Here is a 55,763-nt window from a genome sequence, read left to right as displayed (position 1 = left end):
CGGCGCTGCGCGGTCGTCGTCCCCGCCGGAATCGCCGCCCGACAGGAGCTGCATGCCGAGCAGCACGGCGCCGACCGACGCCACCACGGCGGCGGCCGCCGCGGTCGGGCCCCCCGCGATCCGGCTCCGCTCCCGCCGCCGGTGTCCGCTCCGCCCGTTCCGTCCGTCGTCCCTGTCCCCGCCATCCCCGCCGTCCGGGTCCTGCGTCCACCGTGGTGGCGGTGCGTACGCGAACAGGCCCAGGTCCTCGGGCAGTGGGCTGGTCGTCGGCGGATCCATCGGCCGGGGCAGCTGCGTCGCGTTGTTCCGGCGCCGCTGGCGCGGCAGCGGCGCAGTCTCGTCCACCGGCTGGGACAGCGGCCTCACATCCGTCGGTCGCAGCAGCGCCGTCACATCGACCGTGTGCAGCAGCGGAGTTATGTCCTCGGGACGCGGCAGTGGCCCCCCGCACGCGCAGCCGGGTCTGCCGTCCACCCCCACATCACTCCCGCACCGCGGGCATGCCCGTTCCGTCACCGCAGGACCCCTCCCTCAGATGGCAGCAGCGATTATGCACCGCACCGGTGCCGGAGGACCTCGGCGGGCCACACGCCTCCGAACCCCACAGGATGGGAATCACGTACCGCTGCGTGCAGCCACCCGAGGAGGCGCCCATGGGCCGGGGCTCTCAGGACTCTCAGGACGCGGGCGCACCCGACGGCACCGCCCCGGAGGACGCGGCATCCGCCCCCGAGGAGGCGCTCCCCGCCCCCGGCGAAGGCCAGTCCAGGCGCACCATCCTCGTCGCGATCGGTGCGCTGCTCCTCGGACTGCTGCTCGCGGCCCTCGACCAGACCATCGTCTCGACCGCCCTCCCCACGATCGTCAGCGACCTCGGCGGCCTGAACCACATCTCATGGGTGGTCACGGCCTACTTGCTCGCCTCCACCGCGGGCACCCCCCTCTGGGGCAAGCTCGGCGACCAGTACGGCCGCAAAAGGCTCTACCAGGGGGCCATCGCCATCTTCCTCGTCGGTTCCGCCCTCTGCGGCATCGCCCGGAGCATGGCGGAACTCATCGCCTTCCGCGCCCTCCAGGGCCTCGGCGGCGGCGGGCTCATCGTGCTGTCCATGGCGATCGTCGGCGACATCGTGCCGCCCCGCGACCGCGGCCGCTACCAGGGCCTGTTCGGCGCGGTGTTCGGCGCGAGCAGCGTCCTCGGCCCGCTGATCGGCGGCCTGTTCACCGAGCACCTCAGCTGGCGCTGGGTCTTCTACGTCAACCTCCCCATCGGCGTCGTCGCCCTCCTCGTCATCGCCTCCGTCCTGCGCATTCCGGCCCGCCCGACCCGTCACACCATCGACTACCTCGGCACCTTCCTCATCGCCTCCCTCGCCACCTGCCTGGTCCTCATGGCCTCGCTCGGCGGCTCCACCTGGGCCTGGGGCTCCTGGCGGATCGTCGGACTCGGCGTCCTCGGCGCCGTGCTTCTCGCCGCCTTCGTCGCCGCCGAGCGACGGGCCGTCGAACCCGTCCTTCCGCTGGGGCTCTTCCGCATCCGCACGTTCGCGCTGTGCTCGGTCATCAGCTTCGTCATCGGCTTTGCGATGTTCGGCGCCATGACCTATCTGCCGACGTTCCTCCAGGTCGTCCAGAGGGTTTCGCCGACCCAGTCCGGCGTGTACATGCTGCCGCTCGTCGCGGGCATGCTGGTCGCGTCCACCAGCTCCGGCCAGCTCGTCAGCCGTACGGGGCGCTGGAAGGTCTTCCCGATCGCTGGCACCGGCGTCACCACCGTCGGCCTGCTCCTCCTCCACCAGCTGGATGAGAACAGCGGCACCGCCGAGATGAGCGGCTACTTCGCGGTCTTCGGCTTCGGCCTCGGCCTCGTCATGCAGGTCCTCGTGCTCGCCGTGCAGAACGCCGTCCGCTACGAGGACCTGGGCGTCGCGACCTCCGGAGCCACCTTCTTCCGCTCCATCGGGGCGTCCTTCGGCGTCGCCATCTTCGGCACGATCTTCACGGGGCGGCTCGGCGAAAAGCTCTCCGCCGAGCTGGCCGGACAGCAACTGCCGCCCGGCGTGAGCGTCGGCACTCTGGAGTCCGACGCCCGCGCGATCGCGGGGCTGCCCGCCGCCCTCAGGACCGGCGCGCTGCGCGCGTACGCGTCGGCCATCACCGACGTCTTCCTCTACGCGGCGCCCGTCGTGGCCGTCGCCTTCGTCCTCGCCTGGTTCCTCAGGGAGGACCGGCTGCGCGCCTCCGTCACCTCGCCCGACATCAGCGAGACTCTCGCCAGCAACCCCGTCGAGCGCTCCTCGCAGGACGAGGTGCGCCGCGCGCTCTCCGCCCTCGGCAGCCGCGAGGGCCGCCGCGACGCCTTCATCAAGATCACCGAACGGGCGGGGTACGACCTCAGGCCCGCCGCGGCCTGGCTGGTGCTGCGCATCAACCGCTACGGCTCCGCCGAGCCCGCCCTCCTCGCCGAGCGCAGCACCGTACCGCTTGGCGTCGTCTCCGCCGCCGCCCGCCAGCTCGAGGAGCGCGGCCTGGCCGTACGGGACGGGCTGCCACTGGTCCTCACGGACAAGGGCCGGGAAGTGGCGGCCAGGCTCGCCGAGGCGCGCGAGGAATCCCTCGCGGAGCTGCTCGGCGACTGGTGGGGGCCGGGCAGGCCGAGGGACCTCGTCGAGCTGGTCAAGGAGTTGAACGCGGAGCTGTGCGGCTCGGACCGGGAACGCCCGCACGAGCCGGACGTGCGCCGTACGCCGGGCCCGCACCGCCCGGACCACTACTGAGCGCCGGCTGCTCCGGCTTTCAAGCCATCTCATTTGGTGAGTCTGCGGTAGCAGATGAGGGTGCAGGCAATGCTGGTGAAGGCCAGGAAGTGGCTGGCTGTGCGTTCGTAGCGGCGGTGGAGGCGTCGGCATCCGGCGAGCCGGGCCACATGGTGTGCTCGATGGTCCAGCGGTGGCGGTCCAGGCGCTCGGAGGAGTCGATGCCTTTGCGGGCGATGCGGGGGTGATGCCCCGAGGCCGTAACCATCGCCGCAGGTGGTCGTAGTCGTAGCCCTTGTCACCGTGGGCTTGCCGGGCTTGCGCCGCCGTCGGCCGCGGCGGGAGCGGATCGGCGGCATGCCCTGCACCAGCGGGATGAGGGCCTGACCGTCGTGCAGGTTCGCCCCGGAGATGCCGACGGACAGGGGCAGACCGGTTCGCTCGGTGATCAAGTGGATCTTCGAGCCGTACTTGCCCCGGTCGACAGTCGTCGGTGCGGGCTGGTCAGTGGGCGGTCCATCCACCGTCGACCGGGAGGACGGCACCTGTGAGATAGGACGCAGCGGGACTGGCCAGGAGCAATGCGGCGCCCGCCAGCTCGGTGGGGTCCGCCCAGCGGCCGGCGGGCACCTGGTGGTCGAGGAAGTTCCGTACCCGCGGATCGTCGTCGACGCCGGCGTTCAGCGGCGTGCGGAACGGGCCAGGGGCGAGGGCGTTGACGCAAATGCCAGTGCCTGCAAGCTCCACGGCGAGGCTCCGGGTCATTTGGACCACGGCGCCCTTGCTGGCCGCGTAACCGCTGCGGCCTGCGGCTCCGACGATTCCCAGCGCGCTGGCGAGGGTGATGATGCGGCCGTATCCGGCAGCGCGCATCACGGGCACGGCGGCCTGGCAGGCCAGAAAGGTGCCGATGACATTGACCTCCAGGCAGCGCCGGAGGACGGTGACATCGAGGTCGGCGATCTCGCCACGTGCCTGGACGCCGGCGCTGGTCACCAGCACGTCTAGTCGGCCATAGCGGCTGACGACGTCCGTGATGAGCTGGCGGACGGCGTGCTCATCGCTGACGTCACAGGCCAGGCCCAGTGCTGGGCGGCCGGTCTCGGCGGTGATCCGTAGAGCGGCATCACGGCACGCCTCCTGACGCCTACTGGCGACCACGGTGGTGCCTCCCGCGCGGGCGAGGGTCAGCGCAGTGGCCAAACCGAGGCCGGCGGAGCCGCCAGTGATCAACGCTACCTGTCCCGTCAGATCCAAGCCGTGACCGTCAGTGGACGTCTCCTCGGTTATAGGCACTGTGCCTCCGGTGTCATCGAGCCCAGGTGGACATGGACCATGATCCATCATGGTTGGCCTCGAACAGGGAGAGCAGCTCCGGCCCTTCGGTCGGCGACGACTCCTCGTCTGCGCCTCCCCCAGAGAGGGCTCAATCCAGTATCAAGCTTCAGCTGACAATTCCTCAGTCAGACAACTGGGGGACGACGAGCGACACTGGTCGTTTCAATTTTCAAAGATCCTCAACAGGCCTCTGGAACTGCTGGATCTCCGCGCTCGTGGGACCGCCGCCCCCGCTGTTCTTCTCGTCCCCGTTCCCCTCACTCCGTCCGCCAGTGTCGTTGCGGCCAGCAGGCCGTAGGTGAAACGAGGAAAGCTGACAGGGCGGCACTTGGCCGAGTCCGCGCCCAGTTCGAAGACCAGCCGGTGCAGCGCCGCAATTGCCGGGGAGGCGAGAATCCTGCCGTCATCACGTGCCGAGGGCGCGTGCCATCCGTCGACGAGGGGCCCCACGACAGGCAGGTGTTTGCCACAGGCGCGGCGGAGCTTGTCGCACAGCGCGGCCTTGTCTGTGGGGCGTCCTCATGAACGGGCCGCGATGTCACGTGGTCATCGTTCACCGGGGTCACCCTCATACTCACCTTCGCTGCCGAACCTGCCGATTGGATCTCCTGCCAGTCGCCGTGAGGGCCAACACCGCTTCGGCAACACTGCGGACAATGGACGCTCGGACTTCGATGAAACACGACCGAGGTTCGAGGACATGGGCATCAGATGGCCCGTCACGGGAGCTACCTGGCGGACGGTGAACGTCAGCTCTTGCACCCGGAAGATAAGTGTAATTACACTCATCGCATGGAACCTGCCACGACAGAGTGCGTGTGCACCACGCTGCGCATGACGACGCGCTGGATCGACCGCCTCTACAGTCAGGCGTTGGGAGAGGTAGGTCTCCGGCCCATGAATTACGCGTTCCTCTCCCGGCTGGCCGCCGATGGCCCACTTATGGTCAGCCAGCTCGCCGACCGCCTGGCGATGGAGCGGACCACCTGTACCCGCGAGTTGCAGCCCTTGACGCGGGCCGGGCTGGTCACCGTCGAGGTCGGCGCTGACCGCCGCCAGCGCGTCGTACACCTCACGCCCGAGGGTGAGGCGAAGCTGGCCGAGGGGCGTCCGCACTGGGAGGCGGTCCAGCAGCGGGTGGCGGGCGCCTTCGGGAGCGAACCCACGGATGACCTGCTCGGCAGGCTCCGCGAGCTGCTCGCGGAGACCCAGCAATTGATGGCCCACTGACCACCAGGAGGACCCCATCCCTTTCGTTCGTATTTCACTCAACAGGAGAAGCGGAGACATCGCCCGCCGGGTGGGGGACTGTGTGCACCGCGCGATGATGGAGGCGCTCAATATCCGTGAAGGGGACCGTTTCCAGGTGGTCACCGAGCATGACCCCGGGGAGATCGTGTACGACCGCTCCTTCCTCGGGATCGAGCGGACCGACGACATCATCATGATCCAGATAACGCTGCCGCGGGCCGTAGCCGCGAGGCCAAGACCGCACTGTACGGGAGCATCGTCACGCTCCTCTCTGGCGAGCTCGATGTGCGTCCCGAAGATGTCTTCGTCAGCCTGCTGGAAGCCCCAACGGAGAACTTCTCGTTCGGCAACGGCGAAGCGCAGTTCGCCGACCAGCTTCCGCCGCACCTGCGCCAGGCGCAGGAGTCGCCGTGAGGCTCGCCACGTACCGGCACGGGGGCAGCGTGCAGGCCGGGGTCGTCGCTGACGACAGCGTCCGGCTTCTTGAACGGGTGGGCGCAGAGCGCCCTATCAGGACGATGCTCGACGTCATCCACGCGTTCGGCCAGGCGCGCGGCCACCCGGAGACGGCCGTCCGGGAGCAGCCGCTTCCGCTGTCCGAGGTGGAACTCCTCGCGCCGCTGCCAAGGCCGCCCCGCAACATCCTGTGCGTCGGCAAGAACTACCGGGCGCACGCCGAGGAGTTCGACCGCAGCGGGTTCAACGCGACGGCCACCGGCACCGTCCCCGAGGCGCCGGTGGTCTTCACCAAGCCGCCGGAGACCGCGACCGGCCACGGCACCGGGATCCCGCTGCCCCGCAAGGTGACCGAAGCGCTGGACTACGAGGCCGAACTCGCCGTCGTCATCGGCCGGGGAGGCCGCGGCATCAGCCGCGAGGAGGCCCACGGACACATCTTCGGCTACACGATCGTCAACGACATCACGGCAAGGGACCTCCAGGCCCGCCACAGCCAGTGGTTCCTCGGCAAGGCGCTCGACTCCTCCTGTCCGATGGGGCCGTGGATCGTCACCGCCGACGAGATCGACGCCGCCGCGCTGCGGATCCGGTGCTGGGTCAACGACGAACTGCGCCAGGACGCCGACACCAGCGATCTCGTCTTCGACATCCCCACCCTCATCGAGACCATCTCGGCGGGCACCACGCTGCTGCCCGGCGACGTGATCGCGACCGGGACCCCGGCCGGCGTCGGCGCGGGATTCGTCCCCCCGAGGTTCCTGACCGACGGCGACATCGTCCGTATCGAGATCTCCGGCATCGGAACGCTGACCAACAGCGTCGTCGAGACCGAGTAGCCCCGCAGCCGCGGGGCCCCCGCCGGGCTCGCGCCCACCCCGCGCCGCACCAACACTGCCGACAAGGAGCAGAGATGACTCGTGAAGAGATCACTACCGATGAGATCGCGAAGCCGGTGGGCCCGTTCTCGGCCGCCGTCCGCGCGGACCTGTTCACCTTCGTCAGCGGGCAGGTGGCCCAGGACCCGTCCACGGGTGCACTGATCGACGGCGATGTATCAGCGCAGACCGAGCAGGTCTTTCGCAATGTGGCCGCGGTCCTCAAGGCCGCCGGAAAGACGCTCGACGACGTGGTGCGCGTGGGCGTCTATCTGACCGACATGGCGGACTTCGCCGCGGTGAACGCCGTGTACGGGAAGATGTTCAGCGCGCCCTACCCCGCGCGTACGGCGATCGGCGTCGCGGCGCTCCCACTCGGCGCCGCCGTCGAGGTCGACGTCATCGTCAACTGACCATGGAGTACGGGTTCGTCATCGCCGACGTCTTCACTGAACAACCATTCGGCGGCAATCAGCTGGCTGTCTTCCCGGACGCACGTGGGATGTCCGCGGCCACGATGCAAACCCTGGCCAAGGAGTTCAACTTCTCCGAGACGACCTTTGTCTTCCCGCTCGCCTCCCGCCACAGCTACCGGCTGCGGATCTTCACCCCGCACATGGAGCTGCCGTTCGCCGGCCACCCGACCATAGGTACCGCCTCCGTGCTCGCCGCCAGCGGGCACGGACGCCCTGAGACAGACGAAGGGAGGATGACATTCGAGGAGGGCATCGGTCCTGTCACGGTGGACGTCCGCGGCACATTCAGCCGACTGGCCATGAACGTTCCCTTCGAGGCCCCCTCGCACCGCCCCCCGGTGCAGACGATCATCCAGGCGCTCTCCCTGACCGGGGAGGACATCCTGGAGTGCTGGTACGGCGGGGCCGGACTCCCGTTCTGCTACGTGCGTCTGGCGTCCGCCGACGCTGTTGACCGCGCCGTCCTGGACAAGGCCGTCTGGACGGCCGGTGTCGCCGACGGCTGGTCGCCGCACCTTTACGTGTTCGCCGGAGAGTTCCGCAGCGGTAGCACCCTGTACGCACGGGCATTCGTTCCCGCCGCCGGGGTCGACGAGGACCCCGCCACCGGCTCCGCGGGTGCCGGGCTGATCGGGAGTCTCGCCCAGCGGTCGGCCCTGTCCGACGGCGAGCACACGCTCCGCATTATGCAGGGGGTCCGGATGGGACGTCCCAGTCTGATCGAGGCAGGCGCTCACACCGAGGGAGGCCACCTCGTCGGCATCACGGTCGGAGGCTTCACCGCTGTCGTCGGCAAGGGCACGATCACAGTGCCGGACCACTGACCCAGCCCTGCCGTGCGGCGACGCGACTCCCAGCTCGCACCCAGCGGAAGTCCCAGCACGATCGCCGCCGTCAGACCACCGACCACCACGGCCGACGCGCGGGCGGCCACGGCCCGGGAGTTGACGGTGTACATGGCGGCGCCCGCTACCGGCGACCACCCGGCCGGCCATGGCCCCGGGGTTACAGTAGCTGCGTGTGGAACGGGCTCTGGCTGCTCCTCGTGATCGCCGGGGCAATCGTCGGGGCTAGATGTGCTGTCCCTGGACGTTGGGGACAGGCGACACGCCTTACAGGTCATCTCATTTGGCCGAGATCACCGAGCTGCTCGAACTGCCCCAGCTGGTAGGCCACGCTCGAGGACGAGGAGAGACCGACCTTCCGGCCGATCTGGCGTGAAGGAAGGGTGGGCGGCGGGAGAAGCATCCACGGCGGCGGATCGTGGATGCCATCTGCACCGTGGAGAACCCATTCGTCGGTGACCGTTCTTATCCGGTCCCCCTGCAATGGACCGCGGCGCGCCTCGACTGCTGCTTTCTCCCTTTGCGACGCGTTTCCGTAAACACCACCCAGTTCCTGTTGTATTTGCACCTGTACGCCAGATCGATCCTGACGTTGCTGCCCACCTGGCTCTTCTCCGTGAGCGTTTTATCCCACCACCAAGGGCGGTGTTGGCGAAGTCGGACACGGACAAGGGCGCTGTCTGGGCATTCGGCCCCGCCATAACTTTGTATCACCCCGCCCGAGTCGGTCGGTTGCCCCGCAACTAGCTCGCATGCCAAACCACTGTTTCCTCGAAGGCGATTCGCCGCGATGATACCCAGGGGCACTATCAATGCGGCCGCGTAAACTGCCTTGCGAATTCGTCGGTTTCGTCTCTCCACGAAACGGCGCTCCTTGTCATGTATTCAAGATGACTGCTTCTACTGGCTAGGTAGTAATCGCACCAACCGTCCTCAAAAAGACAGTGCGGACGCGCTTCATGCGGTTGTTATGCACCTACTCCAATAGAAGCTCAGATTGTGTTGACCGCAACTCGGACTCAGCCTTGATCCACCGCCCGATGCCTTGTGGATCACGTCTTGGGAAACGAACAAGTGCCTTGTGACTGCGATGATGGGAGTTCTTCAGGCTTCCAGCACGCACGATCGGCAAGGCACTTCCGAGATGCAAGTTTCCCATACGCCGTGGCGGTCTCCGCTGCGTTCGATGACGCGAATCTGGTCGCGTATGCCGGGCTGGTCCCGGTGATGCGGCTGGCTGAGCGGTGCGGGCTTTCGCGGCTGGTGGCCGGGAGGGTGAGGCTGACCGGGGCGAGGAACGGCGCGGGTGCGGCGGCGGACGCCAAGGTCACCAGCATCGTGGCCGGGATGGTCGCGGGTGCGGACAGCATCGACGACCTGGACGTGCTGCGCCACGGTGCGATGCCGACCGTGTTCGGCGGTATCCGGGCCCGTCCACCCTGGGCACCTTCCTGCGCGCGTTCACCCACGGCCATGACCTCCAACTCCATGCCGTGCACCGCAGGTTCCTGGCCGCACTGGCCACGCATACCCCGCTGCCCGGCTCCGGCCAGAAGGCGTTCATCGACGTCGACTCCACCCGCAAGCGCGTCTACGGCCGGGCCAAGCAGGGTGCCGAGTACGGCCGGTTCAAGGGCATCCGCACCCTGCACCCCCTGCTCGCCACGATCTTCACCCCCACCTCCCGGCCAGTGATCGCCACGGTACGGATGCGCCGCGGCAAAGCCGCCGACTCCCGCGGCGCCCGAAATTCGTCAGCGAAGCCCTGTCCACCGCTACCGAGGCAGGCGGCACCGGAATCCGCGTCCTGCGCGCGGACTCCCAGTTCTACAACGCTGGCGTGATCGCCGCCTGCCGCCGGGCCGGCGCCCGCTTCTCGGTCACCACCGGGATGAACCCCTTTATCGAGCGGGCCCTTCCCGGATGAGCGTGGTTGTGGGGTAGAGGGCTGCTCGGCGTGTCAGCGAGCTGAGAAGGCGTCAGGGCATTCACGATCGAAGGCGGCGGATGGCTCTTAGTGGTGCCGTTGGGGTGCACCCAACGCGACAGATGTGTCGCAGGTGTAGGGCCCACTTGGATGTACCGAGCGTAACGATCACTCCGCTGATCTGGGGTGTCTGCGCTGGTTGGCATTGAAGCGCGCTTTCTTCTGACGATTCCCGCACGTGTTCATGTCACACCATTTGCGGGTGCGACTTCGGCTGGTGTCGAAGAAGGCGGCTTGGCAGGTTGGTGATGCACACAAGGCCAATCTTCCGTCTCGTTCGCCTGCAATGATGCTGATCGCATCGGCGGCGATCACGCTGAGGGCATCTTCCACGCAGGAACCCGAGCTGAGCCGCCATTGCCGCTTACCCTCGGGCGTCAGGATCGCAGCGGCCCGACCCTCAGCGCTGCAGTCATTGATGACTTGGACAGCAGATGCAGGGAGAGCGTCCTGGATCGCGGCCGCTGTCGCGGCGACGTGAATCGACTCCCTCAGTTCCCGAGCGAGTTCGAGCTGGGCAGTGGTGCAGGAGTCCACAGCGAGGCCGTTCAGTGCCAGCCAGTCGACGAGTCGGTGCGGCGTGGGAATGCGCTCCACAGCGTCGCCATGACGCTCCGTCAGAGTCGCCGTGAAGCTGGTCGCTAGCACCTTACCGAGGCGAAAGTCAGGGAACCCAGCACGCATGGAACCACCTTAGCTGGTTGCGCGCAGACATGATGACATGCTAGAACCGTCTTAGCCGGTTCGTGATAGTTCGTAGCCGTTCCGCGATGGCCAGGAGGTCTCATGCCCTGTCCAACCAGCGATGTGCAAGCATTTGAAGCCCACGCAACTGACGCTGACCTCGACGATCTGCGCGCGCGACTGGCCGCGGCGCGACTACCGGAGGCCGAGACGGTCTATCGCGCCGCGCCCGACCCTCGCCGATGGGAACAGGGCGTTCCTCTCGCCGACCTCGTCGATGTCGTGAACTACTGGCGCACCGGATACAACTGGCGGTCGTTCGAAGAGCGCCTCAACCGTATCGGCCAGTTCCGCACGACCATTGATGATCTGGGAATCCACTTCCTGCACCGCCGATCCGCGCGCGCAGATGCCACTCCACTGATCCTGACGCACGGCTGGCCAGGCAGCATTGCTGAGTTCATCGATGTAGTAGACGAGCTGGCAGATCCGAAAGATGCAGACGCGCCGGCGTTCCACGTCGTGGTCCCGTCGCTACCAGGCTTTGGTTACAGCGACAAGCCGGCCACCACCGGGTGGGGAATCGAAAAGATCGCGGCCGCATGGGTGGAACTGATGGGAAGGCTCGGCTACAGCAAGTTCGCAGCCCACGGCGGCGACTGGGGAGGTAGTATCACCACGGTTCTCGGCGGCAGGTTCCCGGCGCACGTTCTCGGCATCCACACAACGTTCGCGGAGGCACCGCCCGGGTTGACAACGGACGGGCTGACGGCGGTCGAGCGCAAGTGGACCGAGGAAACCCGCGATTTCTGGCGCCACCACCGGGCGTACGCGAAGCAGCAGGCGACCCGACCGCAGACCATCGGCTACTCGCTCGTCGACTCACCGGTCGGGCTTCTTGCCTGGATCCTTGACAAGTTCGCTGAGTGGTCAGACACCGAAGACAGCCCCTTCGAGACGATTTCCATAGACAGAGTTCTTGACGACGTCACCCTGTATTGGCTGACGCGGACCGGCGCATCGTCGGCCCGCATTTACTACGAAACCCCCAACTCGCTCGATCCCGAACTTCGGGTCGACGTCCCGTCAGCAATCAGTATGTATCCCGGCGACATCGAGAATAGGCATCCGCGCCCCTGGGTACAGGAGCGGTACCGACAGATCGTCCGATGGAGGTTGCCCGAAAGCGGGGGACATTTCCCGTCGCTGGAGGTTCCCGAGTATTTCGTCAAAGATCTGCAAGAGGGCCTCGCGGCAGTGCTGGCCGCTAATCGGTGAACGCGGCTCGGCGACCCGGCACTCGATGACCGGCGACCCAGATCAAAGACCGTTTCGTCAAAGTAATCCGCGGGAGAGGTGGCAATCTCCCCCGCATCTCGACAGTGGTGCTGTAGTTCAGGGCCACCCAGAAAGGGCCCGCGACTGGGTCTGCTGCTCGGTGTGTCAGCGAGCTGAGAAGGCGTCAGGGCCTTCACGATCGGCGGCGACCAAGCTGCTCCTCCTGAAAGACGTCGAGTCCGACGACGTCCTCACCGGCTGTCCTGACTGCGGGGTGGTCGCGATCGGCCACGGCCGCCGAGTCCAGCTGCTGCACGACGCTCCGTGCTTCGGACGGCCGGTGCGGGTGCGATGGCGCAAGCGGATCTGGCGGTGTCCCGAACCGGCGTGTGCTCGTCGGACCTGGACCGAGGTCCAGCCCTACGCCACGCCCCGCGCCAGCTCACCGCCAGGGCGACGTCGTGGGCGGTCGACGCGTTGCGGCACGACGACACCACCGTGTCCGCGATCGCCCGGCATCTCGGCGTCGCGTGGGACACCTGCTGGTCGGCAATCAAGGCCGACGCGCAGACCAGGATCGCCGAGCCCGACCGGCTCAAGGGCATCAAGACCATCGGCGTCAACGAGTACATCTGGCGGCCCTCGAAGATCACCAGCACCGACAAGGCCGTGACCGTGATGGTCGACCGGACACGCGACGAGCACGGCTGCCTGCAGGCCCGGCTGCTGGATGCGGTCCAGGGCCGCCCGGGGAAGGTCTACGCCGACTGGCTCACCGAACACGGCGTGGACGTGAAGGTCACCGTCGAGCATGCCGCCCTGGACCCGTTCCGTGGCTATGCCAACGCGATCCGCGACGAGCTGCCCGACGCCGTCGCCGTGCTCGACGCCTTCCACGTCGTCAAGCTCGCCGGCCAGGCGCTCGATGAGGTCCGACGCCGCGTCCAACAGCAGACTCTGCACCGGCGTGGCCACAAGGACGACCCGCTGTACGAGGTCCGCCGCACCCTTCTCACCGGCGACGAGCACCTCACCGACCGGCAACGCGAACGGCTCGACACGTACCTGCCGATCGGTGACCCCAACGGCGAGGTTGAGGTCACCTGGAGCGTCTACCAGCAGGTCCGCTCGATCTACCACGCCGAGAGCCGGTCCACGGGCCGCAAGCTCGCCGAGAAGCTCCTCGACACGCTCCACACCTGCCCGATCCCCGAGTTCAAGCGACTCGGCAAGACTCTGCGCCGCTGGCGCGAGGAGATCCTGGCCTACTTCGCAACCGGCGGCGTCAGCAATGGCGGGACAGAAGCGATCAACGGCGTCATCGAGAAGACCAGGCGGCTGGCCCACGGCTTCCGCAACTTCACCAACTACCGCATCCGGATCCTGCTCGCCGCCGACGGCTCACGCCCCTACCGACGCCGACCACCGATCACGCCCGAACCATGCTGATTTGGGAAGGGCTGGCTTAGTCGCTCTTGGGCGCAGCCTGCTGCACGACCTCGAAGGACCACAGCGTTGAGCCGGACGCGGCGGGCCTCTGCTTTTGGTCCCCCTCACCACCCCCCTGGTGAGCCGCCTTCATTGGGCCCTCCATCCACGCCTGGAAGTCCTCTTCGCTCCGCCAACGCGTGTACACCAGATAGGTGTCAGTTCCCTCGATCGGACGCAACAGCTCGAACCACTCGAAGCCGTCCGAGCTCTCCACCGCCCCCGCGCGGGCCGCGAAGCGCTGCTCCAGCACCTCGCGCTGCTCCTCGGGGACCGTCAGCACATTGATCTTCACGATGCTCATGTGCCCATCCTGTCGTACGGGCCGCAGCGACGATGCGGCGCCGCTCACGCCGGGCCCGATGAAGCGCCTGTGAAGAGGGGATACGCGGTACTCCGGCGCGCCCGAAAGCCCGAGTTCCTTGAACGCGGGGGTGAGCCGCTCGGCCGGAACGCGTACCAGGCAGCTCAGGAGGGCCATCCGCGCCTGGGGCCGTGCGCCGGCTGCGACTGGCGGCCGAGCCGCGGCGTCGTCAGCCGCGGGAAGGCGCGCAGCCACTCCAGGTCCCGCCGGGTGTCGTTGAACGGCACCCGGCCGCGCAGCCACTCCGTATCACCCGCCCTGACACGGCCCCCAGAGGTGCGGATCTCCACCGCCCCCCTTAATGTTCGAGCCAATACACAGCGGCTGTCTGGTAACGGGAGGGTTTCCTGCGTCTGTGGCAGGGAGCCCTCGGAGGTCTGTTCGAAGCGGAGGGGGAGCGGCGGGGCGTGGCGAACGCACAGAGGCGCGGACTGGCGACGGCGGAGGTATCGGGGTCCCAGGAGCCGCGCATCCGCGTGGGGTTGGGCGCTCTCTGGCTCCTCGCGGGCCTGCTGGCGATGCGTCAAGCGGCGGCCGTGCTGCGGCAGCCACCCGGTGAGCGGCTCACCGATCTCGAGACGTGGATAGGACCGAACGGCGTCCTGCGCGTGCCCGGACCGCTCTACGAGAACGGTACGTTCACCGGCACGCCGTTCGCCGGGCTCGTCCTCAAGCCGCTGACCCGCGCCGCCGAGCAAAGCCTCGGCCTCTTCTGGACGTTCGGCACGCTGCTGCTCGTCGTGGTCCTCGGCTTCATCGCGGCCCGCGCACTGCCGCGTCCGGTTTCCCGGCGTACGGCGCTGTTCGCCGCGCCCGTGGCGATCAGCCTGATGGTGCTCTCGCTGCCGGTCCGCAACACCTTCACCCTCGGCCAGACCAGCATCCTGCCCGTCCTGCTGGTCCTGGTCGGGCTGCTGCCGCACGCCCCGGCCCGCAGATCCGGGGTCCTGATCGGGCTGGCCGCAGCGCTCCAGCCGACCGTGCTGCTCTTCGCGCCCCTGCTGTGGATGACGGGCAGGCGGCGGGCGGCCGCGACGGCGGCGGGCACGTTCGCCGGGTGCTCCGCGCTGGCCTGGGCGGTGCTGCCGCACGACTCCGCGACGTACTGGGTCCACCACGTCGCCGGAGCCGGTCTCGGGCAGCCCGCGGACAGCCTCCACAACCAGTCCCTGCACGGCCTGCTGCTACGGCTCGGGCTGAGCGGGCTGCCCGAACTCGCGCTCTTCGGAGTCCTCGCGGGCGCCGTCGCGGTCCTCGGCCTGCGGCGGGCCGCGCACTACGCGGGCGACGGCCAGTTGCTGCTCGCCGCCGCGCTCACCGGCTGCGTCGCCGTGGCCGTCTCGCCCACCGCCTGGCTGCACCAGCAGCTGTGGATCCTCCTCGCCGTCGTCGGGCGCGTGGGCCGCCGCCAGGCCGACCGGGTGGTGTGGCCGGTCCTCGTCGTGATGGTGATGACGCTCAGCAGCGCCGCCGTCGTGCCCACCACCAGGGGCATCCACCTCATCGGCGAGAACGCGCCGCTGCTGGTCGCCCTCGCCGCGGCCTGCGCCGTACCGTTCCTGGACCGCGGCTCGCCGCACTGGGACCGCCCGGTCCCGACGCGATACGCGGAGCGGGAGCCCGCCGCGCCCGGCCGGCTCCCCTGGATCCCTTCGATCCCGCTGCTGGGCTTTCTGCGACGGCCGCTGAGCCGCCCGAACCTGCTGCTCGAGCTGCTGCTGATCCGGGCCGGCTACTTCTGCTACGCGTATATCCGCGGCTCCGCGCCCGAGACCCGCGGCGTCGCGGAGGACCACGCCCGCCAGATCCTCGACATGGAAGTCGCGCTGCACATCGACATCGAGCGCTGGTTCAACCACCTGGTGGCGGGCTCGTGGATCGAGGGCGGCATGAACCGCTACTACACGACCTTCCACTTCCTGGTGCCGCTGAGCCTGCTCGGCTGGATGTACCTGCGCCGCCCCGTCGCCTACCGGTGGGCCCGTACCGCCCTGGCCATAGCGACGCTGCTCGCCCTGATCGGCTTCTGGCTCTATCCGCTGGCTCCGCCGCGCCTGATGCCGGGCCTCGGCTACATCGACACCGCCAACGGCCCCCAGGACCTCGCCAGACCCGACTTCGGCCCGCTCACCGAGCTGTCCAACCAGTACGCGGCCATGCCGTCCCTGCATGTGGGCTGGTCGCTGTGGTGCGCCGTGGTATGCGTGCTGCTGGCGCCGAAGGTGTGGCTGAAGCTGCTCGGCGTGCTGTATCCGATCCTGACCACGGCCGTCATCGTCGGCACCGCGAATCATTACTTGCTGGACGCGGTGGGCGGGGCGGTGGCGGTGGCGTGCGGCTTCGGGCTGCAGTCCGTGCTGCTGGGGCGCACCAGGGACCCGGACCCGGACCCGGCCGCAGGGCCGGACGCGGGGCCGGACGATCCGGCGGAGCCCGGCGATGCCTCGCGCGTTCACGGGACAGCGGAGGTCAGACGGGGCTGAACTCCGCCGCCCCGTCGGATCGCCGCGTCTTTCAGCATCCGCCGGATCGCGCCACGCCGCCACTCGTACGGCTTACGTGCAGGTCGGGGCGGTTGCTGTCGTACAGCGCCGGTCCGGTATGTGCCGGATCCCGCCGAGGACGGGCCCCAGGGCCGTCGGGATCACACGTCCTCCCGGCGGCCCGCGGTCCGCCGCACGACGACGTGGAGGTAGTCCTTGCGGTTGAGCGGATTGTGGTCCGTCCGCGGGCGGGCCGGGGGCGCGCCCTGGACCGGTTGGTAGTGGTCGAAGGCGGATTCCAGTACGCCCTCGCCGCGGGTCAGCGCCGGCAACTGCTGCTCCAGGGCGTGCACCCGGGCCGCCGGGATGTCTCCCTCCAGCAGACACGCCGAACCGCGCATTTCCTGGGTGTGCGGCACGGCGCCCAGCCGGGACAGTGCGGACAGCACGGGCCCGAACGTGTCGGCCGGAGCTTCGAGTCGGAAGCGGTGCATCGGCTCGTACACCCTGGTGCCGGCCTCCTGGAGCGCGCTCATCAGGACCAGCGGCGTCAGGTTGCGGAAGTCCCCGGCCGTGCTCGACATGCTCTTGTCGAAGACGGCATGGGAGTGGCTCTGCCGCGGCCAGTAGCCGGAATGCGTCATGGTGACCGTGCAGTCGGTGACCAGCCATCCGTAAATCCCCTGGTGCAGCGTCTCTTTCACCGTTTCCTCGACTGCCTTGAAGAAAGCGAATGTAGCCGGAACCGGTGCCGACGGGCCGCTCGATGCAGAGGGTCGTGGTCTCGCGGAAGGTGACGTCAACGCCGAAGTCGTCCGCCAGTGTTGCCTGGATGACCTCTTTCTGCACCTCGCCGTAGAGCGAGACGGATACTTCGTTGCGCATGTCGTCCTGGCGCAGGTTGATCAGCGGGTCCTGCTCGGCGAGTTGGGTGAGCGCGACATGCAGCGCACCTTTGTCGGTGGGGCGGCAGGGGACGACGACTGTTTGCGGCAGGACCGCGTTCGACCTTGAAGACGGTGCCCGACACCGGGCCGTCGGCATCGCCTTCCGCCGCGGGCAGCAGCTCGGTGATGCCGGCGATCAGCGCCTCCACGCCCGCGCCGGTGATGGCCGAGCCGGAGTACACCGGATGCACCAGTGCCCGCTGGGTCTGCGCGGCCAGCTCGCCGCGGAGTTGGCCGTACGAGACCGTCCTCTCGTCGTCCACGTACGCGGCCAGAAACGCATCGTTGCGGTCGGCGAGCAGCTCGGCCAGCCGGGAAGTGAAGCCGGCGTCGGCGGCGGTGTACGGCGTGCACCGTGCGCCGCGGGTGCCGAGACCGTCGGCCACTCCCATCGGGATGACCGTCGGGACGCCGCGCTGCCGTTCCAGCGCCAGGGAATCGGTCTGGGTGTTTCCGTCGTCGACGCTGCCGATCTCGTCGATGACACCGGCGGCGTGGAGCAGCCGCTCGGTCAGGCTCGTCTTACCGGCGTCGACGTGCGCCAGAATTCCCAGGTTCAACGTTCGCACGTAGCGTCATGTCCTCGAGATAGGTGGCGATGACCTTCTGGGTGAACATGAACGCAGCGCGCATTACCGTCTCCTCGGTCGGTTGCTTTCGCCGGGAGTACAGCGGATGGCCGCCCCGGAGGGCAACCGATTTTCGCGCGGCCTGAAGGGCGACGGCGCTCGGCGGGCGGCAGGGGCGGGGCGTGGGTTCGGAAGGGGTGCCCCTGCCGCCCGGGAGCGTGGGGGGTGCTGGGTCACCGGGTCAGACGTAGCTGACCCGGAGTTCCTTGATGCCGTTCAGCCAGGCCGAGCGCAGGCGGCGCGGGTCGCCCGCGAGGGTGATGCCGGGGACGGCGTCCGCGATGGCGTTGAAGATGAGGTCGATCTCCAGGGCGGCGAGGCTCTTGCCGAGGCAGAAGTGCGGGCCTCCGCCGCCGAAGCCGAGGTGGGGGTTCGGGTCGCGGGTGATGTCGAAGACCTCCGGCCGGTCGAAGACCTCGGGGTCGTTGTTGGCGGAAGAGTAGAAGAGGCCGACGCGGTCGCCCTGCTTGATGTGCGCTCCGCCCAGCTCGGTGTCCTGGGTGGCGGTGCGCTGGAAGGACTGCACGGGGGTCGCCCAGCGGACGATCTCCTCGGCCGCGGTGGAGGGGCGTTCGCGCTTGTAGAGATCCCACTGATCGGGGTGGGTGAGGAAGGCGTGCATGCCGTGGCTGATGGCGTTGCGCGTGGTCTCGTTGCCGGCGACCGCGAGCAGCAGCACGAAGAAGCCGAACTCGTCGGAGCCCAGGTTGCCTTCGTCCTCGGCGGCGACCAGCGCGGTGACGATGTCCTTGGCGGGGCACTCCTTGCGGGCTGCGGCGAGGTTCATCGCGTACGAGATCAGCTCCATGGCCGCCTCGGTGCCGATCTCCTCGGTGATGGCGAGCTCCGGGTCGTCGTAGGCGATCATCTTGTTGGACCAGTCGAAGATCTTGGCCCGGTCGTCCTGCGGGACGCCGATCAGCTCCGCGATGGCCTGGAGCGGGAGTTCGCAGGCGATGTCGGTGACGAAGTCCCCGGTCCCCTCGGCCTTGGCGCTCGCGACGATACGGGTCGCGCGGTCGCGCAGGGCCGCCTCCAGCGCCCGTATCGAGCGCGGGGTGAAGCCGCGCTGCACGATCTGGCGGACCCGGGTGTGTTCGGGTGGATCCATGTTGAGCATGATCAGCCTCTGGGAGTCGATCTGCTCGCGCTGGATGTGCTCGTTGAAGCGGATGATCGCGGTGTTGGTCCTGGAGGAGAAAGTCTCGGGGTTGGTGGACACGGCCTTGACGTCTGCGTGGCGGGTCACGACCCAGTAGCCGTCGTCCTGGAAGCCGGCGATGTTGTGCGGCTGGGCGTTCCACCACACGGGCGCGGTCTGCCGCAGCACGGCGAGTTCCGGGAGCGGGACCCGCTGCTGGTAGACGTCGGGATCGGTGAAGTCGAAACCTTCGGGCAGCGCTGGGCAGGAGGACATCGGCGGCTCCCAGGATCTAACGCACCAGAGTCTGACAAAGTCCGAGTCTGACGGTCCATCAGAATGTGCCCGCAAGGTAGTAACGGGTTCTACAACTGGCAAGAGGGGCGACGCCATCCGTTGCACGCGAGCGCCGACGTGACGCGTGCACGGCCCTTGCGTACCGGGGGTAGCACCCATGACACTTCTGGCGGAACTAGAACGCGTACTAGTTTCTGTCTGCCTGCCCGTGGGCGCCGGGACGCCCTGCGGACGCGAGGAGAGGACGAACGAGTCATGGCCGCGGAACCCGTCATCGTCGAAGCCGTACGCACCCCCATCGGCAAGCGCGGAGGCGCGCTTGCCAATCTCCACCCCGCCTACCTCCTGGGCGAGACCTACCGGGAACTCCTCGCCCGCACCGGCATCCAGCCGGACTGCGTCGAGCAGATCGTCGGCGGCACCGTCACCCACGCCGGCGAGCAGTCCATGAACCCGGCGCGCAATGCCTGGCTCGCCTGCGGTCTGCCGTACGAGACGGCCGCGACGACCGTCGACTGTCAGTGCGGCTCCTCGCAGCAGGCGAACCACATGGTGGCCAACATGATCGCGGCCGGGGTCATCGACATCGGCATCGGCTGCGGCGTCGAGGCGATGTCGCGCGTACCGCTCGGAAGCGGCTCCAAGCACGGTCCCGGCAAGCCGTTCCCCGACGAGTGGAACGTGGACCTGCCCAACCAGTTCGAGGCGGCGGAGCGGATCGCACGCCACCGCGGGCTGTCGCGCGAGCGCGTGGACTCGCTCGGGCTGCTCTCCCAGGAGCGGGCGGCGCAGGCGTGGGCGGAGGAGCGGTTCAAGCGCGAGACGTACGCGGTGCAGGTGCCGACGACCGAGGAGGAGCAGGCGGCGGGGCAGGGCATGTGGCGGCTCGTCGACCGCGACGAAGGGCTCCGCGACACCAGCATGGAGGCCCTCGGCGGACTGAAGCCGATCATGCCGACGGCGGTGCACACGGCCGGGAACTCGTCGCAGATCTCGGACGGGGCCGCGGCCGTGATGTGGGGCTCCAAGCGGATGGCGCGGGCGCTGAAACTGAAGCCCAGGGCCCGTATCGTCGCCCAGGCGCTGGTCGGCGCCGACCCGCACTACCACCTCGACGGGCCGGTCGACGCGACGCGGGCCGTGCTCGGCAAGGCGGGGATGTCGCTCAGGGACATCGATCTGGTCGAGATCAACGAGGCCTTCGCGTCGGTGGTCCTGTCCTGGGCGCAGGTCTTCGAGCAGGACCTGGAGAAGGTGAACGTGAACGGCGGGGCGATCGCGCTCGGTCACCCGGTGGGGGCGACGGGGGCCCGGCTCATCACGACGGCGCTGCACGAACTGGAGCGGGCCGACAAGGAGTTCGCGCTGATCACGATGTGCGCGGGCGGGGCGCTGTCGACGGCGACGATCATCCAGCGCCTGCGTTAGCCGCCTCCGGCGCGGGTCTCGGGCGTTTCGGGTGCTCCGGGTTTCCCGGGCGTTCGGGGCGCGGGTGGCTTGGGCGCGGGTGGTTCGGCGAACGCCGCCGGCGCGTCGAACGCCGCGCGGCGGGTCGCCCGGCGCAGCGCCCTGAGCACTGTGGAGCCGAGGGTCAGGGTGGCGACCGCCGTCAGCACGGCACGCCCGAGGTCCCAGCCGAGGGAGGTCGCCAGGCAGTAGGCGGCGAAGCGGGCGAGGTTCTCCTGGAGCGGGTCGCCGGGGACGAAGGAGACGCCGGTGGACAGCCCGCTGATGTACGGCCAGCCCTGGAGGTTCATGACCGTGCCGTAGAGGAGGGAGGCGGTCGCGCCGTACGCGGCGAGTACGAGGAGCTCGGCGCGGCCGCGCAGCCGTCCCGCGCCGGGCAGCAGCCCTGCCAGCCCTGCCCCCATGGCCACCCATCCCATCGCCAGCATCTGGAACGGCATCCACGGCCCGACCCCGCCGGTGAGCAGCGCCGACGCGAACATCGTCACCGCGCCGAGCACGAAGCCGAAGCCCGGGCCGAGAACCCGCCCGCTGAGCACCATGAGAAAGAACATCGGCTCGAGCCCCGCGGTCCCGGCCCCCAGCGGCCGCAGCGCCGCCCCTGCCGCGGCCAGCACGCCCAGCATCGCGATGGCCTTCGCGTCGAAGGTCCCGTGACCGTCGACGGTGTCGCCGATGGCCGCGACGACGACGGCGAGGAGGAGGGGCAGCAGAGCGGCGAACAGCCATGGCGCGTCCTGCGAGTGCGCTAGCCCGGAGGTGCTGTCGGCGAGCAGTGGCCACCCGAAGGCGGCGACGCCGATCGCCGAGATGAGGACGAGGGCGGTGACGGAGCGCGGGCCGAGGGGTATGGGGCGGCCGTCTCGCGCCGAAGGGGCGAGCTGCGGGGCAGGCCTCATTCGGTGGCCTCCAGGGCCCCTCGGACCTGGCTGACCGTCAGCCAGGGCTGCGGCGTCAGGATCTTCGCCACCTGCGGGGCGAACGCGGGCGATGAGACGACCACGTCCGCCGTCGGGCCGTCGGCGACCACCTCTCCATCCGCCAGGACGACCACCCGGTGGGCAAGTTCGGCCGCCAGTTCCACGTCATGGGTCGCCAGGACGATCGCGTGGCCGTCCGCCGCCAGGCCGCGCAGGATCTCCACCAGGCGGGCCTTCGCCGCGTAGTCCAGGCCGCGCGTCGGCTCGTCGAGGAGGACCAGCGGCGGCCGGGCCGTGAGGACGATGGCCAGGGCAAGGGCCAGGCGCTGGCCCTCCGACAGGTCGCGCGGATGCGTGGAGTCCGGTACGCCTGGGAGCAGTTCGGCGACCCGTGCGCGGCAGGTGCCCGGTGCGGCCTTCGCGTCTTCGTCCGCGGCCGCGCACTCGGTCGCGACCGTGTCCGCGTACAGCAGGTCGCGTGGCTCCTGCGGGACGAGGCCGACGTGGCGGACGAGTTCGCGGGGGCTGGTGCGGTGCGGGGTCAGGCCACTGACCCGTACGGTGCCGGCCGCGGGCTCGTGCAGCCCGGCGAGCGCGCCCAGCAGCGTCGACTTGCCCGCGCCGTTGCGGCCCATGAGCGCGACGGCTTCGCCGGGTCGTACGGTCAGGTTCACCTGGCGCGATGCCTCGATCCGGCCGCGGCGTACGGACAGGCCGACGGCCTGTGCGGTGGGGGCCGACGTGGACGGAACAGTGCGGCCCGGTGGCCGGTTTGTGCCCACCCTCCCCCAGAGCTCCGCCTGGGTGGGGGTCCCCCCGGCGAAGCCAGGGGGCGTACCCCCAGCCCCGCGGAACGAATGCCCACAAACCGCCTCCAGTTGCTCCCGCAGGGGGCCCGCCTTGCGGCGGGCGTCCCTCACCGAGAGCGGCAGGGGCGACCAGCCCGCCAGGCGGCCGAGGGCGACGACCGGCGGCTGGACGGGGGAGACGGCCATGACCTCGGCCGGTTCGCCGGACACCGGCGGCTCGCCGGGGGCGGGCAGCAGCACGACCTGGTCCGCGTACTGGACCACCCTCTCCAGCCGGTGCTCGGCCATCAGGACCGTCGTGCCGAGGTCGTGCACGAGCCGCTGCAGCACCGCGAGGACCTCCTCCGCCGCTCCCGGGTCGAGCGCGGACGTCGGCTCGTCGAGGACGAGGACGCGCGGGTGCGGGGTGAGCACCGAGCCGATCGCCACGCGCTGCTGCTGACCGCCGGACAGGCTCGCGATCGGCCGCTCGCGCAGGTCCGCGAGGCCCAGCAGGTCGAGGGTCTCCTCCACGCGGCGGCGCATGACGCCGGGGGCGAGGCCGAGCGACTCCATGCCGTACGCGAGCTCGTCCTCGACGGTGTCGGTGACGAAGTGCGCGAGCGGGTCCTGGCCCACGGTGCCGACGACATCGGCGAGTTCGCGCGGCTTGTGCGTACGGGTGTCGCGCCCGGCGACGGTGACCCGGCCGTGCAGCGTGCCGCCGGTGAAGTGCGGTACGAGGCCGCTGATGGCGCTCAGCAGGGTCGACTTGCCGACTCCGGACGGGCCGACCAGCAGGCACAACTCGCCCTCGGGGACGGTGAGGTCGACGTCGCGGATCGCGTGTCCTGCCGCGCCGTCGTAGGCGACGGACACCTGCTCGAAGCGGATCACGGTGCCTCCTCCGGGCGGTTGGGGCGGGTGGTGCGGGGCGCGCTCGCCGCGCGGGGTTCTGCTGGGCCGGTCCGCCCGCCCGTCGCCGAGCGCGTCGGACTCGGGGCAGCCCAGGCCGGGAGCAGGCCCAGCAGGACGCCCGCGGCGGGCAACAGCGGGAGCGCGGGGGCGGTGAGCGGGACGACCGACGGGTGCAGGGCCTGGGGGTCCTGTGCGGCGCACCAGATCATCACGGCCGCGGCCACCGCACCCGACCCGGACACCAGCCAGGCCCGTACGTCCCACCGGTCGGGCCGGTACCGGGTGCGCACCGAGCGGCGGCCGCCGAGCCGGAGCCCGGCCAGGGCCGCGGTGAGTCCGGCCAGCAGCACCGGCAGTCCGAAGCCGGCGCCCTGCGCGGCCAGCAGCCCGTACGTGCCCGCGCAGACGCCGAGCAGGCCGCCGAGCGTGAGCGCGGTCGTCGTGTGCCGGACGGCGGGCGCGACCTGGGCCGCACGGCCGTAGCCGCGCGCGTCCATCGCGGCGGCCAGCGCGACGGACCGCTCCAGCGCGCCCTCCAGCACCGGCAGTCCGATCTGCAGCAGGGCTTTGAGGCCCCTGTCGGGGCGGCCGCGCAGCCGCCGGGCGGCGCGCAGCCGCAGGACGTCGGCGACGAGGTTCGGCGCGAAGGTCATGGCGACGACGACGGCGACCCCGGCCTCGTACAGCGCGCCGGGGAGCGACTTGAGCAGCCGGGCGGGGTTGGCGAGGGCGTTCGCGGCGCCGAGGCAGGCGAGGAGGGTGGCGAGCTTCAGCCCGTCGTACAGCGCGAAGACCGGGCCCTCGGCGGTGACCCTGCCGCCGATCCGTACGCCCTGCGCCCAGTCGGGGAGCGGGAGTTCGGGGAGCGTGACGAGGAGGGTCGAGCCGGGGACCGGCGAGCCGAGGAACACGGAGAAGACGAGGCGGATCGCGATCACGAGCAGGCCGAGCCTGAGGAACGCGGCGTAACTGCGCGCCCAGGGCGCGTCGGTGCGCCGGGCGGCGACGACATAGCCGGCGACGGCAAGCAGCAGTCCGAGGAGAAGGGGGTTCGTGGTTCGCGAAGCGGCGGTCGCAAGCCCGAGCGCCCACAGCCACCAGGCCCCTGCGTGCAGTTGGTTGCTACGCGAGGCCGCGGGCGTACGCAGCGGCAGCCGCCTCCGGCGGGGGCGGCGCGCCGTCGCTCCGGCTGCGGCTGCGGCCGCGTCCGCGGCCGTCCGCGAGCGGGCGGCAGCCGAGCCCTGGCCGGGGTGGCGGGCGCTCCACGGGGGTTCATCGCCCGGCAGCGGCGGACCGGCTTCGGTGTCGGCTGTCGCCGCGGGCCCTTCCATGGGGGCAACGCCCGGTGACATGCCGGGCCGTTCGGGCGCTGCGGCGTCGCCGGAGGCGTCCCCGGCCGTCGGGCGCCCGTCGGCCTCGGGCGTTGCCAGTCGCGCCGTTGCCCGTGTTTCGCCCTCCGGCTGTCCGGCTTCGGCCGGGCGCGTGGAGGAGGGCGCGGTCTTCTGCCCGGGGGTCGGGCCGTCTTGGGGGTTCATCCGCGGCGGCGGGATCGCCAGAAGGCTGCGGCGCCGAGGGCGAGAACGGCTGCGAGGCCCGCGATCAGGCCCGCGGACGGGCCTGCGGACGAGTGCGCAGACGAGTCCGCGGACGAAGTGCCGTCGTCGGCGGAGGGCTCCGCCTTCGGGGCCGCGCCGCGATCGTCGACCTGCTCGGCGCAGCCCTTCTCCGGGTAGCCGGCTATGGCGCAGAGCAGCGCGTTGGAGTCGTAGCGCAGCGGCTTCGCCACCGCGGCCAGCGCCTCCGCGGAGGTGTCGCCCTCGGGGACGCGCACGCACTCCGTACGGAACTTGGGCGGGGTCTCGCCGCCGGGTGCGTGGGTTGCCGTGCCGAAGTCGAGGACGAGAGCGACGCGTTTGGTGCCCGGCCTGGCGGGCGTACCGGCGCAGATCGCGTCGAAATCGGCCGCGCCGCGCGGCTTCGCGGCATTCCGGGAGTTCTCGCTCACGGAGAACCGGAAGCCCTGGACGTCGCCGTCGCCGGGCCGCGAGGTGGCCGGGCCCTGCGTGGCGTACACCCACTGCCCGCCGTCCCGCTCCCAGAACGACCAGTACCGGTACCCGTCAGCATGCGCGGTGTCGGTGCCGACCGCGCAGAGCCCGCCGAGCGCGAACGCCGCCGTGGCGAGGAGCGCGGCCCGGCGGCGGGGCCGCCGAAGCTCCAGGCCGGGTGCGCCGGTTGCGCACGATGCGGGGGCCCCGGACCGAGACGCGGCAGTTCCGGTCCCGGCTCCAAGTGTGGTGATTCCGACCGCCGATCCGGGCATTCCGGCGTTTGCTCCCATTGCTCCATAGGTTCCGGCGCCCCGGTCGGACGTTCCGGCCGCGGGCACGGCAGCGGCGTCCGGGCGAGAGGGATCTCCTGCGGAAGGCTTCCCTGCGAGGTAACGCACCCGCTTCATCACGTCATGACTTCTTGCGCCCGCTCAGCAGGAACCCGATGCCGACGCCCGCGACCAGGCCGACGCCGACGATCCACCAGATGGCCGGGTCGCCGTCGTCCGAGTCGCCCGCCTGGTGGTCGGACGCCGCGGCGGCCTTGGCCGGGTCGTTGGCCGCCGGCTTGGGGCCGGTGGCGTTGAGTTGCTGGACGAGGTCGTTGCCGCCGAAGTCGCGCGGGTCGGCGCCCGCCGCGTGGGCGGTGAGGACGAGGGTGCCCAGCGCCGCCGGGTTATCCTTGGCCCAGGCGGCGGAGTTCCGCTCCAGCCACTTGAGCGGGCCCGCCGCCGCGTCCCGGTGCCCGCCCGCCGCCAGCGCGATGACGGCGTCAGCGGTGTTGGCGAGGTCCGGCGCGGGCTTGTCGGCGCCCGGTGCGAGCGCCGTCAGGTGGTGGTCCTTCTTCAGGGCGCCTGCCAGGTACGCGGCGGCTCCGGCCGCGGCCTCGTCCGGCTCGCGCGAATCCTTCGAGTCCGTCTCCGCGCAGTCCAGCGCCGTGACCGGCTCGTCGTCGTCGCCGAGCGGCTCGACGACCATGCCCTTGCCGAGGCCCGCCAGCGCCCCCGCCGCCGTCGCGTCCGTGTTCGCGGCGAGCCTGCCCTTTTTGTCCGGTTGGTAGGTGAACGCCCCGTGCTCGCCTGTCTTCTCGTCGCAGCCGAGCTGGAAGCCGAGCAGCGCGTCGTACGCCGATTTGCCCTTCTGTGACTTCACGCCCTCCGGCTTCTCGCCCGCTGCGGCGAGCGCGCCGATCACGACGGACGTGGAGTTGGTGTCGCTCGGGCTGCCCGGGTTGTAGCCCCAGCCGCCGTCCTGGTTCTGCACCGACTTCAGCCAGCCGACAGCCTTCCCGACCTGGGCGCCCCGCCCGCCGAGCGCGGCCAGGGCCTGTACGGCGGCCGCGGTGGCGTTGCTGTCGACCGGGGTCTTCGCGTCGCACTTCTCGGCCGGGTCGGCCCGGTACATGGCGAAGCCGCCCGAGGCGCACTGCTGCCCGGCCAGCCAGTCGACGGCCTTCCTCGCCGGGGTCACCCCGGCCGTGTCCTGCGCGAGGAGGGCGAGCGACTGCCGCCACACGCCGTCATACGTGGGGTCCTCGGTGCCGTGGAGACCGGAGGGCAGGTTCGCCGGGGCCGGGGCCTTCGGCGAGGGCGAGTCGTCGGCCGCGGCCGGGCTCGCGGCCACGCAGAGCACGGCGGACGCGGCCAGGGCAGCGGCGGCGCTGCGGCGTACGTTCACGGCGGGTGCCTTTCGGTGAGCGGGCGCAAGCCGGGGCCGTTGCGCACCGCACGGCGGGGCACCGGGCTCCGGCTCCGTATACCTCGACGGTGCCAGGTCGCCGGGCGCGGCCGCGAGGCGGCGGCCCGTACGGCGACTGGAGCCGCTCACATCCGGCAGGGCGGTCCGACTCGCCGCCGTAACAGGCGGCTCACGGTTGCGGGTCAGTGCCGGAATTGCACCGGCTTTCCCCGGTCGGATGTGATATTGACCCGGCCACTCTACCGGCCGCCCGGCGGCCGTCACCCTGCCGGTCCGGTCACACCGCCCGGTACGCCACCGGCTCGCTCCCCGGCTCCGGCTCGGCGCGGCCCTGTTTCACCAGGCGGCGCAGGTGTGCCTCGGCCTCCGAGACGGCGATGTTGCGGGAGCCGTACGGGATCTGCTGCCAGGGGCGGTTCCACTCCATCTGTTCCGCGAGCTGCCAGGGGGTCAGGGGGCGGTCGATGAGCAGGTCGCGGAGGCCGCTCAGCCGGGCCTCGTGGTGGGCCAGCAACTCGCGTACCCGGCCGGGGGCGTCCGTGAAGGCGTGCTGATGGGCGGGGAGGACCTCGGCCGGGGCGAGGCGGCCGACGCGCTCCAGGGAGTCGAGGTAGTCGCCGAGCGGGTCGGTGACCGTGTCGTCGGCGGGGTCCTCGTAGAGCCCGATGTGCGGGGTGATCTCGGGGAGGAGGTGATCGCCGGAGAAGAGGCGGCCGTTGCCCTCGCGCCCGGCGACCGGGTGGGCTTCCTCCAGGTGCAGGCAGACATGGCCCGGGGTGTGGCCCGGGGTCCAGATCGCGCGGAGTCGTCGGCCGGGGAGGTCGAGCAGCTCGCCCGGGACGATGTCCCGGTCGGGCAGGGCGGCCCGGCTGGTGGGCAGGGTGCGCATCCGGCCGGATGCGCGGGCGGCGTGCAGCGGCGCCAGGTGCTCCTCGGGGGCGCCGGCGGCGGTGAGCTTCGCGGTCAAGTAGTCGAGCCAGAGGGAGGGTTCCACGCTGCGGGTGCGGCGTACGACGTGGGCGTCGGCCGCGTGCATCGCGATCCAGGCGCCGGAGGCCTCGCGCACCTGCCCGGACAGGCCGTGGTGATCGGGGTGGTGGTGGGTGACGAGGACGCCGTGGAGGTCGGTGACCGCCGCCCCGGACGCGGCGAGGCCCGCGACGAGGGTGTCCCAGGAGTCCGGGTCGTCCCAGCCGGTGTCGATGAGGACCGGGCCGCGGTCGGTGTCGAGGAGGTGGACGAGCGTGTGGCCCAGGGGGTTGTCCGGGATGGGGACCGGGATGCTCCAGACTCCGCCGCCGTGGTCCGTGACTCGGGGTGTCGCCTGCGCCATGGGGTCCCCCTCGCTCTCTGCGCGGCTCGGGCAGGTGCTCCGGCACATGCTCCGGCACATAGCTTCCCCATCATAACTAGAACTGATATCAGTTCTGAAACAGCGTCAGGAACTCAGGAAGCCGGGAAATCAGCAGGCCCGATCCGCGGGAGGCATGGGCGATGACCGACCTCATCGAGCACGGACAGCTCTTCATCGGCGGAAAGCTGGTCGATCCGTTCGGCGCGGACACCATCGAGGTGGTCTCCCCGCACACCGAGCAGGTCATCGGCCGGGTGCCGCACGCGACCCCCGCGGACGTGGACCGGGCCGTGGCGGCCGCCCGCAAGGCCTTCGACGAGGGGCCGTGGGCACGCAGCAGCCTTGAGGAGCGGATCGAGGTGGTGACCCGGATCAAGGACGCCATCGCCGTGCGCCACGAGGAGATCGCCCGGGTCATCAGCGCGCAGAACGGCTCCCCGTACTCCTGGAGCGTCCTGGCGCAGGCGCTGGGCGCGATGATGGTGTGGGATGCGGCGATAGCGGTGGCGCGGGGTTTCGGGGGGTACGGGGGTCGCCCCCCGGGAGAACGCAGCGGGGGTTACGGGGGTCGCTCCCCGGGAGAACGCAGCGGGGGTCACGGGCGCCGCCCCCCGGGAGATTGCGGCGTCTTCGAGGAGTCGCGGCAGGGCGTACTCGGGCCGATTCTCGTACGGCGCGAGCCGGTCGGCGTGGTCGCGGCCGTCGTGCCGTGGAACGTGCCGCAGTTCGTGTCCGCCGCGAAGCTCGCCCCGGCCCTGCTCGCGGGCTGCACGGTGGTGCTCAAGCCGTCGCCGGAGACCCCGCTCGACGCGTATCTGCTGGCGGAGATCGCCACTGAGGCGGGGCTCCCCGAGGGCGTGCTGAGCATCCTTCCCGCGGACCGCGAGGTGAGTGAGTACCTGGTCGGCCACCCCGGCGTCGACAAGGTGTCCTTCACCGGCTCCGTCGCGGCGGGCAAGCGCGTCATGGAGGTCGCGTCCCGGAATCTGACGCGGGTCACCCTGGAGCTGGGCGGCAAGTCGGCTGCCGTGATCCTGCCGGACGCCGACCTGGACGCGGCGGTCGCCGGCATCGTCCCCAACGCCTGGATGAACAACGGCCAGGCGTGCGTCGCCCAGACCCGCATCCTCGCCCCGCGCAGCCACTACGACGAACTCGCGGAGCGCTTCGCGGCAGCGGCCGGGGCCCTGGTCGTCGGGGACCCGCTGGACGCCGCGACCCAGGTCGGGCCACTGGTGGCGCGCCGCCAGCAGCAGCGGTCGCTGGACTACATCGCGATCGGCCAGGACGAGGGGGCCAAGGTGCTGACGGGCGGCGGGCGCCCGGCCGGTCTCGAGCGCGGCTGGTACGTGGAGCCGACGCTCTTCGGCGACGTCTCCAACTCCATGCGGATCGCCCGCGAGGAGATCTTCGGCCCGGTGATCTGCCTGCTGCCGTACGAGGACGAGGCGGAGGCGGTACGGATCGCCAACGACTCGGACTACGGCCTGTCCGGCAGCGTCTGGACGGCGGACGTGGAGCACGGCATCGACATCGCACGGCAGGTGCGCACCGGCACGTACTCCGTGAACACCTTCAGCCTGGACATGCTCGGCCCGTTCGGCGGCTACAAGAACTCCGGGCTGGGGCGGGAGTTCGGGCCCGAGGGCTTCGGCGAGTACCTGGAGCACAAGATGATCCACCTGCCTGCGGGGTACGGGGAGGCGGGCTGATGGGAGACCGTTGGCATGTCGAGGTGGACCGGGCGGTCTGCATCGGTTCCGGGCTGTGCGTGAACAGCGCGCCGGGCGGCTTCCGGCTCGACTCCGCCCGCCAGTCGCACCCGGTGGAGGCGGACGCGGACGCGTCCGAGGGGGTGCTGGCGGCGGCGGAGGGCTGCCCTGTGGAGGCCATTACGCTCACGCTGGTGGAGAGCGGGGAGGCGGTGTTCCCGCCGGAGGAGTGAGGGCGGATTCCATCCGGTGGCCGCGACGGGCTGCGGGGAGTTCGGCACCGCCGAGCTCCGCCGTCGTGGCTGCTCGCCGTCGCGGCGGACACCTTTATTTCGGCGCGGTCACGTCGATCAACCGGCAGACCGTCTCGATGTCGATCTTCACCTGGGCGATGGACGCCCGCCCCGAGAGCCAGGTGATCAGGGCCGAGTGCCAGGTGTGCTCGATGACCCGGACCGCCGACAGCTGCTCCGGCGTGGGCGGTTCCTCCAGCCCCATGGCGTCCAGGATGATCGCGGTGGTGAGCCTCGAGACGGTGTCCACCTCGGGGCTCACCGAGCGGTCGGCGAAGTTCAGCGCGCGGATCATGGCGTCCGCGAGGTGCGGCTCCCGCTGCATGGCGCGGAAGGCGCGCATCAGGGTCTGGGCGACCCGCGCGGACGGCTCCTCCTCGGTCGGCGGGCGCTTGCGCAGTGTCTCGTGCATGTGCCCGAGCTGGTCCTGCATGGTGGCCACGAGCAGGTGCACCTTGGACGGGAAGTAGCGGTAGAGCGTGCCGAGCGCGACGCTCGAGAGCTCGGCGACCTCGCGCATCTGCACGGCGTCGAAACCGCCGCGGCTGGCCAGCTGCGCGCTGGCGTGCAGGATTCGACGGCGGCGCGCCTCCTGACGTTCTGTCAGAGGTGGGGAGGACGGCTTGGGTTCCGTGGCCATTTGTCCCATTTCGTGGCTTTCGTGATGTTCGTCGAAATCCGTGGCGGGTGGGGTCGGACCGCCCAGCATTGCAGGGGGTGCGCCGTGGCGCGAATCACCTGTTCCGGCTCTTCCGGCTTGGCTACCGGCCGGTATCTTCGAAGCTCCTCGAGCGATCAAGTCTGAAACTTGTTCTAGATTAGCGCGAGCGGTTACGCTCCGGCAGAACTGCAGTGAGAAGGGGGCCGTGAGTGACCGCTGAGGCCATACGGGCAACCGCGCCTCGCCCCCGTGCCGCGACGCCTGCGCGTGCGGGCGCAGTCGGCGCGGCCGACCCCGACCGTCCCCTCCGCATCGCGTTGCTCACCTACAAGGGGAACCCGTTCTGCGGCGGCCAGGGTGTGTACGTCCGCCATCTCTCCCGCGAACTCGCCCGGCTCGGTCACACGGTGGAGGTCATCGGCGCCCAGCCGTACCCCGTCGTGGACGGCGGAGTCACGCTCACCGAGCTGCCCAGCCTCGACCTCTACCGCCAGCCCGACCCGTTCCGCACCCCCAGGCACGGCGAGTACCGGGACTGGATCGATGCCCTCGAGGTGGCCACCATGTGGACCGGCGGCTTCCCGGAGCCGCTCACCTTCAGCCTTCGCGCCCGCCGCCATCTCGCGGCCCGGCGCGGCGAGTTCGACGTCGTCCACGACAACCAGACGCTCGGCTACGGGCTGCTGGGCCTGGACCGGCTCGGCTTTCCGCTCGTCACCACGATCCACCATCCGATCACGGTCGACCGGCAGCTGGATCTGGACGCGGCGACCGGCTGGAGGCGGCGTGCCTCCGTCCGCCGCTGGTACGGCTTCACGCGTATGCAGGGGCGCGTCGCGCGGCGGATGCCGTCCGTGCTCACCGTCTCCGGCTCGTCGCGGCAGGAGATCGCCGAGCACCTGGGCGTCCGGCAGGACCGCATCCACGTCGTGCACATCGGCGCCGACACCGACCTCTTCTCACCGGACCCGGCCGTGGCCCGGATACCCGGCCGGATCGTCACCACCTCCAGCGCGGACGTACCGCTCAAGGGCCTGATCCACCTGGTCGAGGCGCTGGCCAAGCTCCGTACGGAGAACCCGGGCGCCCACCTCGTCGTCGTCGGCAAGCGCGCCGACGACGGTCCCGTGGCCGCCGCGATCGAGCGGTACGGCCTCGAAGGGGCCGTGGAGTTCGTCAAGGGCATCAGCGACCCCGAGCTTGTCGACCTGGTGCGCAGCGCCCAAGTCGCGTGCGTGCCCTCGCTCTACGAAGGCTTCTCGCTGCCCGCCGCCGAGGCCATGGCCACCGGCACGCCGCTCGTCGCCACGACCGGCGGCGCCATCCCCGAGGTCGCGGGGACCGACGGCGAGACCTGTCTGGCCGTACCGCCCGGGGACGCGGGGGCGCTTTCCGCCGCACTCGGCAGACTCCTCGGCGACCCCGACCTCCGGCGCCGCCTGGGCGCGGCGGGGCGCGACCGCGTCCTGCGCCGCTTCACCTGGCGGCAGGCCGCGATCGGCACGGCGGAGCGCTACCGCGAGGCCATGGTGTCCACGGCCCGCGGCCGGGCCGCGGCAGCGCCGAGCCCTGGCGGTCGGGCATAGTGCGCGCGCACCCTGCGCGGGGCCGTACGGCGCGTTCCCTCCCGCCGCGGCGGCGAGCGACCACGGGGGTGGTGTCCGGCGGCGCCGAACCGTCCGTGACCCGTACGGGGCCGCCGGTCCGCGGCGATCGCCGGCTCGCCGTCGCGCCGGCGCATTCTTCCCCCGTGCGGCCGCTCCCCACCGGCGGAAGGCCGGGGCCGGGCGAGGGCCGCCACCGCTACCGATCTGTCCCGCCGGACGAAAGCAGAACTCCTTGCTGACCGTTGATTTTTCCCGCTTCCCGCTCGCCGCGGGCGACCGCGTGCTGGACCTGGGCTGCGGCGCAGGGCGCCACGCCTTCGAGTGCTACCGGCGCGGAGCGCAGGTCGTGGCGCTCGACCGCAACGGTGAGGAGATCCGCGAGGTCGCCAAGTGGTTCGCGGCCATGAAGGAGGCCGGTGAGGCCCCGGCCGGGGCCACCGCCACCGCCATGGAGGGCGACGCGCTCGCCCTGCCCTTCCCCGACGACAGCTTCGACGTCGTGATCATCTCCGAGGTCATGGAGCACATCCCGGACGACAAGGGCGTACTCGCCGAGATGGTGCGGGTGCTCAGGCCGGGCGGGCGGATCGCGGTGACCGTGCCGCGCTACGGCCCCGAGAAGGTCTGCTGGGCGCTCTCCGACGCGTACCACGAGGTCGAGGGCGGCCACATCCGCATCTACCGCGCCGACGAGCTGCTGCGGAAGATGCGCGAGGCGGGCCTGCGCCCGTACGGCACGCACCACGCCCACGCGCTGCACTCGCCGTACTGGTGGCTCAAGTGCGCCTTCGGCGTGGACAACGACCGGGCGCTGCCGGTGAAGGCGTACCACAAGCTGCTGGTCTGGGACATCATGAAGAAGCCGCTCGCCACCCGGGTCGCCGAGCGGGCCCTCAACCCGCTGATCGGCAAGAGCTTCGTGGCGTACGCGACCAAGCCGCACGCGCCGAAGGTGGACATGTGACGTCGCCGGGGCGCACCGAGCGGCTGGTCCTGCCCGGAGTTCTCACGGCCGAGCAGGCCGGCAGGACCGTGGCGGGGATTCTCGCGGAGCAGCGCGCGGACGGCGCCATACCGTGGTTCCGCGGGCACCACCTCGACCCGTGGGACCACGTCGAGGCGGCGATGGCGCTGGACGCGGCGGGCGAGCACGAGCGCGCCGAGGCCGCGTACCGGTGGCTGGCGCGGCATCAGAATCCGGATGGCTCCTGGTACGCCGGCTACGCGGACGGGGCCGCCGACGCCCCCACCGACCGCGGCCGCGAGACCAACTTCGTCGCCTACATCGCCGTCGGCGCCTGGCACCACTACCTCTCCACCGGCGATGACGCCTTCCTCGACAGCCTGTGGCCCACGGTGCGCTCCGCCGTGGAATTCGTGCTGGACCTGCAGCAGCCCGGAGGGCAGATCGGCTGGAAGCGCGAGGACGACGGATCGCCGGTGACAGAGGCGCTGCTCACCGGCTGCTCCTCCATCCACCAGGCCCTGCGCTGCGCCTTGGCCATCGCGGAACAGCGCGACGAGCCGCAGCCCGACTGGGAGCTGGCGGCCGGCTGGCTCGGGCACGCGATACGCCGCCACCCCGAGCGCTTCCTCGACAAGGACCGCTTCTCGATGGACTGGTACTACCCGGTCCTCGGCGGCGCCGTCACCGGCGCGCAGGCCAAGGAGCGCATCGAGGCTGACTGGGACCGCTTCGTCGTACCGGGGCTCGGCGTGCGCTGCGTGTCGGACCGCCCGTGGGTGACGGGCGGGGAGAGCGCGGAACTCGCCCTCGCGCTCTGGGCGATGGGCGAGTCGGACCGCGCGGTGGACATCCTCCGCTGGATCCAGCACCTGCGCGCCGACAACGGCATGTACTGGACGGGGTACGTCTTCGAGGACGACGCGGTATGGCCGGAGGAGCTCACCACGTGGACCGCGGGGTCGCTGCTGCTCGCCGTGGCCGCGCTCGGCGGCGACGAGGCGACGACGGCGGTCTTCGGCGGCGAGCGTCTGCCGTCGGGCCTGGACCCGGACTGCTGCTGACGCGGCGTCCCGGGCCCGGGGCCCTGGCAGGCAGGCGTCAGACCTGGCGCATCCGGGAGGCCAGGGCGTGGCCGGCGAGCAGGTATACGACGGCGGGCGTGCCGTAGTTGAGCAGCGTCCGCAGCCAGTCGGTTTCCATCGTGAACAGGTCGTACGACCACCCGGCCAGCCACCGGGCGGCGTCCTGGACGAAGCTGACCAGGTTGTTCGACCGGTTGGCGTCGAGCACGTACATCAGGATCCACAGTCCGAGGATCACGGCGGCGACATCCGCGGCGGTGGCGACGACCTTGGCCGCGGCGTTGGTCCCTGATCGATAACTTATGGACATATCAAGCGTCTTGCCGCTCTGAGGTGAGGGAAACCCCGCACGGTGTGTGCCCGGCGGGGTGGGGCGGCGCTGTCAGGCGTTCAGCTCGGCGAGCGTTCGTAGCGTCGGCAGGTCGGGGGCGGTGATGAGGAGGTCGGTCACCGGGCCCTTGCGCCAGAGGGTGAGGCGTTCCGCGATGCGTTCGCGGGGGCCGACGAGGGAGATCTCGTCCGCGAACGCATCCGGTACGGCGTCGATCGCCTCCGCGCGGCGGCCCTCCAGGAAGAGCTGCTGGATGCGGCGCGCCTCGGCTTCGAAGCCCATGCGCGCCATGAGGTCGGCGTGGAAGTTGCGGGCCGCGTGGCCCATTCCGCCGATGTAGAAGCCGAGCATCGCCTTCACCGGCAGCAGCCCCTCCGCGACGTCCTCGCACACCTGCGCCCGCGCCATCGGCGCGACCATGAAGTGACATTGGCCCGTACCCCCGCGGGCTTCCGGGACTTCCGCGAGCGAGGCCTCGTGGACGTCGGTGCGCAGCGGAGACCAGTAGAGGGGGAGCCAGCCGTCGGCGATGCGGGTCGTCTGGGCGATGTTCTTGGGACCCTCGGCGCCGAGGAGGACCGGGAGGCCGGGGCGGAGCGGGTGGGTGATCGGCTTGAGGGGCTTGCCGAGGCCCGTGCCGTCCTGGCCGCTGTACGGGTGGGAGTGGAAGCGGCCGTCCAGTTCCACCGGGCCCTCGCGGCGCAGGACTTGCCGGATCACCTCGACGTACTCGCGCGTCGCCGTCAGCGGGCTCTTCGGGAACGGCCTCCCGTACCAGCCCTCGACCACCTGCGGCCCCGACAGGCCGAGGCCCAGCATCATCCGGCCGCCGGAGAGATGGTCGAGGGTCAGCGCGTGCATGGCGGTGGCGGTCGGCGTGCGGGCGGCCATCTGGGCCACGGCGGTACCGAGTTGGATACGGGACGTGCGGGCGGCGATCCAGGTCAGGGGTGTGAAGGCGTCGGAGCCCCAGGCTTCGGCCGTCCAGACCGAGTCGTAGCCGAGTCGCTCGGCCTCGACGGCGAGTTCGACGTGCCGGGGGTCGGGGCCGCGCCCCCAGTAGCCGAGCGCGAGGCCGAGTCGCATGCGAGTACCCTCCGATCGCGCCACTCCTCTTGACGCATCGTCAGGAACGTTACGGCGTATGCGCGCGCAAGACAACGGCCCTCCGCCCACGACGGGCGAAGGGCCGGTGGCGTGCTCCCAGCCGCTAGCCGCGCTGGATGCCCGACGTGTCCTGAAGGACGCCCCTGCGGCCGTCCTGCGTCTGGGCGACGAGGGCCGGGCCGCGCTGCTCGACCGCGAGGTACCACGTGCCGGGCGCCAGCTCGGCGATCGGCGTCGGCGAGCCGTCCTCCGCGTACAGCGGCCGCGCGACCGGCACGGCGAACCAGAACGGCGCGAAGTCACCGGCGGGCCCCGCCGCGGGACCGGGCTGCTGGACCTGCTGCTGGCCGCCGTAGGGCTGCGGCTGCTGGCCGCCCGGCTGGCCCTGCTGCGCACCGTACGGGGACGGGCCGCCCTGCTGGCCCGGGTAGCCGTAGCCCGGGTTCGGGCCGGCGCCGTACGGGGACGGGGCCTGCTGGCCCGGTGCGCCCATCAGCGGGGCCTGGAGCGCCGGGATACGGGTGCTGAGCACGGCGCCCGCGGCGAGCGCGAGGGCGGCGAGCAGCCCCAGGATCTGGCCGATGCCGGGGCCGACGCTGTCGACGTCGGGGCCCCCGAGGATCGTCCACAGCGCGGTCCAGGCCGCGAACGCCGAGAGCGCCATGCCCCACTGCTCCAGGCCGAGTCCGGCGAGCTTGCGGGCCGCGGGCTGGAAGCGGGCGGCGACGATCAGTCCGGCGGCGATCAGTCCGGCGAGGTAGATCGAGGGGAGCACCGGGAAGAGCTCGGACTCCCACGTGTTGGGGACCGCGCCGCTGTTGCAGAACTCGCCGTCGCAGGAATAGAAGTCGAGGAACGAGGCGATGAAGAGCAACACCGCTGCTCCGATCACCACGCCGTCGCCTCGAGTGAGGGAGCGGATATTCACGTGAAGTCCTTAGTCATTCTCGTCTGTGCCGTCGCTGTCGCCGGAACGCGCGGGGCGTGGCGCGGGGGTGGCCCCCCATCGTACGGATGAATCTATCGGTCGGTCGCGTGGGGTGTCCCGCCGGTTACTGAGGTCACGAGACGTCGTGGGACTGCATGAGAGGTCACAAGAGGTCGCGACACATCACGGGGCATCACGAGAGAGCGTGACAGGTCATGATTTGAGGTAGCCCTCGATGCCGTCCGCGATGCCCTGCGCCGCGCGCTGCCGCCACGTCGCGCTCGTCAGCCGCGCGGCGTCCTGCGCGTCGCGCATGTTGCCGCACTCGATGAACACCTTCGGGACCGTGGAGAGGTTGAGCCCGCCGAGGTCGGAGCGCACGTCCAGGCCCGTGCCGTCGCCGATGTAGTTGGACGGGACGCTGCTCGTCTGGCGGACGAAGTTGCCCGCGATCCGCTCGCCGAGTTCGCGCGAAGGCCTGACGATCGGCGCGGTGTCGGCGTCTCCGTGGCTGACCTTCGCCGGGAGGATGACGTGGAAGCCGCGGTTGCCGGTCGCGGAGCCGTCCGCGTGGACGGAGACGACGGCGTTTGCGTGCGCCGTGTTCCCGATCCGGGCGCGCTCGTCGACGCAGGGGCCGTACGGCCGGTCGCCGTCCTGCGTGAACGTCACCGTCGCGCCCTGCGCCTCGAGGAGCTTACGGATGCGGCGCGAGACGTCGAGGGTGAAGGACGCCTCGGTGTAGCCGCCGTTGGTGGACGTGCCGCTGGTGTCGCACTCCTTGCGGCCGGTGCCGATGTCGACCGTGCGGGCGATCTCGCGGGAGTGGTCGCGGTTGCCGGGGTTGTGGCCCGGGTCGAGGACGACGACCTTGCCGGAGAGCGGGCCGCTCCGCCCGCGGCCCGGTGAACTGCTCGGTGAGCTGTGCTGCGGGCCGCTCGGGCGGGACGGGGCGGCGGTGCGCGGGCGGCTGGTCGAGGTCGCGGCAGGCGCCCCTGGCTTGCCCGCGCCTCTCGCCGACGGCTCGCCCCCGGCGTTCGGCGGCGCGGGCTGCTGCGCGCTGCAGGACACGGCGAGCGCGCCGAATGCGGCGAGGGCTGCGAGGAGGGCGCCGCGGCCGATGCGGCGCAGCGCGGGGGATGGGCTGCCGTTCGACACGTCCGCGATGCTAGTCGGCCACCTCAGACGCCCGCGCCCGTACGCCGCAGGACATGGAGGGACCGGGTCGCGGAGACCTCGGTGAAGGCGCCGGACTCGAGGGCGCGGCGGTAGATACGGAACGGTGCCTGGCCGCCATCCGCGGGGTCCGCGAAGACGTCGTGGATGACGAGGAAGCCGTCGGCCGCGACGTGCGGTGCCCAGCCCTCGTAGTCGGCCGTGGCGTGCTCGTCGGTGTGGCCGCCGTCGATGAAGACGAGGCCGAGCGGCCTGGCCCAGAGCGCGGCGACCCGCGGGGACCGGCCGACGACGGCGACGACGTGGTCCTCGAGGCCCGCCTTGTAGAGCGTGCGGCGGAAGGTGGGGAGGGTGTCCATCCGGGAGACCGCGGGGTCCGGGTCGACCACGGCCGGGTCGTGGTACTCCCAGCCCGGCTGCTGCTCCTCCGAGCCGCGGTGATGGTCGACGGTGACGGCGACCGTCCCGGCCTCGCGGGCCGCGTCGGCGAGGAGAATCGTGGAGCGGCCGCAGTACGTGCCGACCTCGAGGAGGGGGAGCCCGAGCCGGGCCGCTTCGGTCGCCGCGGCGTGCAGCGCGAGGCCCTCGTCGACCGGCATGAAGCCCTTCGCCGCTTCAAAAGCGGCCAATATGTCAGGTTTGGGGCCCGGTCCCATGGGCTTCCTCCTGGTCGTACGGGTACGGATGCGCGTGAGGAGGTCTCGCTGCGCCGCCGCCGGCTCGGGTGCCCATGCTGCCGGATGCCAGCCGACGGGCCGCGGGCGGGGGGCCGGGGGCGCTTGCGAACCCGTCGAAAGCCAGGAAATTGATGTGATGTGGATCACGGGACAAATGGCAAGTCGCCCGTGATGTAGGCCACTTGGGACTACCCGTGCTGAGCGGGGGTGCGCCTCGTGCTTGTAATCTGATCGGGCTTCACCAGCTCCTCCCTACAGCTTCGTTGGGCACTGATCACGCCCGCGGAGGCCCTGTCCTCCAGGGCCTGTTGGAGGAGTCAGGAGGAAGTGGTGGCGGATCCGCGTGTGAGGAAGCCCGGCAGGCGATGGACCGGCCCTGAGAAGTGGCAGGTCGCCATCGGGGTGTTAGGGCTTCTCGTGGCGATCGTCACGGGTGTGGGGCAGTTTGTCCGGTAGTTGCCGGATGCCACACGTGAGGACGGCCGAGGCCTGGAGCTCATGCAGTGAGCCCGGCCGAGTCTAGGACGGCCGGGCTCATCAGCTGCAACCGCGAGGGTCTGGCTCTGGATGCCCCCAGGGTCAGGCCCTCTGCGTGTGCTCCGCAATTACTCTACAGTTTCCTGGCGGCTCGTAACCCCGCCATTGGCGGTCTGACCTGCAGTGCCATGCGGAGTGCCAGGCGGCTGGGCCGAGTGAACGCAGAGGCGTTCAGGCCGCCAGCAGGGACGATGTTCGGTGTCATGCACCCGACGACAGGTGCCCGCAGGTCGGAGTGCCATGTGGAGTGCCACCTTGGCTTCGGCATGTGGCTCCGGCCCGGCCTCGCCGGATGACCGGCTTGCGCCAGGGGCGGCATCGCGTGGTGGTCAGAGCCAGCCCTGCAGGCGGGCGGCGCGTGCGGCCTCCATGCCGGTGCGGGTACCGGTCTTGCCGATCGCGGAGGACAGTTCGTCGCGGACCGTGTCCTCGGAGAGGTGCAGCTTCGCCGCGATGCCGGCGACCGCCGCGCCGTCCGCCGTCGCCGCGAGGACATCGCGCTCGCGCGCCGTGAGCGGGTTCGGGCCCGCACTCAGTGCGGCCGCGGCCAGGGTGGGGTCGATGACCGACTCGCCCGACAGGACGCGGCGGATCGCCTCGGCCAGCTCCTCGACCGGGCCGTCCTTGACCAGGAAACCCGCAGCCCCGGCCTCCATGGCGCGCCGCAGGTGGCCGGGTCGGCCGAAGGTGGTCAGGATGAGAACGCGGCAGTCCGGAACCTCGTCGCGGAGGTCGGCGGCCGCGTCCAGTCCGCTGCGGCCGCGGAGTTCGACGTCCAGGAGCGCGACGTCGGGGCGGGCGCTCAGGGCGGCGGCCACGACCTCGTCCCCGCGGCCGACCTGCGCCACGACCTCGATGTCCCGCTCGAGACCGAGCAGCAGGGCCAGCGCGCCGCGCATCATGCCCTGGTCCTCGGCCAGCAGGACTCTGATCATGGCGTGCGCTCCGACAGACCCTTCGGGCCGGTGCCGGCCGTGTCGCCGGTGCCGCGTGTGTCGTTCATACCGCTCATTCCCCCCATGTCGCCCGTATTCTGACCTGTTCGGTCCGAGCCTACGCCGCGGCCGTCGTGGCCGGTATCCAGCCGGACCCGCTCAGCGGCGTCGCGCACCTCGATGAGCGCCTATCGGGGCGATCCCCGGGCCGTTTCTGACATGCCGTCAGCAGTCTTCCCATGTGCTGAGGGGTGCGTTATACATGGGTGCCATCGGCTAGAACGCGTTCTAGGATATGCCCGGCGGATCACGCCACCTGCGGCGGCTTCTTCCCCTGACCCGCCCTTTCCCGAAACTGGGGCTCCCCCCGGATCCGGGTCACGGGAAAGGGCGGGACAGCGGAGACGCCGCCGGACACGCCCCGGGCCGGGAGCGCGGGCGCGTTCCGGCCGACCGGATACGGCCCCGGTGCGACTGACGGTGCGGACGGCCGCGCCGGGGTCTCCGCCTTCGGCACCCGCACCCGTACCCCGCACATCCACGTGGCGAAGGAGCAGCACCGAGCATGCCCATCGACGTCGCACAAGCCCTCTCGGCCGAGCCCCGCAGGACAGACCTCGCCTGGGACTACAAGGACGTCCTGCTCTACCACCTCGGCGTGGGCGCCGGAATCCCGGCCACCGAACCCGACGAGCTGCGCTACACCCTGGAGAGCAGGCTGCACGTACTCCCCAGCTTCGCCACCGTCGCGGGTGGCGCCCTCGCCGCGGCCGGTGGGCTCGCCTCGCCCGGCGTCGACATCGACCTGGCCGCCGTCCTGCACGGCGGCCAGCACATCGAACTGCACCGGCCGCTGCCGGTGAAGGGCCGGGCGGCCCACTCGTCGCGGATCGCCGCCGTGTACGACAAGGGCAAGGCGGCCGTCATCGTGCTGCGCTCGAAGGCCGAGGACGAGAGCGGGCCGCTGTGGACCAGCGACACCCGGATCTTCGTACGCGGCGAGGGCGGCTTCGGCGGGGAGCGCGGCCCCTCCGAGCGCCTCGAACTCCCCGCCCGCGAGCCCGACATCACCGTCGAGCGCCCGATCCGCGAGGACCAGGCGCTGCTCTACCGGCTCTCCGGCGACTGGAACCCGCTGCACGCCGATCCCGACTTCGCCAAACGCGCGGGCTTCGACCGGCCGATCCTGCACGGCCTGTGCAGCTACGGGATCACGCTCAAGGCAGTGGTGGACACGGCGCTCAGTGGTGACGTGACCCGCGTCCGCTCGTACACCACCCGCTTCGCCGGGGTCGTCTTCCCGGGCGAGACCCTGCGCGTCCGGATGTGGCGGGACGGCGCCGCACCCGGCCGCATCCAGGTGTCGGTGACGGCCGTCGAGCGCAACGACGCACCGGTTCTCGCCGACACGACCGTTGAGCATTCATGACCGCACGGCCCGCACCGACAGCGCCCCTGAAGAGTGGCGGACGGGCGGGCTCTGCGACGTCAGCCGCTGATGTGAGAGCATCCCCGGCCCTTTGGGGGTTGGGGATGGGGACTGCGAAGGGAGTCGTACCATGCGCGCCGCCATACTGCATGAGACAGGGCAGGACAAGCTCGAGGTCCTCGACGACGTCGAGGCGGTCGGCTTCGGCCCCGGGAAGGTGAAGCTGCGCATCCGGGCCACCGGCCTGTGCCACTCCGACATGTCCGCGATGAACGGCGTGCTGCCGCAGCCCGCCCCCTTCGTTCCGGGCCACGAGGGCGCGGGCGAGGTTCTCGACGTCGGCGACGGCGTCACCGGGCTGAGCCCGGGGGACCGTGTGCTGGTGTGCTGGCTGCCGGCCTGCGGCGGCTGTCCGTCCTGCAAGCGCGGTCAGAGCCACCTCTGCCTCGCCGGCTTCCTGAGCGCCGGGACCCCCAACTTCAAGCGGCCGGACGGCGAGGTCTTCGGCTTCGCGGGCACCGGCACCTTCGCCGAGGAGGTCGTGATCGGGGCCGGATGCGCCGTACCGATCCCGGACGACGTGCCATACGACATCGCGGCGCTGATCGGCTGCGGCGTCACCACCGGGCTCGGCGCCGCGCTCAACACCGCGAAGGTGGAGGCCGGTTCCTCGGTCGCCGTGATCGGCTGCGGCGGCGTCGGTATCAGCGCCATCCAGGGCGCGCGGGCGTCGGGCGCCGCGCAGATCGTGGCCGTCGACCCGGTCGCCGGCCGGCGCGAGTCCGCGCTGCGCTTCGGTGCCACCGAGGTCGTGGCACCGGAAGGACTCGAGGACGCCAAGGCCCGTATCACCGGCGGCGAGGGCTTCGACTACGTCTTCGAGGTCGTCGGCAAGTCCGCCACCGCCCGCACGGCGTACGACTGCACCCGCCGCGGCGGGACGCTGTGCGTCGTCGGCGCCGGCGCGATGGACGACGTCCTGCAGGTCAACATGTTCGAGTTGTTCTTCGACGAGAAGCGCATCCTGCCCTCGTTGTACGGCGGCGGCGACGTGCTCAGGTCGTACGAGCGGACCGTCGCGCTGTGGCGGGCGGGCCGTATCGACCTGGAAGGGCTCATCACCCACCGCGTCCAGCTCGCCGAGGTCAACGACGCCCTCGACCAGATGCGGACGGGCGAGGCGCTGCGCACCTGTATCGAGATCTGATGGGAGCCCGCATGACTCTGGACGGGAAGACCGCGATCGTCACGGGGGCCGGACGCGGACTCGGGCGGGCCGAGGCCCTCGAACTCGCCCGCCTCGGCGCCCGCGTGGTGGTCAACGACTTCGGGCAGCCGGGGTGGGACGGCTCGGGCGAGGCGTCCGCGGCCCCCGCGGAACAGGTCGTCGTCGAGATACGCGCCGAGGGCGGGCAGGCCGTGGCCCACGTGGGCGACGTGGCCGACCACGAGCAGGCGCGCGGGCTGATCCGGCTCGCCGTCGACACGTACGGCTCGCTCGACATCCTGGTCAACAACGCGGGCATCCTGCGGGACCGGATGATCTTCTCGATGACCGAGGACGAATGGGACTCGGTGATCCGGGTGCACCTCAAGGGGCACTTCAATACGACGCACTTCGCGGCCGCGCACTGGCGCGAACGGTCGAAGGCGGCGGGCGGGCCGGTCTACGGGAGGATCGTGAACACCTCGTCCGAGGCTTTCCTCGCCGGGTCGGCGGGACAGCCCAACTACGCGGCGGCCAAGGGCGGCATCGTGGGTCTCACCACGTCGACGGCGCTGGCGCTGGCGAAGTACGGCGTGACGGCCAACGCCATCTGCCCGCGCGCCAGGACGCGTATGACCGAGCACGTGTTCGCGGGCGCGGGCCTCGGCGGACCGGAGGACGGCGGTCTGGACGCGCTCGCGCCCGAGCACGTCTCGCCGCTCGTCGGCTATCTCGCCGCACCGGCCGCCGCGAAGGTCAACGGGCAGGTGTTCGTGGTCCACGGCGGCATGGTCGCGCTCGTCGAACGCCCCAGGGTGGCCGCCAAGTTCGACACGGCCAAAGAGGTCTTCAGCCACGAGGAGCTCGACCAGATGCTGACCCCGTACTTCGCGGACCGCCCGCGGAGCGAGACCTTCGCGGCGGCGGAGGTGCTCGGGCTCAGGAAGGGATAGGGGAGGGGACAGGGCCCCTGCCCCGCCCCACGCGTGGCAGGGCGGGACAGGGGGAGAATCCGCGGCCCGCCCTACGTCCGCGGGTCCTGGGCCGGGCGGCGGTGCCGGCCCTGGGCCGGGGCCTGGCGGTCCTCGGATGCGGCCTGGCCGCGGTGCTTGCCGGGGCCGGCTGCCGCCTGGGCGGCGGAGGGGCCGTGCGGACGTGGCTGAGTCGTGTCGGTCCGTGCTTCGGACATGTGGAAAGTCACCCCGTGGATCGTTTTGCGTCGTGCCGTGCGAGGGGCCCGCCGCGGCGGCGGCAGCATCGCGCCAACGCCCATCCGGAGCAGGCCGGGTGACGAGGCGTCAGCACCGGGCCCCGGGAGCTGCGTAACCCCGGATCGAGTCTAACCAGCCAGATGATCGTGAAACCACCGGGTAGTGAGGGGGCGGCGCGGATGCGCGTGCCCGCTGCGGGGTTTGGGGTTTCGTACGCGGCTGCGGGCCGGTGGCCGGTTTGCTCCCGGCTGCGCCGGGCGGGGCAGCGCGTGCCTGGTTACGCGCCGTTGCCAACTGCGGCCCGGTGGCCGGTTTGTGCCCACCCGTTCCGCCCCGCGGAACGCATGCCCACAAACCGGTGGCCGCGGACGGCGGGGAGGGGGCGTGCAGGGGTGTCCCCGCAGGGCGGCCAACGAACACGGCGGGGAAGCCGAAGGACGGTGCCGCACGTTGGCCGACCGAGGAGTCACCCCGGAGGGCCCCTGGAACCACGCAGCCACAGAGCGCTTGGCCGCACCCACAACCCGCAGCAGCTACTGAGCCTTCGCCAGCGGGGCTTCCCGCAGGGGCACCGGCCGCGCAGGAGCCGACGCGCCTGCGCCCGCGCCCGCCCCCGCGCCCCTGCCCGCGGCCCCGGAGCGGACGGCGCCGACCGAGGCCTCCGCGTCGGGCGCGGCGACGCGCGCCACCCCGCACCGCACGTCCACCGTCGCGTACGGCAGCCGCAGTTCGCCCTCCCGCGTCCACAGCCCCGTCCCCGCCAGCCAGCCCTCCGGCGCCGCCAGCTGGTGCAACTGCCGCCCCGACGGCCGCCACACGCCGATCCAACTGCCCGCCGCCCCGTCGATCCGCAGGGCCACCGCACAGCTCTCCGGCATCAGCACCTGCCCCGGCTGAACGGCGAAGGGTGTCACCGCCGCGTCCGCGAGTCGCAGCACCTCGGGGAAGCGCACCGGCCGCGTACTGCCGAGCACGCCCCAGCCGAGCCGGTCGTGCCCCGCCGCGTCGGACCGTACGAGCAGCAGCCCGCTGCCCGGATCGGCCAGCAGCAGGCGGTCATTGCTCTCCTCCGTGATCTGCAGCAGCGGGCTCGTCTCGCCGCCCCGCGCCAGGTCCACGGCCACGGCCTTCACCCGGCCGTCGTCGGCCGACTCCCGGTCGAGCGCGAGCAGTTGGCCGGTACGGTCCAGCCACGCCCCGCCGGTGCACAGCCCCGGCAGCTCGGTGATGAGCTCCGGGCCGACGGACGAGCCGCCGGACGGGCCGCCAGACGCGCCGCCGTGCACCCGCCACAGCTCCGTGGTCCCGTCGCCGGGCGCGAGGGCGTACGCGGCGGAGCCGCAGGGCGAGGGCGGGAGCAGGGTGAGCCGCTCGCGCTCGACGGTGCCCAGCGGCAGCTCGCCGGTGCCGGGGCCGGTCGGATAGAGCAGGGCGATGTCGTGGCGGTCGGCGACGCGGCGGCGGATCAGCACCCGGCCGTCGGCGAGGGGCAGCAGATCGCTGTCCGGCTCCTCGGGCTGGGAGAGGGGGAGCGGCACGGCGTACGGCTCCGGGCCGCCGAGGGTCCAGCGCTCGGGGTACCAGCTCTCTGGCTCCGCGCCCATCACCAGCCGCGCCGCGTAACCGCCGTCCGCGCTGATCGTCATCGGCGCCGGCCGAGCGGTGCCGCCGTCCGTGGTGGTCTCGAGGACACAGGCCGTCATCAGGGGGTCACCTCCGGCCATCGAAGGTAGTTTTCGCACGCCCAGCCGACTCCGTAAGTCGTAAGCGCTTCACACATACGGGTGCCGATGGGCCGGTTCGGCTGAGGTGCCGGGGGCGGTTGTGCTCCATGTGGAGCGCTTGCTTAAGGTAAGGCACGCCTAAGTCAGCGCCGGCCCCGTGCCGTGCGGCCGCACGAGGGCCCCCCTTCGTTCGATCCCTCTGGAGCCCGTCATGTCACTGCGCCGCCGCGGTACCGCCGCCGTCACCCTCGCCCTGGCCACCGCGCTGTCCCTTACGGCCTGCGGCGGTGGGAACTCCGGCGGAGGTGGCAACGGCAAGGCGGACCAGAAGAAGGCGGTGGCTCAGGGCGGCGAGGACTTCGCCAAGGCCGCCGAGGACACGGCGAGGATGGGCACCGATGCCAAGGCGGGCCAGTTCCCGCGGACCGTCGAGCACGCGATGGGCGAGACCGAGATCGAGGCCAGGCCGAAGCGGGTCGTGGTCCTGGATGTCGGCGAGCTGGACAACGTCGTCTCGCTCGGCGTCAAGCCCGTCGGCTACAGCCCGACCGAGGGCGACGACGGGATCCCCGAGTACCTGAAGAAGGACGCGGGCAGCCCGCAGAGCGTCGGGACCATCAACAACCTCAACCTCGAGGCGATCCACCACCTCAAGCCCGACCTGATCCTGGGCAGCCAGCTGCGCGCCGCCGACAAGTACGACGAGCTCTCCAAGATCGCGCCGACCGTGTTCTCCATCCGTCCAGGCTTCACCTGGAAGGAGAACTACCTCCTCAACGCTGCCGCCCTCGACAGGACCGAGCAGGCGAAGAGGAACCTCGCCTCGTACGAGGCCAGGGCCAGGAAGCTGGGCCACGACCTCGACGCGAAGGGCGGGAAGAGGCCCACAATCACTATGCTCCGCTACATGCCGGACATGATCCGCCTCTACGCCAAGGCGTCCTTCATCGGCACCATCCTCGAGGACACCGGCCTGCCGCGGCCCAGGAACCAGCAGATCAACGACCTGGCGGCGGAGATCAGCCCGGAGAGGATCGACGAGGCCGACGCCGACTGGATCTTCACCGGCGTCTACGGCGACCCCGGCGACACGCAGCGTGCGAAGGCCGAGGACAACCCGCTGTGGAAGAAGCTCGGCGCGGTGAAGGCGGGCCGGGCCAAGGACGTGCCGGACGAGACCTGGTACCTGGGTCTCGGAGTGACGGCCGCGAACAGCGTCCTCGACGACCTCCGTGGCCACCTCGTCAAGTAGCGGCAACGCGTACGGGCACGGGTCGGAGGTAACCTCTCACCCGTGCCCGCACTGTTCGAAGTCATCGCCGCGCTCGACGCCCTCTGGCCGCCGGAGCGGGCGGAGGAGTGGGACGCCGTCGGCACCGTATGCGGTGATCCGGACGCCGGTGTGCAGCGCGTCCTCTTCGCCGTCGACCCCGTCCAGGACGTCGCCGACGAGGCCGTGAAGCTCGGCGCCGACCTGCTGATCACGCACCACCCGCTCTATCTGCGCGGTACGACGACGGTCGCGGCCTCCACCTTCAAGGGCCGCGTCGTGCACACCCTCATCAAGAACGACATCGCGCTGCACGTCGCGCACACCAACGCCGACCGCGCCGACCCCGGCGTCTCCGACGCGCTCGCCGGCGCGCTCGACCTGCGGATCACCGGGCCGCTCGTCGCCGACCCGACCGACCCGGCGGGCCGCCGCGGCCTCGGCCGGATCTGCGAACTCGACGAGCCCATGACGCTGGGGGCCTTCGCCGAGCGCGCCGCCGCCCGGCTCCCCGCCACCGCGCAGGGCATCCGCATCGCCGGCGACCCGGGCCGTACGGTCTCCAGGGTCGCGGTCTGCGGTGGCTCGGGCGACAGCCTCTTCGACGACGTACGGCGCGCGGGCGCGGATGTGTATCTCACCGCGGACCTGCGCCACCACCCCGCGTCCGAGGCCCAGCAGGAGGCCCGGCACCAGAGCCCGCCGGCCCTGGTGGACGCGGCGCACTGGGCCACCGAGTGGCCCTGGATCGAGCAGGCGGCCGCCCAGCTCGACGAGATCTCCGACCGGCACGGCTGGAATCTGCGCACGCACATCTCCCGTACGGTCACCGACCCCTGGAGCGCCCACGCGGCGTCCCACCCCAACGCCACCACAGGAGCCCCCAACTGAACGCCGCGCCCGCCGACCAGATCCGCCTGCTCGACGTCCAGGCCCTCGACCTCCGTCTGTCGCAGCTCGCGCACAAGCGCAGGAGCCTGCCGGAACACGCGGAGATCGAGACCCTGAACGCCGACCTCGCCCAGCTGCGCGACCTGCTGGTCGCCGCCCAGACCGAGGAGAGCGACACCGCCCGCGAGCAGACGAAGGCGGAGCAGGACGTGGAGCAGGTGCGCCAGCGCGCCGCCCGCGACCAGCAGCGGCTGGACTCCGGGGCCATCACGTCCCCGAAGGACCTGGAGAACCTGCAGCACGAGATCGCCTCGCTCGCCAAGCGGCAGGGCGACCTGGAGGACGTCGTCCTCGAGGTGATGGAGCGCCGCGAGTCCGCGCAGGAGCGGGTCGTGGAGCTGACCGGGCGGGTCGAGTCCGTCGAGGCCAAGGCCGCCGACGCGAAGGCCCGGCGGGACGCGGCCGAGGAGGAGTTCGACGGCGAGGCCGCGGCGGTGTCGAAGGAACGCGAGCTCGCCGCCGCCGCCGTACCCGCCGACCTGCTGAAGCTGTACGAGAAGCTGCGCACGCAGCAGGGCGGCGTCGGCGCGGCGCGGCTCTACCAGCGGCGCTGCGAGGGCTGCCGCCAGGAACTGGCCATCACCGAGATGAACGAGGTGCGGGCCGCGGCCCCGGACGAGGTCCTGCGGTGCGAGAACTGCCGCCGCATCCTGGTCCGTACGCCCGAATCGGGGCTGTAGGCCCGATGAGCGCAGGGAGTCGAGGGGGGCGGCGGTTCGTCGTCGAGGCGGACGGCGGCTCCCGGGGCAACCCGGGTCCCGCGGGGTACGGCGCGGTCGTCCGTGATGCGGCGACGGGCGAGCCGCTCGCCGAGGCCGCCGAGTTCATCGGCACGGCGACCAACAACGTGGCCGAGTACCGGGGTTTGATCGCCGGGCTCCGGGCGGCCCACGCGCTCGACCCGGACGCCGAGGTGCAGGTGCGGATGGACTCCAAGCTCGTCGTCGAGCAGATGACGGGCCGCTGGAAGATCAAGCACCCGGGCATGCGCCCGCTGGCGGCCGAGGCGAAGACGGTGTTCCCGCCGGAGCAGGTCTCGTACGAGTGGATTCCGCGAGAGCGGAACAAGCACGCGGACCGGCTCGCGAACGAGGCGATGGACGCGGGGAAGCGCGGCGAGCAGTGGGAGCCGTCGCGGTCGACGGCGGCGCTGGATGTGGGAGGCGCCGCGGAGGCCGCCGGGGCAGCGGCCGTCGAGGCACCTGTTGCGGAGCCGCTCGCCGCGCCCAGGGCGGCCGCTGTCGGCTGGGCGGCGCCCGCGGACCTGGGCACCCCGACCACCCTCGTCCTGCTGCGGCATGGTGAGACCGCCCTGACACCGCAGAAGCGCTTCTCCGGCAGCGGCGGCACCGACCCCGGACTGTCGCCCGCCGGCCGCCGCCAGGCCGAGCAGGTCGCGGCGGTCCTCGCCGCACGCGGCACGATCCAGGCGGTCGTCAGCTCACCGCTGCGCCGCTGCCACGAGACGGCGGAGCTCGTGGCCCGCAGGCTCGGGCTCGACGTCCGTACCGACGAAGGGCTGCGCGAGACGGACTTCGGGGCCTGGGAGGGGCTGACCTTCGCGGAGGTACGGGACCGCTACCCGGTGGACCTCGACGCCTGGCTGGCCTCGCCCAAGGCGGCCCCGACGGGCGGCGGCGAGAGCTTCGCGCACGTCTCGCGCCGCGTCGCGCTCTCCCGCGACAAGCTCCTCGCGCGCTACGCGGGCCGTACGGTCTTGCTGGTCACCCACGTCACGCCGGTCAAGACGCTCGTACGGCTGGCGCTCGGGGCCCCGCCGGAGTCCCTGTTCCGGATGGAGCTCTCGGCGGCGTCGCTGTCGGCGGTGGCGTACTACGGGGACGGCAACGCGTCGGTGCGCCTGCTCAACGACACGAGCCACCTGCGGTGAGCCCGGCGTGAACGGGCTTGGCCCCGCGACCCATGGGTCGCGAGGCCAAGCCCGGAAGCTGTGGGCATGCGTTCCGCCAGGGCGATGGGGGTACCCCCATGCCGTTCAGGCTATGGGGGAGGGTGGGCACAACCGGCCCGCACCCGGCGACAGTGGCCACCCGTACCCGTGGGTTGGCGTTTCGTACGCGGCTGCACGCCGGTGGTCGCGGTGTGCCCACCCTCCCCCAGAGCTCCGCCTGGGAGGTCCCCCCGGCCCCGCGGAACGCATGCTCGCACCGCTGTACGCGGACGCGGCGCAGGGGCGGGCGTGGACCGGGGGTCCCGGACTGCGCGATTCGGCCGCGCCAGCGCGCGATTGGGCCCGCGTCAGCGCGCGCCTCGGTCGTGTCAGCCCGTGACTCGGCCGCGCCGAACGCGCGCCTCGGTCGTGTCAGCGCGCGATACGGTCGCTGAGTGCCGCGGCCTCGCGGGCCAGCTGCTCCACGCGCCCCCAGTCCCTCGCCCGGAGGGCATCCGGCGGCAGCATCCACGTACCGCCCACGCAGCCCACGTTCGGCAGCGCCAGATACGACGGCGCCGAGAGCGCGCCGATCCCGCCCGTCGGGCAGAAGCGGGCCCGAGGGAGCGGCGAGGAAAGGGACTTGAGGTACGCGGTGCCGCCCGCCGCCTCCGCCGGGAAGAACTTCATCTCCGTCACGCCGCGCTCCAGCAGCGCCACGACCTCCGAGGTGGTCGAGACACCCGGCAGGAACGGCAGCCCCGACCCCTTCATCGCGTCGAGCAGCCGGTCCGTCCAGCCCGGGCTGACCAGGAAGCGGGACCCGGCGGAGGCCGCGAGCTCCGCGCCCCCGGGCGAGATCACGGTGCCCGCGCCGACCACCGCGTCCGGCACCTCGTCGGCGATGGCCCGGATCGCGGCGGGCGCGGCGCGCGTCCGCAGCGTGACCTCGATCGCGGGAAGGCCCCCGGACACCAGCGCGCGGGCGAGCGGCACGGCGTCCGCTGCGTCCTCGAGGACCACGACGGGGATGACGGGCGCGAGGTCGAGCACGGAAGTCATGGCGCCATCCTGCCGGGCGTTCAACACCATGCGCAATGAATGTTGCACATGGTGCAACGAGGCGTCTGGGCCGGCCCGCCCTCAGTGGATCTCGGTCACGACGACATCCAGCCGCCAGGCGGTGCCACGCCTCGCGGGCGCCTCCGCCTCCACCACGTATCCGAGCTCGCTCAGCGCCTCCACCAGCTCGGCCGGGCCCTTCGGCGTGAACCCGGCCGTCAGCAGGTCCCGTACGAGCCGGCCCTTGGTGGCCTTGTTGAAGTGGCTGACCACGGACCGCTTCTCGACGCCGTCCACCCTCTGCGAGTGGAGCACGCGTACGGCCGCCGTACGTCCCGCGACCTCGCCCTTCGGCCTCCAGGCGGTGGCGTACGCGGCGGACCGCAGGTCCAGCACGAGCCCGTTCCCCGCCACCTCCGGCATGACCTCGGCCATCGGCTCCCGCCAGTACGCGCCGAGCGCCCCGAGCCCCGGCAGCCTGACGCCCATCGAGCAGCGGTACGACGGAATCCGGTCGCCGATCCGCACCGCACCCCACAGCCCGGAGAACACCAGCAGCGAGCGCCTGGCCCGCCTGCGGGCGGCCGCCTCGAGCGAGGGCAGGCCGAGGGCGTCGTAGAGCACGCCGGTGTAGATGTCGCCTGCGGGGCGGGCCGGTGCGGTGCGCAGGGCGGCGTTCTTGGTCACCTCGCCGCGCAGCCCCTCGCTCAGGCCGAGCACGTCGCGCGCCTTCTCCTCGTCGTCCGAGCAGAGCGAGACCAGCTCGTCGAGCACCGCTTCCCGCGCCCGCCCGAGCCCCTGGAGGGACAGCCCCTCGGGCCTGAGCGGCGCCCCGGGCCCGCCGACGGCCTTTCCTTCGGACGGCGGCAACAGCACGAGCACGGTGGATCTCCTTCACGCGATGGGTCGGGGGTGCGGCCCCGGCGTCGCAGCCTAACGGCCTCCGGCCTCGGGGCCCGCGGCGGCGGGTACCATGGTCAACACGGCAGACGAGCCGAGCGGGCGGTCGCGGCGGGACCTTGGGTCCTGCCGAGGAACGTCCGGGCTCCACAGGGCAGGGTGGTGGGTAACGCCCACCCGGGGTGACCCGCGGGACAGTGCCACAGAAAACAGACCGCCGGGGGCCTCGGCCCACGGTAAGGGTGAAACGGTGGTGTAAGAGACCACCAGCGTCCGAGGTGACTCGGACGGCTCGGTAAACCCCACCCGGAGCAAGGTCAAGAGGGGCCATCGGCAGATGGTCCTGCGCGGACGATCGAGGGCTGCCCGCCCGAGTCCGCGGGTGGACCGCACGAGGCCGGCGGCAACGCCGGTCCTAGATGGATGACCGCCTCCCACCGGGCCGCGAGGCCCGGCGGAGACAGAACCCGGCGTACAGCTCGACTCGTCTGCCATTGTGGCCCTGACCAGGGTGTTTGCCCTGGCCAGGGCCACAATGCATCCCGATGGGGTTCCCGTTTGTACCTGCGGCTTCCCGGGAGTTCCCGCGCGATGGTGCACGCGATGTGCACGCTGGCCCAAGGGCGCCATGAGTGTGCCCCCAGCCGACAACTCTCGTCCGCTGGCTGGCGAAGCGGAGCGTGCCGCGGGACGGCGTCCGGGGCGGCGAAGTGACCTGATTCGAACGGGCAGAGGCTCACGCCGAGGTCGCACACGAGCACTATGTTCCCGCCAGGCACGGTAGACGTGGAGGTGGTGGGTGGGTGGCGAGCGAATTCACGGGAGCACTGCCCGGCACCCAGTGGCAGGGCGAAGCGTCTGGTAGGGCAGGATGCGTAACCTATGGCCTATTTGTGCCCATTGTCGAAATCTGTAGAAGTGCTCAGAATCATGCCGTGCCGCGATAACTTCCCAGGTGGCGGAGTCTGCTCCCCGCGCCCGCGGGGATGACCCCCCTACAGCCTTACCTGATCGACGGCATCAACCTGCTCCCCGCGCCCGCGGGGATGACCCCAGGGGAGGACGGGGGACGAATATGCGCAAGAACTGCTCCCCGCGCCCGCGGGGATGACCCGTCACTGATGGACCTGCCGCTGCAGCGCCGAATCTGCTCCCCGCGCCCGCGGGGATGACCCCCAGCGCTGTTCAGCGGTCAGTCGGGCGGTCAGCTGCTCCCCGCGCCCGCGGGGTTGGTCCCTGCCCCTTCTGTGTAAAGCGCACTGCGGGGGCTCGTCGACGCTCAGGTGGAGGTCGCCTGCATGCCGAGCAGTCGCGGCAGGGATGCAGTGAGGAAGCGGTCGTAAGGGGGCACTGCTTCGATCGACGCGCCCCCGCATGACCGCACCCTCCCAGGATTCGATGATCAGGGATGCCAGCTCGGTGGCCCCAGGGGAATCTGCGACGCTCTGCTCACTCCTGGCTTCCGCGAGGCAGGCTGCGACCAGGCAGGACCAGCGGTCCATGATGGCGGCCGGCTCCTCGCGCGCCTCTCGATTGTCGTCGGACAGCTCGAGGGCCAGATTGCCGATAAGGCATCCCAATGCGAAGCCCTGCTCGGCGCGATCGCGAGTCAGAGCCTCGAAGAACCGGACGAGGCGCCGCACGGGTGGAGTGGACTCGTCGCTGAGGAGGGAGGCATGATCGCGGACGATCGCCGCCCAGTATTGCCTGAGGACGGCAGCGGCGAAAGCGTTCTTGCTGCTGTAGTAGCTGTAGAACGAGCCCTTGGGTACGCCAGCCTTGTCCGTGATCTCTTTGATGCCTACTGCGTCGGGCCAGTGGGCGCGGGTCCTTGGAGACATCGGGGCTGGTCAGCAGCCGCTTGAGGGGGGCGGGGTCCGTGACGGGCCGCGCGGTCAGGCCGAGGATGTCGGCGCGGACCGCGGGTCCAACCAGCCTGCGGCAGACGATCCGTGAGGGGAGCGGGAGTAGCACGCTCAGAAGGACCGGTAGATTCGGTCGGGATCGGCGAACGCTGCCTTGGCGAATTCCGCGAAGTCCATGTTGCCGATCGACAGATTTGCGTGCACGTCGTGGACGCCGACCGGAACGGTCCTGAATCCGCGAGGTGGCGGGGAGGCGATGAGCGCCTCGTAGTACATCGGGTCGAGGTCTTCGTCTTCTTCGTCGGTGATGTGGAGGGCCAGCAGCGCGCGATGAACAGACCGCATCGTGACCCGGTCGGCGAGGAACACCACGCTCAGGTTTTCATCCCGCCTCGCCGCGTTGAGGACCTCATCGGGCCCAAGATCGGCCCAGGCAGGATCGTCGATGAGGTGGACGGAGGCTTCGAACTCGCCGATGTCGCACCATGACTGAGCCAGGTCCGCCACCACCGCCTGCCATGCGGCCTCGTCGTCGTAGTTGGTCCTGATGACCAGGGCGTCGAATTCATCACGCCCGACAATCTCAGGTATCGCTTTCATGTATCCCTCCCACATTGCCCGGCATGGGTCCGGCTGTCTCGTGAGCCACCGTCAGTCCTTCGCACGTCGCATTGACCTTCATTGTTGACGCCACCGCCCTTATGTCCCTACTCGAAGGAAGGCTTCTGACCTGCGCAAATGATCGCCAGATCTAGATAGACGGCCGGGCGCGGACACAGTGCTGAGTCCGCCGGCGCCTCCACGACCGGCACGCCTGTGGTGCGTACAGGCGGCGTCAGGGCCGGAGTCAGGGCAGGTCGCGCAGCGGGGCGTAGCCGCGCTCCCACAAGGCCTTGGCGCCGTAGCGGAACGCGATGTTGCGCACGGCGGGCGGCATGGACCTGGACCGTTCGCGCCGGTGGGTCTGCCGCTGGACCCACCGGGTGCGGGAGAGCCTGCGCTGGACGTACTGCTGGAGGAGGTCCTCGGTGTCACCCCCGGTGGCCAGTACCTCGGCGAGGACCTGAGCGTCCTCGACGGCCATGGCGACGCCCTGGGCCATGTTGGGCGAGCTGGCGTGCGCGGCGTCCCCGACGAGCACGACGCGTCCGCGCACCCATGTCTCGCCGCTGACCTCCTCCACCGGTGAGAAGTACGCCTCATGGGCGGCGGGTGTGGCCAGCAGGTCCCGTACGCGCTGGTCATAGCCGGAGAAGAGCCCGAGAAGACCGGCGGCGGTGGTCGGGTCCTTGGGTGAGGCGGCCGCCACGTCGGCGTAGCAGCACACCTGGCCCCCGCCGACGGGGTAGGCCAGGAAGGCCGTCCCCGGGCCCAGCCACGCGGTCCACCGGTCGATGTCGGGGGCGTCGGTCAGGAAGCGCCAGCAGACCTGCCCGAGGTAGCGGGCACCGGCCGCCGGATCGACTGACTCTCGCAGACCCGACCGTATGCCGTCCGCTCCCACGACCACGTCGTACCGGCCGCTCCCGCCGTCGCTGAACTCCACGTGCACACCGTCGTCGTGCACACCGTCGTCGGATTGCTTGAGCGAGACCACGGTGACCTCGTGGCGGACAGGCACCGGCGCGATGTCCTGCAGGGCCGCATGGAGGTCGCCTCGGGTGATGCCCACGCAACCGGCGGTGCCTCTCCACAGTTCGGCCATGTCGATGTCGGCCAGCACCCTGCCCCGGTGGTCCATCAGCC

49 protein-coding genes, 1 other RNA gene, 4 pseudogenes and 1 CRISPR repeat array (2 of these 55 only partly in view) are annotated in these 55,763 nt (G+C 71.1%); of the genes and pseudogenes, 25 read left to right on the top strand and 29 right to left on the bottom strand.

Translation table 11 applies throughout. The features are described from left to right. Positions 1-474, bottom strand: partial view of a peptidoglycan-binding domain-containing protein gene (locus tag ACTWP8_RS01285; RefSeq protein WP_443320266.1) — the 5' portion only. Its footprint begins 444 nt before the window's first position; the window shows 474 of its 918 coding nt (coding positions 1-474); its start codon is at positions 472-474; its stop codon lies beyond the left edge, outside the window. Between the two features lie 179 nt (positions 475-653). On the opposite strand from ACTWP8_RS01285, the gene ACTWP8_RS01280 reads away from it, so the two are divergent. After that, positions 654-2,777, top strand: coding sequence for a DHA2 family efflux MFS transporter permease subunit (locus tag ACTWP8_RS01280; RefSeq protein ID WP_443320265.1), 2,124 nt, complete (start codon positions 654-656; stop codon positions 2,775-2,777). A gap of 29 nt (positions 2,778-2,806) precedes the next feature. Here the strand turns inward: ACTWP8_RS01280 and ACTWP8_RS01275 are convergent. Continuing rightward, positions 2,807-3,250 (bottom strand): annotated as a pseudogene (locus ACTWP8_RS01275) (IS5 family transposase); the annotation flags it as partial. A 10-nt stretch (positions 3,251-3,260) separates the two neighbouring features. Next, a complete protein-coding gene (locus ACTWP8_RS01270; RefSeq protein ID WP_443320441.1) occupies positions 3,261-4,100 on the bottom strand; it encodes an SDR family NAD(P)-dependent oxidoreductase in 840 nt (279 codons plus the stop codon). Positions 4,101-4,886: 786 nt separating this feature from the next. Here ACTWP8_RS01270 and ACTWP8_RS01265 point away from each other — a divergent pair. The 6 genes and pseudogenes from ACTWP8_RS01265 (at position 4,887) to ACTWP8_RS01240 (ending at position 9,844) form a co-directional block, all read left to right on the top strand. Then, positions 4,887-5,324, top strand: coding sequence for a MarR family winged helix-turn-helix transcriptional regulator (locus ACTWP8_RS01265; RefSeq protein ID WP_443320264.1), 438 nt, complete (start codon positions 4,887-4,889; stop codon positions 5,322-5,324). 94 nt (positions 5,325-5,418) lie between these two features. Beyond that, positions 5,419-5,759, top strand: a pseudogene (locus ACTWP8_RS01260) (tautomerase family protein). After that, positions 5,756-6,640, top strand: a complete 885-nt coding sequence (locus ACTWP8_RS01255; protein ID WP_443320263.1) for a fumarylacetoacetate hydrolase family protein — start codon at positions 5,756-5,758, stop codon at positions 6,638-6,640. The pseudogene ACTWP8_RS01260 and the gene ACTWP8_RS01255 overlap by 4 nt, the downstream one beginning before the upstream one ends. A gap of 74 nt (positions 6,641-6,714) precedes the next feature. Beyond that, positions 6,715-7,092, top strand: coding sequence for a Rid family detoxifying hydrolase (locus ACTWP8_RS01250; protein WP_443320262.1), 378 nt, complete (start codon positions 6,715-6,717; stop codon positions 7,090-7,092). A gap of 2 nt (positions 7,093-7,094) precedes the next feature. Continuing rightward, positions 7,095-7,979: a PhzF family phenazine biosynthesis protein gene (locus tag ACTWP8_RS01245; protein WP_443320261.1), complete on the top strand. Its 885-nt coding sequence runs from the start codon at positions 7,095-7,097 to the stop codon at positions 7,977-7,979. 1,514 nt (positions 7,980-9,493) lie between these two features. Beyond that, positions 9,494-9,844 (top strand): hypothetical protein, encoded by a 351-nt coding sequence (locus ACTWP8_RS01240; RefSeq protein ID WP_443320260.1) that lies wholly within the window; start codon positions 9,494-9,496, stop codon positions 9,842-9,844. Between the two features lie 251 nt (positions 9,845-10,095). Here the strand turns inward: ACTWP8_RS01240 and ACTWP8_RS01235 are convergent, their stop codons facing one another. Then, positions 10,096-10,671, bottom strand: a complete 576-nt coding sequence (locus ACTWP8_RS01235) for a CGNR zinc finger domain-containing protein (RefSeq protein WP_443320259.1) — start codon at positions 10,669-10,671, stop codon at positions 10,096-10,098. A gap of 102 nt (positions 10,672-10,773) precedes the next feature. Between ACTWP8_RS01235 and ACTWP8_RS01230 the strand changes: the two genes are divergently transcribed. From ACTWP8_RS01230 to ACTWP8_RS01220, 3 genes and pseudogenes are all read left to right on the top strand, one after another. Then, the gene (locus ACTWP8_RS01230; RefSeq protein WP_443320258.1) at positions 10,774-11,949 is read left to right on the top strand and encodes an epoxide hydrolase family protein; all 1,176 of its coding nucleotides are present in this window, start codon (positions 10,774-10,776) and stop codon (positions 11,947-11,949) included. A 25-nt stretch (positions 11,950-11,974) separates the two neighbouring features. Continuing rightward, positions 11,975-12,280: pseudogene (locus ACTWP8_RS01225) on the top strand (hypothetical protein); the annotation flags it as partial. A gap of 41 nt (positions 12,281-12,321) precedes the next feature. Then, on the top strand, positions 12,322-13,398 hold the full coding sequence (locus tag ACTWP8_RS01220) for an ISL3 family transposase (protein ID WP_443320257.1): 1,077 nt from the start codon (positions 12,322-12,324) through the stop codon (positions 13,396-13,398). Between the two features lie 16 nt (positions 13,399-13,414). Here the strand turns inward: ACTWP8_RS01220 and ACTWP8_RS01215 are convergent, their stop codons facing one another. Both ACTWP8_RS01215 and ACTWP8_RS01210 read right to left on the bottom strand, forming a co-directional pair. After that, positions 13,415-13,741 carry an antibiotic biosynthesis monooxygenase family protein gene (locus ACTWP8_RS01215; protein WP_443320256.1) on the bottom strand — a complete coding sequence of 109 codons (327 nt, stop codon included), beginning with the start codon at positions 13,739-13,741 and terminating at the stop codon, positions 13,415-13,417. A gap of 164 nt (positions 13,742-13,905) precedes the next feature. After that, positions 13,906-14,091: a hypothetical protein gene (locus ACTWP8_RS01210; RefSeq protein ID WP_443320255.1), complete on the bottom strand. Its 186-nt coding sequence runs from the start codon at positions 14,089-14,091 to the stop codon at positions 13,906-13,908. A gap of 117 nt (positions 14,092-14,208) precedes the next feature. On the opposite strand from ACTWP8_RS01210, the gene ACTWP8_RS01205 reads away from it, so the two are divergent. Beyond that, positions 14,209-16,284, top strand: a complete 2,076-nt coding sequence (locus ACTWP8_RS01205) for a bifunctional glycosyltransferase 87/phosphatase PAP2 family protein (RefSeq protein WP_443320254.1) — start codon at positions 14,209-14,211, stop codon at positions 16,282-16,284. Between the two features lie 161 nt (positions 16,285-16,445). Here the strand turns inward: ACTWP8_RS01205 and ACTWP8_RS01200 are convergent, their stop codons facing one another. From ACTWP8_RS01200 to ACTWP8_RS01190, 3 genes are all read right to left on the bottom strand, one after another. After that, positions 16,446-16,988: a hypothetical protein gene (locus ACTWP8_RS01200; protein WP_443320253.1), complete on the bottom strand. Its 543-nt coding sequence runs from the start codon at positions 16,986-16,988 to the stop codon at positions 16,446-16,448. A 95-nt stretch (positions 16,989-17,083) separates the two neighbouring features. Further along, complete coding sequence (locus tag ACTWP8_RS01195; RefSeq protein ID WP_443320252.1) at positions 17,084-17,800, bottom strand: GTP-binding protein; 717 nt, start codon at positions 17,798-17,800, stop codon at positions 17,084-17,086. 241 nt (positions 17,801-18,041) lie between these two features. Then, positions 18,042-19,277, bottom strand: a complete 1,236-nt coding sequence (locus tag ACTWP8_RS01190; protein ID WP_443320251.1) for a cytochrome P450 — start codon at positions 19,275-19,277, stop codon at positions 18,042-18,044. 276 nt (positions 19,278-19,553) lie between these two features. On the opposite strand from ACTWP8_RS01190, the gene ACTWP8_RS01185 reads away from it, so the two are divergent. After that, a complete protein-coding gene (locus ACTWP8_RS01185) occupies positions 19,554-20,726 on the top strand; it encodes a steroid 3-ketoacyl-CoA thiolase (RefSeq protein ID WP_443320250.1) in 1,173 nt (390 codons plus the stop codon). Here the strand turns inward: ACTWP8_RS01185 and ACTWP8_RS01180 are convergent. The 6 genes from ACTWP8_RS01180 to ACTWP8_RS01155 form a co-directional block, all read right to left on the bottom strand. Continuing rightward, a complete protein-coding gene (locus tag ACTWP8_RS01180) occupies positions 20,723-21,664 on the bottom strand; it encodes an ECF transporter S component (RefSeq protein ID WP_443320249.1) in 942 nt (313 codons plus the stop codon). The two genes, ACTWP8_RS01185 and ACTWP8_RS01180, sit on opposite strands and share 4 nt — an antisense overlap. After that, positions 21,661-23,370 carry an ABC transporter ATP-binding protein gene (locus ACTWP8_RS01175; protein ID WP_443320248.1) on the bottom strand — a complete coding sequence of 570 codons (1,710 nt, stop codon included), beginning with the start codon at positions 23,368-23,370 and terminating at the stop codon, positions 21,661-21,663. The genes ACTWP8_RS01180 and ACTWP8_RS01175 overlap by 4 nt, the downstream gene beginning before the upstream one ends. After that, positions 23,367-24,722 (bottom strand): energy-coupling factor transporter transmembrane component T, encoded by a 1,356-nt coding sequence (locus ACTWP8_RS01170; protein WP_443320440.1) that lies wholly within the window; start codon positions 24,720-24,722, stop codon positions 23,367-23,369. The genes ACTWP8_RS01175 and ACTWP8_RS01170 overlap by 4 nt, the downstream gene beginning before the upstream one ends. A 200-nt stretch (positions 24,723-24,922) precedes the next feature. Continuing rightward, positions 24,923-25,732, bottom strand: a complete 810-nt coding sequence (locus ACTWP8_RS01165) for an SCO2322 family protein (protein WP_443320247.1) — start codon at positions 25,730-25,732, stop codon at positions 24,923-24,925. Between the two features lie 121 nt (positions 25,733-25,853). Beyond that, complete coding sequence (locus tag ACTWP8_RS01160) at positions 25,854-27,119, bottom strand: prenyltransferase/squalene oxidase repeat-containing protein (RefSeq protein ID WP_443320246.1); 1,266 nt, start codon at positions 27,117-27,119, stop codon at positions 25,854-25,856. A gap of 298 nt (positions 27,120-27,417) precedes the next feature. After that, on the bottom strand, positions 27,418-28,473 hold the full coding sequence (locus ACTWP8_RS01155) for an MBL fold metallo-hydrolase (RefSeq protein WP_443320245.1): 1,056 nt from the start codon (positions 28,471-28,473) through the stop codon (positions 27,418-27,420). 161 nt (positions 28,474-28,634) lie between these two features. Between ACTWP8_RS01155 and ACTWP8_RS01150 the strand changes: the two genes are divergently transcribed. Together ACTWP8_RS01150 and ACTWP8_RS01145 are read left to right on the top strand one after the other, a co-directional pair. Beyond that, positions 28,635-30,206 (top strand): aldehyde dehydrogenase, encoded by a 1,572-nt coding sequence (locus ACTWP8_RS01150; RefSeq protein ID WP_443320244.1) that lies wholly within the window; start codon positions 28,635-28,637, stop codon positions 30,204-30,206. Further along, complete coding sequence (locus ACTWP8_RS01145) at positions 30,206-30,439, top strand: ferredoxin (RefSeq protein WP_443320243.1); 234 nt, start codon at positions 30,206-30,208, stop codon at positions 30,437-30,439. Before ACTWP8_RS01150 ends, ACTWP8_RS01145 begins: the two co-directional genes overlap by 1 nt. A 94-nt stretch (positions 30,440-30,533) precedes the next feature. Here the strand turns inward: ACTWP8_RS01145 and ACTWP8_RS01140 are convergent, their stop codons facing one another. Beyond that, positions 30,534-31,139 (bottom strand): TetR family transcriptional regulator, encoded by a 606-nt coding sequence (locus ACTWP8_RS01140; RefSeq protein WP_443320242.1) that lies wholly within the window; start codon positions 31,137-31,139, stop codon positions 30,534-30,536. 230 nt (positions 31,140-31,369) lie between these two features. Between ACTWP8_RS01140 and ACTWP8_RS01135 the strand changes: the two genes are divergently transcribed. The 3 genes from ACTWP8_RS01135 to ACTWP8_RS01125 all read left to right on the top strand — a co-directional run bounded on the left by ACTWP8_RS01135 (position 31,370) and on the right by ACTWP8_RS01125 (position 34,795). After that, positions 31,370-32,746 carry a glycosyltransferase family 4 protein gene (locus tag ACTWP8_RS01135; protein ID WP_443320241.1) on the top strand — a complete coding sequence of 459 codons (1,377 nt, stop codon included), beginning with the start codon at positions 31,370-31,372 and terminating at the stop codon, positions 32,744-32,746. A 253-nt stretch (positions 32,747-32,999) separates the two neighbouring features. After that, positions 33,000-33,731, top strand: coding sequence for a methyltransferase domain-containing protein (locus tag ACTWP8_RS01130; RefSeq protein ID WP_443320240.1), 732 nt, complete (start codon positions 33,000-33,002; stop codon positions 33,729-33,731). Beyond that, a complete protein-coding gene (locus tag ACTWP8_RS01125; protein ID WP_443320239.1) occupies positions 33,728-34,795 on the top strand; it encodes a prenyltransferase in 1,068 nt (355 codons plus the stop codon). Before ACTWP8_RS01130 ends, ACTWP8_RS01125 begins: the two co-directional genes overlap by 4 nt. Before the next feature lie 37 nt (positions 34,796-34,832). Here ACTWP8_RS01125 and ACTWP8_RS01120 read toward each other — a convergent pair whose 3' ends face one another. From ACTWP8_RS01120 to ACTWP8_RS01095, 6 genes are all read right to left on the bottom strand, one after another. Continuing rightward, a complete protein-coding gene (locus ACTWP8_RS01120) occupies positions 34,833-35,126 on the bottom strand; it encodes a hypothetical protein (RefSeq protein ID WP_443317153.1) in 294 nt (97 codons plus the stop codon). 72 nt (positions 35,127-35,198) lie between these two features. After that, positions 35,199-36,233 (bottom strand): LLM class F420-dependent oxidoreductase, encoded by a 1,035-nt coding sequence (locus ACTWP8_RS01115; RefSeq protein ID WP_443320238.1) that lies wholly within the window; start codon positions 36,231-36,233, stop codon positions 35,199-35,201. A 124-nt stretch (positions 36,234-36,357) separates the two neighbouring features. Beyond that, positions 36,358-37,182 (bottom strand): hypothetical protein, encoded by an 825-nt coding sequence (locus ACTWP8_RS01110; RefSeq protein ID WP_443320237.1) that lies wholly within the window; start codon positions 37,180-37,182, stop codon positions 36,358-36,360. Between the two features lie 213 nt (positions 37,183-37,395). Further along, complete coding sequence (locus ACTWP8_RS01105) at positions 37,396-38,340, bottom strand: N-acetylmuramoyl-L-alanine amidase (protein ID WP_443320236.1); 945 nt, start codon at positions 38,338-38,340, stop codon at positions 37,396-37,398. A 23-nt stretch (positions 38,341-38,363) separates the two neighbouring features. After that, positions 38,364-39,014, bottom strand: a complete 651-nt coding sequence (locus ACTWP8_RS01100) for a class I SAM-dependent methyltransferase (protein ID WP_443320235.1) — start codon at positions 39,012-39,014, stop codon at positions 38,364-38,366. A gap of 887 nt (positions 39,015-39,901) precedes the next feature. Beyond that, positions 39,902-40,507, bottom strand: coding sequence for a response regulator (locus tag ACTWP8_RS01095; protein WP_443320234.1), 606 nt, complete (start codon positions 40,505-40,507; stop codon positions 39,902-39,904). Between the two features lie 565 nt (positions 40,508-41,072). On the opposite strand from ACTWP8_RS01095, the gene ACTWP8_RS01090 reads away from it, so the two are divergent. From ACTWP8_RS01090 to ACTWP8_RS01080, 3 genes are all read left to right on the top strand, one after another. Then, entirely contained in the window at positions 41,073-41,936 is an 864-nt protein-coding gene (locus ACTWP8_RS01090; RefSeq protein WP_443320233.1) for a MaoC/PaaZ C-terminal domain-containing protein, read from the top strand. 130 nt (positions 41,937-42,066) lie between these two features. Beyond that, complete coding sequence (locus ACTWP8_RS01085) at positions 42,067-43,143, top strand: Zn-dependent alcohol dehydrogenase (RefSeq protein ID WP_443320232.1); 1,077 nt, start codon at positions 42,067-42,069, stop codon at positions 43,141-43,143. Positions 43,144-43,154: 11 nt separating this feature from the next. Next, positions 43,155-44,096, top strand: a complete 942-nt coding sequence (locus tag ACTWP8_RS01080; RefSeq protein WP_443320231.1) for a 3-oxoacyl-ACP reductase — start codon at positions 43,155-43,157, stop codon at positions 44,094-44,096. A 71-nt stretch (positions 44,097-44,167) separates the two neighbouring features. Here the strand turns inward: ACTWP8_RS01080 and ACTWP8_RS01075 are convergent, their stop codons facing one another. Together ACTWP8_RS01075 and ACTWP8_RS01070 are read right to left on the bottom strand one after the other, a co-directional pair. Then, entirely contained in the window at positions 44,168-44,332 is a 165-nt protein-coding gene (locus ACTWP8_RS01075; RefSeq protein WP_443317144.1) for a hypothetical protein, read from the bottom strand. Between the two features lie 555 nt (positions 44,333-44,887). Next, positions 44,888-46,078 (bottom strand): hypothetical protein, encoded by a 1,191-nt coding sequence (locus ACTWP8_RS01070; RefSeq protein WP_443320230.1) that lies wholly within the window; start codon positions 46,076-46,078, stop codon positions 44,888-44,890. Positions 46,079-46,289: 211 nt separating this feature from the next. On the opposite strand from ACTWP8_RS01070, the gene ACTWP8_RS01065 reads away from it, so the two are divergent. The 4 genes from ACTWP8_RS01065 to ACTWP8_RS01050 are packed head-to-tail and all read left to right on the top strand — an operon-like array spanning position 46,290 to position 50,190. Beyond that, positions 46,290-47,330: an ABC transporter substrate-binding protein gene (locus tag ACTWP8_RS01065; RefSeq protein WP_443320229.1), complete on the top strand. Its 1,041-nt coding sequence runs from the start codon at positions 46,290-46,292 to the stop codon at positions 47,328-47,330. 42 nt (positions 47,331-47,372) lie between these two features. Beyond that, entirely contained in the window at positions 47,373-48,239 is an 867-nt protein-coding gene (locus ACTWP8_RS01060) for a Nif3-like dinuclear metal center hexameric protein (protein WP_443320228.1), read from the top strand. Next, positions 48,236-48,979: a zinc ribbon domain-containing protein gene (locus ACTWP8_RS01055; protein ID WP_443320439.1), complete on the top strand. Its 744-nt coding sequence runs from the start codon at positions 48,236-48,238 to the stop codon at positions 48,977-48,979. Before ACTWP8_RS01060 ends, ACTWP8_RS01055 begins: the two co-directional genes overlap by 4 nt. 5 nt (positions 48,980-48,984) lie before the next feature. After that, the gene (locus ACTWP8_RS01050) at positions 48,985-50,190 is read left to right on the top strand and encodes a bifunctional RNase H/acid phosphatase (protein ID WP_443320227.1); all 1,206 of its coding nucleotides are present in this window, start codon (positions 48,985-48,987) and stop codon (positions 50,188-50,190) included. Between the two features lie 432 nt (positions 50,191-50,622). On the opposite strand, the gene eda is transcribed toward ACTWP8_RS01050, so the two are convergent. Together eda and yaaA are read right to left on the bottom strand one after the other, a co-directional pair. After that, positions 50,623-51,252, bottom strand: a complete 630-nt coding sequence (gene eda, locus ACTWP8_RS01045; RefSeq protein ID WP_443320226.1) for a bifunctional 4-hydroxy-2-oxoglutarate aldolase/2-dehydro-3-deoxy-phosphogluconate aldolase — start codon at positions 51,250-51,252, stop codon at positions 50,623-50,625. An 81-nt stretch (positions 51,253-51,333) separates the two neighbouring features. Further along, positions 51,334-52,134, bottom strand: coding sequence for a peroxide stress protein YaaA (gene yaaA, locus ACTWP8_RS01040; protein WP_443320225.1), 801 nt, complete (start codon positions 52,132-52,134; stop codon positions 51,334-51,336). Between the two features lie 108 nt (positions 52,135-52,242). Between yaaA and rnpB the strand changes: the two genes are divergently transcribed. Then, an RNA gene (gene rnpB, locus ACTWP8_RS01035) (RNase P RNA component class A) lies at positions 52,243-52,643 on the top strand. A 474-nt stretch (positions 52,644-53,117) separates the two neighbouring features. Continuing rightward, positions 53,118-53,388: a CRISPR direct-repeat array (repeat unit 28 nt; unit sequence CTGCTCCCCGCGCCCGCGGGGATGACCC). A gap of 113 nt (positions 53,389-53,501) precedes the next feature. On the opposite strand, the pseudogene ACTWP8_RS01030 reads toward rnpB, so the two are convergent. From ACTWP8_RS01030 to ACTWP8_RS01020, 3 genes and pseudogenes are all read right to left on the bottom strand, one after another. After that, a pseudogene (locus ACTWP8_RS01030) lies at positions 53,502-53,993 on the bottom strand (TetR family transcriptional regulator C-terminal domain-containing protein); the annotation flags it as partial. A 135-nt stretch (positions 53,994-54,128) separates the two neighbouring features. Continuing rightward, positions 54,129-54,617 carry a DUF6924 domain-containing protein gene (locus ACTWP8_RS01025; RefSeq protein WP_443320224.1) on the bottom strand — a complete coding sequence of 163 codons (489 nt, stop codon included), beginning with the start codon at positions 54,615-54,617 and terminating at the stop codon, positions 54,129-54,131. A 247-nt stretch (positions 54,618-54,864) separates the two neighbouring features. Next, a protein-coding gene (locus tag ACTWP8_RS01020; protein ID WP_443320223.1) for an FAD-dependent oxidoreductase crosses the window boundary here: on the bottom strand, positions 54,865-55,763 show its 3' portion. 226 nt of this gene lie beyond the right edge of the window; only the last 899 of its 1,125 coding nucleotides appear in the window; its start codon lies off the right edge, out of view; the stop codon is at positions 54,865-54,867.

The organism is Streptomyces sp. 7N604 (genome assembly GCF_052245475.1).
Lineage (GTDB): Bacteria > Actinomycetota > Actinomycetes > Streptomycetales > Streptomycetaceae > Streptomyces.
The sequence above is the reverse complement of the archived record's forward strand: the minus strand, read 5'-3'. Positions and strand labels throughout refer to the sequence as shown.

What these genes read in the sequence shown, in the direction of transcription:
- ACTWP8_RS01185 (WP_443320250.1), top strand. Translation starts at nt 19,554, where the DNA reads ATGGCCGCGGAACCCGTCATCGTCGAAGCCGTACGCACCCCCATCGGC.
- ACTWP8_RS01280 (WP_443320265.1), top strand. Translation starts at nt 654, where the DNA reads ATGGGCCGGGGCTCTCAGGACTCTCAGGACGCGGGCGCACCCGACGGC.
- ACTWP8_RS01180 (WP_443320249.1), bottom strand. Translation starts at nt 21,664, where the DNA reads ATGAGGCCTGCCCCGCAGCTCGCCCCTTCGGCGCGAGACGGCCGCCCC.
- ACTWP8_RS01065 (WP_443320229.1), top strand. Translation starts at nt 46,290, where the DNA reads ATGTCACTGCGCCGCCGCGGTACCGCCGCCGTCACCCTCGCCCTGGCC.
- ACTWP8_RS01270 (WP_443320441.1), bottom strand. Translation starts at nt 4,100, where the DNA reads ATGGATCATGGTCCATGTCCACCTGGGCTCGATGACACCGGAGGCACA.
- ACTWP8_RS01070 (WP_443320230.1), bottom strand. Translation starts at nt 46,078, where the DNA reads ATGGCCGGAGGTGACCCCCTGATGACGGCCTGTGTCCTCGAGACCACC.
- ACTWP8_RS01170 (WP_443320440.1), bottom strand. Translation starts at nt 24,722, where the DNA reads ATGGAAGGGCCCGCGGCGACAGCCGACACCGAAGCCGGTCCGCCGCTG.
- ACTWP8_RS01145 (WP_443320243.1), top strand. Translation starts at nt 30,206, where the DNA reads ATGGGAGACCGTTGGCATGTCGAGGTGGACCGGGCGGTCTGCATCGGT.
- ACTWP8_RS01165 (WP_443320247.1), bottom strand. Translation starts at nt 25,732, where the DNA reads ATGGGAGCAAACGCCGGAATGCCCGGATCGGCGGTCGGAATCACCACA.
- ACTWP8_RS01235 (WP_443320259.1), bottom strand. Translation starts at nt 10,671, where the DNA reads ATGCGTGCTGGGTTCCCTGACTTTCGCCTCGGTAAGGTGCTAGCGACC.
- ACTWP8_RS01150 (WP_443320244.1), top strand. Translation starts at nt 28,635, where the DNA reads ATGACCGACCTCATCGAGCACGGACAGCTCTTCATCGGCGGAAAGCTG.
- ACTWP8_RS01115 (WP_443320238.1), bottom strand. Translation starts at nt 36,233, where the DNA reads ATGCGACTCGGCCTCGCGCTCGGCTACTGGGGGCGCGGCCCCGACCCC.
- ACTWP8_RS01245 (WP_443320261.1), top strand. Translation starts at nt 7,095, where the DNA reads ATGGAGTACGGGTTCGTCATCGCCGACGTCTTCACTGAACAACCATTC.
- ACTWP8_RS01140 (WP_443320242.1), bottom strand. Translation starts at nt 31,139, where the DNA reads ATGGCCACGGAACCCAAGCCGTCCTCCCCACCTCTGACAGAACGTCAG.
- ACTWP8_RS01265 (WP_443320264.1), top strand. Translation starts at nt 4,887, where the DNA reads ATGGAACCTGCCACGACAGAGTGCGTGTGCACCACGCTGCGCATGACG.
- ACTWP8_RS01025 (WP_443320224.1), bottom strand. Translation starts at nt 54,617, where the DNA reads ATGAAAGCGATACCTGAGATTGTCGGGCGTGATGAATTCGACGCCCTG.
- ACTWP8_RS01085 (WP_443320232.1), top strand. Translation starts at nt 42,067, where the DNA reads ATGCGCGCCGCCATACTGCATGAGACAGGGCAGGACAAGCTCGAGGTC.
- ACTWP8_RS01050 (WP_443320227.1), top strand. Translation starts at nt 48,985, where the DNA reads ATGAGCGCAGGGAGTCGAGGGGGGCGGCGGTTCGTCGTCGAGGCGGAC.
- ACTWP8_RS01215 (WP_443320256.1), bottom strand. Translation starts at nt 13,741, where the DNA reads ATGAGCATCGTGAAGATCAATGTGCTGACGGTCCCCGAGGAGCAGCGC.
- ACTWP8_RS01090 (WP_443320233.1), top strand. Translation starts at nt 41,073, where the DNA reads ATGCCCATCGACGTCGCACAAGCCCTCTCGGCCGAGCCCCGCAGGACA.
- ACTWP8_RS01155 (WP_443320245.1), bottom strand. Translation starts at nt 28,473, where the DNA reads ATGGCGCAGGCGACACCCCGAGTCACGGACCACGGCGGCGGAGTCTGG.
- ACTWP8_RS01095 (WP_443320234.1), bottom strand. Translation starts at nt 40,507, where the DNA reads ATGATCAGAGTCCTGCTGGCCGAGGACCAGGGCATGATGCGCGGCGCG.
- eda (WP_443320226.1), bottom strand. Translation starts at nt 51,252, where the DNA reads ATGACTTCCGTGCTCGACCTCGCGCCCGTCATCCCCGTCGTGGTCCTC.
- ACTWP8_RS01230 (WP_443320258.1), top strand. Translation starts at nt 10,774, where the DNA reads ATGCCCTGTCCAACCAGCGATGTGCAAGCATTTGAAGCCCACGCAACT.
- ACTWP8_RS01120 (WP_443317153.1), bottom strand. Translation starts at nt 35,126, where the DNA reads ATGTCCATAAGTTATCGATCAGGGACCAACGCCGCGGCCAAGGTCGTC.
- ACTWP8_RS01250 (WP_443320262.1), top strand. Translation starts at nt 6,715, where the DNA reads ATGACTCGTGAAGAGATCACTACCGATGAGATCGCGAAGCCGGTGGGC.
- ACTWP8_RS01190 (WP_443320251.1), bottom strand. Translation starts at nt 19,277, where the DNA reads ATGTCCTCCTGCCCAGCGCTGCCCGAAGGTTTCGACTTCACCGATCCC.
- ACTWP8_RS01100 (WP_443320235.1), bottom strand. Translation starts at nt 39,014, where the DNA reads ATGGGACCGGGCCCCAAACCTGACATATTGGCCGCTTTTGAAGCGGCG.
- ACTWP8_RS01075 (WP_443317144.1), bottom strand. Translation starts at nt 44,332, where the DNA reads ATGTCCGAAGCACGGACCGACACGACTCAGCCACGTCCGCACGGCCCC.
- ACTWP8_RS01080 (WP_443320231.1), top strand. Translation starts at nt 43,155, where the DNA reads ATGACTCTGGACGGGAAGACCGCGATCGTCACGGGGGCCGGACGCGGA.